The sequence below is a fragment of the Streptomyces caeni genome (genome assembly GCF_042678285.1).
GTDB lineage: Bacteria > Actinomycetota > Actinomycetes > Streptomycetales > Streptomycetaceae > Streptomyces > Streptomyces caeni.
This window is the reverse complement of record NZ_JBHUDX010000017.1, coordinates 1-56,490: the sequence shown is the minus strand read 5'-3', so window position 1 is coordinate 56,490 and position 56,490 is coordinate 1. Positions and strand designations below refer to the sequence as shown.

50 protein-coding genes, 1 tRNA gene and 2 pseudogenes are annotated in these 56,490 nt (G+C 70.9%); 25 read left to right on the top strand and 28 right to left on the bottom strand.

What is annotated here, in order from left to right; all coding sequences use genetic code 11:
• Both ACFSL4_RS07000 and ACFSL4_RS06995 read right to left on the bottom strand, forming a co-directional pair.
• Positions 1-411 (bottom strand): annotated as a pseudogene (locus ACFSL4_RS07000) (hypothetical protein); the annotation flags it as partial.
• Positions 412-646: 235 nt separating this feature from the next.
• A complete protein-coding gene (locus tag ACFSL4_RS06995; RefSeq protein WP_381079652.1) occupies positions 647-1,081 on the bottom strand; it encodes a MarR family winged helix-turn-helix transcriptional regulator in 435 nt (144 codons plus the stop codon).
• Between the two features lie 105 nt (positions 1,082-1,186).
• Between ACFSL4_RS06995 and ACFSL4_RS06990 the strand changes: the two genes are divergently transcribed.
• Complete coding sequence (locus ACFSL4_RS06990; protein ID WP_381079650.1) at positions 1,187-2,209, top strand: NADP-dependent oxidoreductase; 1,023 nt, start codon at positions 1,187-1,189, stop codon at positions 2,207-2,209.
• A 140-nt stretch (positions 2,210-2,349) separates the two neighbouring features.
• The gene (locus ACFSL4_RS06985; RefSeq protein WP_381079648.1) at positions 2,350-3,147 is read left to right on the top strand and encodes an EI24 domain-containing protein; all 798 of its coding nucleotides are present in this window, start codon (positions 2,350-2,352) and stop codon (positions 3,145-3,147) included.
• 191 nt (positions 3,148-3,338) lie between these two features.
• Here the strand turns inward: ACFSL4_RS06985 and ACFSL4_RS06980 are convergent, their stop codons facing one another.
• Together ACFSL4_RS06980 and ACFSL4_RS06975 are read right to left on the bottom strand one after the other, a co-directional pair.
• Positions 3,339-4,313, bottom strand: coding sequence for an aldose epimerase family protein (locus tag ACFSL4_RS06980; protein WP_381079646.1), 975 nt, complete (start codon positions 4,311-4,313; stop codon positions 3,339-3,341).
• Positions 4,314-4,322: 9 nt separating this feature from the next.
• Positions 4,323-5,213, bottom strand: a complete 891-nt coding sequence (locus ACFSL4_RS06975; RefSeq protein WP_381079644.1) for an SGNH/GDSL hydrolase family protein — start codon at positions 5,211-5,213, stop codon at positions 4,323-4,325.
• 240 nt (positions 5,214-5,453) lie between these two features.
• Here ACFSL4_RS06975 and ACFSL4_RS06970 point away from each other — a divergent pair, with 240 nt between their 5' ends.
• Positions 5,454-5,948, top strand: coding sequence for a DUF3145 domain-containing protein (locus ACFSL4_RS06970; protein ID WP_381079642.1), 495 nt, complete (start codon positions 5,454-5,456; stop codon positions 5,946-5,948).
• Between the two features lie 100 nt (positions 5,949-6,048).
• On the opposite strand, the gene fabF is transcribed toward ACFSL4_RS06970, so the two are convergent.
• The 5 genes from fabF to ACFSL4_RS06945 all read right to left on the bottom strand — a co-directional run bounded on the left by fabF (position 6,049) and on the right by ACFSL4_RS06945 (position 11,050).
• Complete coding sequence (gene fabF, locus ACFSL4_RS06965) at positions 6,049-7,320, bottom strand: beta-ketoacyl-ACP synthase II (protein WP_381079640.1); 1,272 nt, start codon at positions 7,318-7,320, stop codon at positions 6,049-6,051.
• A gap of 120 nt (positions 7,321-7,440) precedes the next feature.
• Positions 7,441-7,689 carry an acyl carrier protein gene (locus ACFSL4_RS06960; protein ID WP_381079638.1) on the bottom strand — a complete coding sequence of 83 codons (249 nt, stop codon included), beginning with the start codon at positions 7,687-7,689 and terminating at the stop codon, positions 7,441-7,443.
• Positions 7,690-7,791: 102 nt separating this feature from the next.
• Positions 7,792-8,823: a ketoacyl-ACP synthase III gene (locus tag ACFSL4_RS06955; RefSeq protein ID WP_381079636.1), complete on the bottom strand. Its 1,032-nt coding sequence runs from the start codon at positions 8,821-8,823 to the stop codon at positions 7,792-7,794.
• A gap of 17 nt (positions 8,824-8,840) precedes the next feature.
• On the bottom strand, positions 8,841-9,755 hold the full coding sequence (locus ACFSL4_RS06950; RefSeq protein WP_381079634.1) for an ACP S-malonyltransferase: 915 nt from the start codon (positions 9,753-9,755) through the stop codon (positions 8,841-8,843).
• A gap of 89 nt (positions 9,756-9,844) precedes the next feature.
• Positions 9,845-11,050: a PucR family transcriptional regulator gene (locus tag ACFSL4_RS06945; protein ID WP_381079632.1), complete on the bottom strand. Its 1,206-nt coding sequence runs from the start codon at positions 11,048-11,050 to the stop codon at positions 9,845-9,847.
• An 81-nt stretch (positions 11,051-11,131) separates the two neighbouring features.
• Here ACFSL4_RS06945 and ACFSL4_RS06940 point away from each other — a divergent pair, with 81 nt between their 5' ends.
• Positions 11,132-11,806, top strand: coding sequence for a pirin family protein (locus ACFSL4_RS06940; RefSeq protein ID WP_381079630.1), 675 nt, complete (start codon positions 11,132-11,134; stop codon positions 11,804-11,806).
• A 13-nt stretch (positions 11,807-11,819) separates the two neighbouring features.
• Here the strand turns inward: ACFSL4_RS06940 and ACFSL4_RS06935 are convergent, their stop codons facing one another.
• Positions 11,820-12,641 (bottom strand): serine hydrolase domain-containing protein, encoded by an 822-nt coding sequence (locus tag ACFSL4_RS06935; RefSeq protein ID WP_381079628.1) that lies wholly within the window; start codon positions 12,639-12,641, stop codon positions 11,820-11,822.
• A gap of 19 nt (positions 12,642-12,660) precedes the next feature.
• Positions 12,661-13,131, bottom strand: a complete 471-nt coding sequence (locus ACFSL4_RS06930) for a GNAT family N-acetyltransferase (protein ID WP_381079626.1) — start codon at positions 13,129-13,131, stop codon at positions 12,661-12,663.
• A gap of 96 nt (positions 13,132-13,227) precedes the next feature.
• Between ACFSL4_RS06930 and ACFSL4_RS06925 the strand changes: the two genes are divergently transcribed.
• Positions 13,228-13,704 (top strand): MerR family transcriptional regulator, encoded by a 477-nt coding sequence (locus ACFSL4_RS06925; RefSeq protein ID WP_381079624.1) that lies wholly within the window; start codon positions 13,228-13,230, stop codon positions 13,702-13,704.
• Positions 13,701-14,717, top strand: coding sequence for an aldo/keto reductase (locus tag ACFSL4_RS06920; protein WP_381079622.1), 1,017 nt, complete (start codon positions 13,701-13,703; stop codon positions 14,715-14,717). The genes ACFSL4_RS06925 and ACFSL4_RS06920 overlap by 4 nt, the downstream gene beginning before the upstream one ends.
• Positions 14,718-14,953: 236 nt before the next feature.
• Here ACFSL4_RS06920 and ACFSL4_RS06915 read toward each other — a convergent pair whose 3' ends face one another.
• Positions 14,954-16,147, bottom strand: coding sequence for an MFS transporter (locus ACFSL4_RS06915; RefSeq protein ID WP_381079620.1), 1,194 nt, complete (start codon positions 16,145-16,147; stop codon positions 14,954-14,956).
• A 330-nt stretch (positions 16,148-16,477) separates the two neighbouring features.
• On the bottom strand, positions 16,478-16,756 hold the full coding sequence (locus tag ACFSL4_RS06910; protein ID WP_381079618.1) for a mycothiol-dependent nitroreductase Rv2466c family protein: 279 nt from the start codon (positions 16,754-16,756) through the stop codon (positions 16,478-16,480).
• Between the two features lie 367 nt (positions 16,757-17,123).
• On the opposite strand from ACFSL4_RS06910, the gene ACFSL4_RS06905 reads away from it, so the two are divergent.
• Entirely contained in the window at positions 17,124-18,011 is an 888-nt protein-coding gene (locus ACFSL4_RS06905) for a LysR family transcriptional regulator (protein ID WP_381079616.1), read from the top strand.
• A gap of 412 nt (positions 18,012-18,423) precedes the next feature.
• Here ACFSL4_RS06905 and ACFSL4_RS06900 read toward each other — a convergent pair whose 3' ends face one another.
• The 3 genes from ACFSL4_RS06900 to ACFSL4_RS06890 all read right to left on the bottom strand — a co-directional run bounded on the left by ACFSL4_RS06900 (position 18,424) and on the right by ACFSL4_RS06890 (position 21,457).
• A complete protein-coding gene (locus ACFSL4_RS06900) occupies positions 18,424-19,278 on the bottom strand; it encodes a DUF4429 domain-containing protein (protein ID WP_381079614.1) in 855 nt (284 codons plus the stop codon).
• A 66-nt stretch (positions 19,279-19,344) separates the two neighbouring features.
• Positions 19,345-20,562, bottom strand: coding sequence for an alpha/beta hydrolase (locus ACFSL4_RS06895; RefSeq protein ID WP_381079612.1), 1,218 nt, complete (start codon positions 20,560-20,562; stop codon positions 19,345-19,347).
• Between the two features lie 253 nt (positions 20,563-20,815).
• Entirely contained in the window at positions 20,816-21,457 is a 642-nt protein-coding gene (locus tag ACFSL4_RS06890) for a TetR family transcriptional regulator (protein WP_381079610.1), read from the bottom strand.
• 172 nt (positions 21,458-21,629) lie between these two features.
• On the opposite strand from ACFSL4_RS06890, the gene ACFSL4_RS06885 reads away from it, so the two are divergent.
• Entirely contained in the window at positions 21,630-23,198 is a 1,569-nt protein-coding gene (locus ACFSL4_RS06885) for an MFS transporter (protein WP_381079676.1), read from the top strand.
• Positions 23,199-24,271: 1,073 nt separating this feature from the next.
• Here ACFSL4_RS06885 and ACFSL4_RS06880 read toward each other — a convergent pair.
• Together ACFSL4_RS06880 and aceE are read right to left on the bottom strand one after the other, a co-directional pair.
• On the bottom strand, positions 24,272-25,045 hold the full coding sequence (locus ACFSL4_RS06880) for a potassium channel family protein (protein WP_381079608.1): 774 nt from the start codon (positions 25,043-25,045) through the stop codon (positions 24,272-24,274).
• A gap of 77 nt (positions 25,046-25,122) precedes the next feature.
• Positions 25,123-27,870, bottom strand: coding sequence for a pyruvate dehydrogenase (acetyl-transferring), homodimeric type (gene aceE, locus ACFSL4_RS06875; protein ID WP_381079606.1), 2,748 nt, complete (start codon positions 27,868-27,870; stop codon positions 25,123-25,125).
• A 425-nt stretch (positions 27,871-28,295) separates the two neighbouring features.
• Here aceE and ACFSL4_RS06870 point away from each other — a divergent pair, with 425 nt between their 5' ends.
• From ACFSL4_RS06870 to ACFSL4_RS06845, 6 genes are all read left to right on the top strand, one after another.
• A complete protein-coding gene (locus ACFSL4_RS06870; RefSeq protein ID WP_381079604.1) occupies positions 28,296-28,733 on the top strand; it encodes a DUF3052 domain-containing protein in 438 nt (145 codons plus the stop codon).
• A gap of 176 nt (positions 28,734-28,909) precedes the next feature.
• Positions 28,910-29,368 (top strand): peroxiredoxin, encoded by a 459-nt coding sequence (locus ACFSL4_RS06865; protein WP_381079602.1) that lies wholly within the window; start codon positions 28,910-28,912, stop codon positions 29,366-29,368.
• 120 nt (positions 29,369-29,488) lie between these two features.
• The gene (locus ACFSL4_RS06860; protein ID WP_381079600.1) at positions 29,489-30,064 is read left to right on the top strand and encodes a TerD family protein; all 576 of its coding nucleotides are present in this window, start codon (positions 29,489-29,491) and stop codon (positions 30,062-30,064) included.
• A 495-nt stretch (positions 30,065-30,559) separates the two neighbouring features.
• Entirely contained in the window at positions 30,560-31,135 is a 576-nt protein-coding gene (locus ACFSL4_RS06855) for a TerD family protein (RefSeq protein WP_381079598.1), read from the top strand.
• 186 nt (positions 31,136-31,321) lie between these two features.
• Entirely contained in the window at positions 31,322-32,470 is a 1,149-nt protein-coding gene (locus ACFSL4_RS06850; protein WP_381079596.1) for a DUF475 domain-containing protein, read from the top strand.
• Positions 32,471-32,569: 99 nt separating this feature from the next.
• Positions 32,570-33,301, top strand: coding sequence for a TerD family protein (locus ACFSL4_RS06845; RefSeq protein ID WP_381079595.1), 732 nt, complete (start codon positions 32,570-32,572; stop codon positions 33,299-33,301).
• A gap of 48 nt (positions 33,302-33,349) precedes the next feature.
• Here the strand turns inward: ACFSL4_RS06845 and ACFSL4_RS06840 are convergent, their stop codons facing one another.
• On the bottom strand, positions 33,350-34,216 hold the full coding sequence (locus ACFSL4_RS06840) for a TerD family protein (protein ID WP_381079593.1): 867 nt from the start codon (positions 34,214-34,216) through the stop codon (positions 33,350-33,352).
• Positions 34,217-34,412: 196 nt separating this feature from the next.
• On the opposite strand from ACFSL4_RS06840, the gene ACFSL4_RS06835 reads away from it, so the two are divergent.
• The 4 genes from ACFSL4_RS06835 to ACFSL4_RS06820 all read left to right on the top strand — a co-directional run bounded on the left by ACFSL4_RS06835 (position 34,413) and on the right by ACFSL4_RS06820 (position 39,665).
• On the top strand, positions 34,413-35,579 hold the full coding sequence (locus ACFSL4_RS06835; protein WP_381079591.1) for an HpcH/HpaI aldolase/citrate lyase family protein: 1,167 nt from the start codon (positions 34,413-34,415) through the stop codon (positions 35,577-35,579).
• 63 nt (positions 35,580-35,642) lie between these two features.
• On the top strand, positions 35,643-38,078 hold the full coding sequence (locus tag ACFSL4_RS06830; protein WP_381079589.1) for a phosphoribosyltransferase: 2,436 nt from the start codon (positions 35,643-35,645) through the stop codon (positions 38,076-38,078).
• Positions 38,075-38,887, top strand: a complete 813-nt coding sequence (locus ACFSL4_RS06825; RefSeq protein ID WP_381079587.1) for an HAD family hydrolase — start codon at positions 38,075-38,077, stop codon at positions 38,885-38,887. Before ACFSL4_RS06830 ends, ACFSL4_RS06825 begins: the two co-directional genes overlap by 4 nt.
• A gap of 103 nt (positions 38,888-38,990) precedes the next feature.
• Positions 38,991-39,665, top strand: a complete 675-nt coding sequence (locus ACFSL4_RS06820) for an O-methyltransferase (RefSeq protein WP_381079585.1) — start codon at positions 38,991-38,993, stop codon at positions 39,663-39,665.
• 7 nt (positions 39,666-39,672) lie between these two features.
• On the opposite strand, the gene ACFSL4_RS06815 is transcribed toward ACFSL4_RS06820, so the two are convergent.
• Positions 39,673-39,900, bottom strand: coding sequence for an FmdB family zinc ribbon protein (locus ACFSL4_RS06815; RefSeq protein ID WP_381079583.1), 228 nt, complete (start codon positions 39,898-39,900; stop codon positions 39,673-39,675).
• 468 nt (positions 39,901-40,368) lie between these two features.
• Here ACFSL4_RS06815 and ACFSL4_RS06810 point away from each other — a divergent pair, with 468 nt between their 5' ends.
• The 3 genes from ACFSL4_RS06810 to ACFSL4_RS06800 all read left to right on the top strand — a co-directional run bounded on the left by ACFSL4_RS06810 (position 40,369) and on the right by ACFSL4_RS06800 (position 45,212).
• Positions 40,369-42,816 carry a transglycosylase domain-containing protein gene (locus ACFSL4_RS06810; RefSeq protein WP_381079674.1) on the top strand — a complete coding sequence of 816 codons (2,448 nt, stop codon included), beginning with the start codon at positions 40,369-40,371 and terminating at the stop codon, positions 42,814-42,816.
• Positions 42,707-43,909 (top strand): polysaccharide deacetylase family protein, encoded by a 1,203-nt coding sequence (locus tag ACFSL4_RS06805; RefSeq protein ID WP_381079581.1) that lies wholly within the window; start codon positions 42,707-42,709, stop codon positions 43,907-43,909. The genes ACFSL4_RS06810 and ACFSL4_RS06805 overlap by 110 nt, the downstream gene beginning before the upstream one ends.
• Before the next feature lie 151 nt (positions 43,910-44,060).
• Positions 44,061-45,212 carry an amidase domain-containing protein gene (locus ACFSL4_RS06800; protein ID WP_381079579.1) on the top strand — a complete coding sequence of 384 codons (1,152 nt, stop codon included), beginning with the start codon at positions 44,061-44,063 and terminating at the stop codon, positions 45,210-45,212.
• A 31-nt stretch (positions 45,213-45,243) separates the two neighbouring features.
• Here the strand turns inward: ACFSL4_RS06800 and ACFSL4_RS06795 are convergent, their stop codons facing one another.
• Positions 45,244-46,761 (bottom strand): coiled-coil domain-containing protein, encoded by a 1,518-nt coding sequence (locus ACFSL4_RS06795; protein ID WP_381079577.1) that lies wholly within the window; start codon positions 46,759-46,761, stop codon positions 45,244-45,246.
• Positions 46,762-46,862: 101 nt separating this feature from the next.
• Positions 46,863-47,657 (bottom strand): DUF4097 family beta strand repeat-containing protein, encoded by a 795-nt coding sequence (locus ACFSL4_RS06790; protein WP_381079672.1) that lies wholly within the window; start codon positions 47,655-47,657, stop codon positions 46,863-46,865.
• A 173-nt stretch (positions 47,658-47,830) separates the two neighbouring features.
• On the opposite strand from ACFSL4_RS06790, the gene ACFSL4_RS06785 reads away from it, so the two are divergent.
• Positions 47,831-47,905, top strand: a tRNA-Val gene (locus tag ACFSL4_RS06785).
• Between the two features lie 132 nt (positions 47,906-48,037).
• On the opposite strand, the gene ACFSL4_RS06780 is transcribed toward ACFSL4_RS06785, so the two are convergent.
• Positions 48,038-49,321: a DUF5933 domain-containing protein gene (locus ACFSL4_RS06780; RefSeq protein WP_381079575.1), complete on the bottom strand. Its 1,284-nt coding sequence runs from the start codon at positions 49,319-49,321 to the stop codon at positions 48,038-48,040.
• Between the two features lie 783 nt (positions 49,322-50,104).
• The gene (locus tag ACFSL4_RS06775; RefSeq protein WP_381079573.1) at positions 50,105-50,446 is read right to left on the bottom strand and encodes a hypothetical protein; all 342 of its coding nucleotides are present in this window, start codon (positions 50,444-50,446) and stop codon (positions 50,105-50,107) included.
• A gap of 138 nt (positions 50,447-50,584) precedes the next feature.
• On the opposite strand from ACFSL4_RS06775, the gene ACFSL4_RS06770 reads away from it, so the two are divergent.
• A complete protein-coding gene (locus ACFSL4_RS06770) occupies positions 50,585-51,502 on the top strand; it encodes an aminoglycoside phosphotransferase family protein (RefSeq protein ID WP_381079670.1) in 918 nt (305 codons plus the stop codon).
• Between the two features lie 193 nt (positions 51,503-51,695).
• Positions 51,696-52,601, top strand: a complete 906-nt coding sequence (locus ACFSL4_RS06765) for a LysR family transcriptional regulator (protein WP_381079571.1) — start codon at positions 51,696-51,698, stop codon at positions 52,599-52,601.
• A 65-nt stretch (positions 52,602-52,666) separates the two neighbouring features.
• Here the strand turns inward: ACFSL4_RS06765 and ACFSL4_RS06760 are convergent, their stop codons facing one another.
• Together ACFSL4_RS06760 and ACFSL4_RS06755 are read right to left on the bottom strand one after the other, a co-directional pair.
• Positions 52,667-53,578, bottom strand: coding sequence for a ketopantoate reductase family protein (locus ACFSL4_RS06760; protein ID WP_381079668.1), 912 nt, complete (start codon positions 53,576-53,578; stop codon positions 52,667-52,669).
• A 234-nt stretch (positions 53,579-53,812) separates the two neighbouring features.
• Positions 53,813-54,578 (bottom strand): annotated as a pseudogene (locus ACFSL4_RS06755) (MBL fold metallo-hydrolase); the annotation flags it as partial.
• Positions 54,579-54,666: 88 nt separating this feature from the next.
• Between ACFSL4_RS06755 and ACFSL4_RS06750 the strand changes: the two are divergent.
• Positions 54,667-54,915 carry a DUF2277 domain-containing protein gene (locus ACFSL4_RS06750; RefSeq protein WP_381079569.1) on the top strand — a complete coding sequence of 83 codons (249 nt, stop codon included), beginning with the start codon at positions 54,667-54,669 and terminating at the stop codon, positions 54,913-54,915.
• Here ACFSL4_RS06750 and ACFSL4_RS06745 read toward each other — a convergent pair.
• Both ACFSL4_RS06745 and ACFSL4_RS06740 read right to left on the bottom strand, forming a co-directional pair.
• Positions 54,887-55,486, bottom strand: coding sequence for a DedA family protein (locus ACFSL4_RS06745; RefSeq protein WP_381079567.1), 600 nt, complete (start codon positions 55,484-55,486; stop codon positions 54,887-54,889). The two genes, ACFSL4_RS06750 and ACFSL4_RS06745, sit on opposite strands and share 29 nt — an antisense overlap.
• 199 nt (positions 55,487-55,685) lie before the next feature.
• Positions 55,686-56,132 (bottom strand): DoxX family protein, encoded by a 447-nt coding sequence (locus ACFSL4_RS06740; RefSeq protein ID WP_381079565.1) that lies wholly within the window; start codon positions 56,130-56,132, stop codon positions 55,686-55,688.
• Between the last annotated feature and the right edge of the window lie 358 nt (positions 56,133-56,490).

Sequence of the window (56,490 nt, the reverse complement as noted above, 5' to 3'; positions counted from 1 at the left end):
GGCCGGCGGGCTGAGCCTGGCCGAACTCGGCGTCGAGGCACCGGGATCCACCCCGAGGACGGCGACCGCCGGGAACGAGTCGGCGGACGGTTCCGCCACCGCCGGGGACACCACCGGTCCGTCCGGTGGCGACGGGGGTGCGGGGACCGCCGGGTCTGCTCGCCCGGCGTCGGCCACGGCGTCCGCGTCGCCGTCGGTGTCCGAGTCCCCCAAGGCCACCGAACCCGACGGCTCGGAGAGCCCGCAGACGCCGTCGCCCACCGCCACCGGGCTGCCGGGCTCCTCGGCCCCGGCGCCGACGGCGACGTCGACCGGGACGGCGGGCACGCCCTCGGCGGACCCGGGGCCCACCACCCCGCCCCCCGCTCCGTCCCCCACGAACACCTGCAACCGGTTCCTGTGGTGGTGCACCTAGGGGGCGTTTCGGAAGTCCCGCACAGCACCCACGGCGCCCGGCACGCTCCCCCAGGCTCTTCGAGCAGGGGGCACCCCACTCGCCGCACCGGCCGAAACCCCGAGTACGTCCAGTACGAGGGCTTTCGTCCGGTACGCCGAGAGCATGCACCGGACACCGCGGGCACCGCACAGGACTTCCGGAACACCCCCCAGAAGGCTCACCCCCCGAGTGCGGCCGCGCGGGGCCGGGTCACGCCTCCAGCATGCGGACCAGCAGGTCCCGCAGGGACAGGCGTTCCTCGCGGGAGAGGGCGGCCAGCGGCTCGCGGGCGAAGTCCAGGGAGTCCCGCAGGCCGCGGGCCACCCGGCGGCCATCCTCCGTCGCCGCCGCCAGCTTCACCCGGCGGTCCGCCGGGTCCGGGCGGCGTTCCACCAGGCCCCGCGTCTCCAGCCGGTCCACGATGCCGGTGACATTGGACGGCTCGCACTTCAGCTTCTGCGCCAGCCGCCGCATCGGCAGCGGCTCCAGCGACAGCAGGCTCAGCAGGCGTGCCTGCGCGCCGGTCAGCGCGTGCTCGGCCGCCGCCTCCTCGTACTCCTCGTGGTAGCGGGCCACGACCGTGCCGATGAGCTCCACGACCTCCAGGGTCAGCGGGTCGATGCGGGGTGTCCTCTGCGTGACCATGGCGTCCAGGCTACCGCTCCACTTGACATGCTGAAATATTCAGGCGCATGGTTGTTTCAGGTACTGAAGTATTTGAGCCGCCGCAGCATGTGAGGAAAGGCCGCCATGTCCAACGCCCCCGCGCTTCCCGCCGTCAGCCGCGAATGGCACCTCCTCAGCCGGCCCGTCGGCTGGCCCGAGCCCGGGGACTTCGCCCTCGTCGAGGCGGAGGTCCGGCAGCCGGGTGAGGGCCAGGTGCTCGTGCGGAACGTGTACGTCTCCGTCGATCCGTACATGCGCGGCCGCATGAGCGCCGCCAAGTCCTACGTCGCGCCCTACGAGCTGAACAAGCCGATGCAGGGCGGCGCGGTCGGCGAGGTCGTCGCCTCCAACGCCGAGGGCATCGAGCCCGGCGACCATGTACTGCACTTCTTCGGCTGGCGCGAGTACGCCGTCGTGGACGCCAAGAACGCCGTCAAGGTGGACCCGGAGGCGGCGCCGCTGTCCGCGTACCTGGGCGTGCTGGGCATGACCGGGCTCACCGCCTACGCCGGACTGCTGCGCACCGCCGCCTTCACCGAGGGCGACGCGGTGTTCGTGTCGGGTGCCGCCGGGGCCGTCGGCAGCCAGGTCGGGCAGATCGCCAGGCTGAAGGGCGCCTCGCGGGTCATCGGCTCCGCCGGCTCCGACGAGAAGGTCAAGCTGCTGGTCGAGGAGTACGGCTTCGACGCGGCCTTCAACTACCGCAACGGCCCCGTGGGCAAGCAACTGCGCGCGGCCGCCCCCGACGGGATCGACGTGTACTTCGACAACGTGGGCGGGGAGCATCTGGAGGCCGCCATCGGCTCCCTCAACCGCGGCGGCCGCATCGCCGTGTGCGGCATGATCTCCATCTACAACGACACCGAGCCCGCCCCGGGCCCGAAGAACCTGGCCCGCCTGATCCAGACCCGGGGCCGGATCGAGGGCTTCCTCGTCAACGACCACTACGACCTGCAGCCGCAGTTCGTCGAGGAGGTCGGCGCCTGGGTGCGTTCCGGCGCCCTGAAGTACCGCGAGACCGTCGTGGAAGGCATCGAGAACAACCTGGAGGCGTTCCTCGGCGTCCTGCGCGGCGACAACATCGGGAAGATGGTCGTCAGGCTCTGACCCTCCCGGCGGCGCCGCGGTGACGATCACCCGGCCCCTGACGCTGTGTTCGACGAGGGCCGCATCTCTGGACGTGGGATGCGGCCTTCGGCCCGTACCCGGCACGGCACGGCACGGCATGGCAGCGGTAGGGTTCCCCCATGCGTGATCTCGGGGCGGGATTCGGCCATCTGCTCAGGGGGCAGCGATGGATGGCACGGCACGGCAGGCAGTACCGCTTCGGTCTTCTGCCCGGCCTCGTCACCCTCGTGCTCTACGCCGCCGCCCTCACCGCCCTGGCGCTGTGGGGCGAGGACCTCGTCACCTGGGCCACCCCCTTCGCCGACACCTGGCCGAGCCCCTGGCCCGGCCTCTTCCGCGGTTTCCTGACCGCCGTGCTGTTCGCCCTCGCCCTGCTCCTCGCCGTCCTCACCTTCACCGCCGTCACCCTGGTCGTCGGCCAGCCCTTCTACGAGAACCTCTCGGAGGAGGTCGACCGCGACGTCTCCCCGGACGGCGCCGCGCCGCGGTCGGAGCTGCCCCTGATCCACGAACTGTGGATCTCGGTCCGCGACAGCCTGCGCATCCTGGTCCGGGCCGCGCTGTGGGGCGTCCTGCTCTTCGCGCTCGGCTTCCTCCCGTTCGTCGGCCAGACCGTCGTCCCCGTCGTCGGGTTCTTCGTCACCGGCTTCTTCCTCACCGAGGAGCTCGCCGCCGTAGCCCTCCAGCGCCGGGGTGTGGCACTCCGCGAACGCCTCGCCCTGCTGCGCTCCCGCCGGCTCCTGGTCTGGGGCTTCGGCACGCCCCTCGGCCTCGCCTTCCTCGTGCCCTTCGCGGCAGTCTTCCTGATGCCGGGCGCGGTCGCGGGCGCCACGCTGCTGGCCCGCGACCTGATGGGCGAGGAGAGCGCCGGGAACGGCCCCGAGCGGTCCCCGGCCCCGGAGGAGGCCGCTCCGTGACCCGGCCGCCCGCCGCCGCCCCGGCCGGCCCCGGGATCGGCCTCCCGTCCTCTCTGCCGCACTGACGCTCTGCCGCACTGACGCCGGACGTCGCGTTCGCCGCCGCCACCACGATCGCCGGCACCTGCGCGACGATGCCGAGCCGGTTGCGGACGAACTCCGAAAGGACGGCGAGCCGGCGCCGATGGCGGCTAGGCCCGTACGCCGAAGCGGTACACCGTCCGGGAGCGGTACACCGCGCCCGGCCGCAGCAGCGTGCTCGGGAAGTCCGGCCGGTTCGGGGAGTCCGGGAAGTGCTGCGTCTCCAGGGCGATCCCGGCGCCGGGGGTGGACGGGCCGCCGATGTGGTCCGCGGTGTACAGCTGCAGCCCCGGCTCCGTCGTGGCCACGGTGAGGACCCGCCCGGACGCCGGATCGTGCAGCTCGGCGACCTCGACCGGGGTGCCGGTCACGCCCTTGTCGAGAACGAAGTTGTGGTCGTAGCCGGAGCCGGTGGTCCGGGCCGCCCGGAAGTCGAAGCGGGTGCCGTCCACGTCCCGCGGCGCGCCGGCCGGGATCAGGTCCCCGTCCACGGGGGTGAACCGTGAGGCGGCGATCCGCAGTTCGTGTCGGCCCGTGTTCCCCGAACCGGCCAGGTTCCAGTACGAGTGGTTCGTCAGGTTCACCACGGTCGGCGCGTCCGTGACCGCCTCGTACGCGATCCGCAGCGCGCCGTCCGCGTCGAGGGTGTACGTCGCCGAGACCTCCAGCCGGCCGGGGAAGCCCTCCTCGCCGTGCGGGCTCACCCGCGACAGCCGTATGCCGTGCTCGACCGGTTCGCCGTCCCACGGTCGCTTGTCGAAGCCCCCGGCGCCCCCGTGCAGCGCGTTCGGTCCGTCGTTCGGTTCGAGTGCGTACGTCCGGCCGTCGATCGGGAAGCGTGCGCCGGCGATGCGGTTGGCGTACCGCCCGATCAGCGCGCCGAGGTACGGCCCGGGGTTGCTCAGATAGCCCTCCAGGTCCGGCAGGCCCAGCACCACGTCCGCCGGGCGCCCGTCCCGGTCCGGGACCTCCACGGACTGCACGATCCCGCCGTACGACAGGACGCGCACCCGCACCCCGCCGCGCTCCAGGGTCCAGCGGTGGACCGGTGTGCCGTCGGAAAGTGTGCCGAAACGTTGGGTCATGGGGAAACACTAGGTCACGGGGTCCTTGGCGGTGACGGCGCGGTAGGCGATCTCGGCGAGCCTGGCCTGACCGTTCCGGCTCGGATGGAACCAGTCCCACTGGCTCAACTGCGCGGCCCCGAAGCGGTAGTCGAAGACCGCGTTGCCGTCGAAGCGGCACCGCCGGTCCTTCGCGCACACCTCCTTCAGGACCCGGTTGTATCCCTCCACGCGGGCCTGCACCTTGTCCCGCCGCCTGGTCGCCGCGGCGTCCAGCGCGTCCGCGTCACCCAGCATCGAGGGGCAGATGCCCAGCTTCCACACCTGCTTGCCCAGCGGGCTGCCACGGCCCTCGGACCACAGCCGCTTCAGGTTCGGCACGCTGGAGACGTACACCTGCGTCCTGGGCAGCGAGGCGCGCAGCACGTCCATCGCGTCCTGGAACTGGTCACGGAAGTCGTCGACCGACGTCATCGCCGAGGTGGTGGAGCGGCAGGCGTCGTTCGCGCCGACCATCACCGTCACCAGCTCCGGCTTTTTCGGCACGGCCTGTGCGATCTGCCCGGCCAGATCGGACATCCGGGCCCCCGTCACCGCGTAGTTCCAGCTGCGCTCCGCGGCCCCGGTCGCCCCGAGCAGCCGCACGGCGAGGCTGTCGACCCCGACGTCGCTGCCCGTCGCCCACGACACCTCGGGGCAGTCCGACAGTACGGCGCAGGCGTCGAAGCCGCGCGTGATGGAGTCGCCGACGGCGGCGATCGAGCGGGGGGAGGGGTTCCAGACCGGCGTGGGCCTCGCGGAGGCGGTGCTGCTCCGCGCGGCGGTCCCCTCGCCGCCGGAGGCGTCGCATCCGGCGAGCCCCAGGACGGCAGCGGCGGCGATCGCGACGGCGGCCCGCGAACGGTGGCCTGGCTTCCGCATCCCGTGGTCCCCTCGTTCGTCGTACCCGGTGGTCGGCCCGTGTACGCAGTCGTTCGGGCAGCTTTTCGAACACGCTGGGTCAGCCCCGCGTCCCCTTGGGTGAAACCTCGGAGTTTGCGGGTACCTGGACCGACGGTACGTCACACTCCTTGCCCCCACGCACGGTAGCCTCGCCCCGTGGCCGCCCCGCCACGCCCGTTCCGTAAAGTTACAGATGTCGCGGTCTGCCCGGAGGTTCAGGTGACGACACGTGGAGTCCTGTACGTGCACTCCGCGCCACGCGCACTGTGCCCGCACGTCGAGTGGGCCATCGCGGGTGTGCTGGGGACACGCGTCAACCTCGACTGGATCCGGCAGCCCGCCGCCCCCGGCACCTGGAGATCAGAGTTCTCCTGGCAGGGCGAGGCCGGCACCGCCTCCAAACTCGCCTCCGCCCTGCGCGGCTGGCAGCTGCTGCGTTTCGAGGTCACCGCGGAACCGTGCCCGACCGCCGAGGGCGAGCGCTACAGCTGCACCCCCGACCTCGGCATCTTCCACGCCGTCACCGGCCTGCACGGCGACATCCTGATCCCGGAGGACCGGCTGCGCGCCGCCCTGCTGCGCTCCCAGCGTGACGAGACGGACCTGGAGGCCGAACTCGCCAGGCTGCTCGGCAAGCCGTGGGACGACGAGCTGGAGCCGTTCCGCTACGCGGGCGAGGGAGCACCGGTCCGCTGGCTCCACCAGGTCGTCTAGAGGCGCTCACGCGGCATTCGGCGGGCAACGGCGTGTGGCCCGGACTCCCCAGGGGAGTCCGGGCCACACGCCGTTCGCAAGGACGTCGGACGTCGAACCGTCAGACGGTCCGGAACGCCAGCACCACGTTGTGCCCGCCGAAGCCGAACGAGTCGTTCAGCGCGGCGATGCGGCCCTGGACGGGCAGCTTGCGGGCCTCGCTGAGGACGATGTCGGCGTTGGCCTCGGCCTCGGGGTCGAGGTTCTCGACGTTGATCGTCGGCGGGGCGATGCGGTGGTAGAGCGCGAGGACGGTTGCCACCGACTCCACGCCCCCGGCACCGCCGAGCAGATGACCTGTCATCGACTTGGTCGCGGAGACCGCCATGTGGTCCGCGTCGTCGCCGAAGACCTTGCGCAGCGCCTTCAGCTCGGCCACGTCACCGGCCGGCGTGGAGGTGGCGTGCGCGTTCACATGCACGATCTCGGCCGGGTCCAGGCCGGTGTTGTCGAGCAGGTTCTGCAGGGCGTGCGAGATGCCGCGGCCCTCGGGCTCCGGCTGCACGATGTCGTGGCCGTCGGCGGAGATGCCCTGGCCGACCGCCTCCGCGTAGACGCGGGCACCGCGCCCCGCGGCGTGCTCGGCCGACTCCAGGACCAGGACGCCCGCACCCTCGCCGAGGACGAAGCCGTCGCGGGCCGTGTCATAGGGGCGTGAGGCGCCCTGCGGGTCGTCGTTGTTCTTGGACATCGCCATCATGTTGCCGAACGCGGCGATCGGCAGCGGGTGGATCGCCGCCTCCGTACCGCCGGCGACCACCACGTCGGCGCGGCCGCTGCGGATCATCTCGATGGCGTAGCCGATGGCCTCGGCGCCCGACGCGCAGGCGGAGACCGGGGTGTGCACACCGGCGCGGGCGCCCACGGCCAGGCCCACGTTGGCGGCCGGGCCGTTCGGCATCAGCATCGGCACGGTGTGCGGGGAGACACGGCGGACGCCCTTCTCCTTGAGCACGTCGTACTGGTCGAGGAGGGTTGTCACACCGCCGATGCCGGAGGCGATGACCGCGCCCAGCCGGTCGGGGTCGACGCTGCCGTCCTCGCCCGCCTTGCCGGTGAATCCGGCGTCCGCCCACGCCTCCTTGGCCGCGATCAGCGCGAACTGCGCCGAGCGGTCCAGGCGTCGGGCCTGGGGCCGCGGGATGACCTCCGACGGCTCCACGGCGATCTGTGCGGCGATGCGGACCGCCTGCTCGGCGGCCCAGCCCTGCTCCAGGGCACGGACACCGGACTTGCCGGCGACCAGGCCCTCCCAGGTAGAGGCCGCGTCGCCACCCAGCGGTGTGGTTGCGCCGATACCGGTGACGACCACGGTGCGATTGGTCGGGCTCACGGGAATTCTTTCTCCAACGGATACGAGGATTCGACGGCGCCACCGCCGGGTGGCGGGGCGGCGGCCCGACGACCGGGCCACGGGCCCGGCGCCTGGCTGTCCGCCCAGGTGATCGGTCGATCAGCCCTGGTGCTTGAGGATGTAGTCGGCAGCGTCACCGACCGTCTTGAGGTTCTTGACGTCGTCGTCGGGGATCTTGACGTCGAAGCGCTCCTCGGCGGCGACGACGACCTCGACCATGGACAGCGAGTCGACGTCCAGGTCGTCGGTGAAGGACTTGTCCAGCTGGACGTCCTCCACCGGGATGCCGGCGATCTCGTTCACGATGTCGGCGAGACCGGCGACGATCTCTTCCTGCGTGGCGGCCATGTCAGGCGCTCCTTCGTAGATATCCAGAGGGTGTGGCGCCCACCGCGTCAGCGGCAGGTGCGTGCAGTGCCCGTGCCGGACCGAAGATCCGGCACGGAGTGCCTAGGGGAGAGTAACGACCGTCGCGGCGTACACGAGACCCGCCCCAAAGCCGATGACGAGCGCGGTGTCGCCGCTCTTCGCCTCGCCGGTCGCCAGGAGCCGCTCCATCGCGAGCGGGATCGAGGCGGCCGAGGTGTTGCCGGTGGTGCGGATGTCACGGGCGACCGTGACATGCTCCGGCAGCTTGAGAGTCTTCACCATCGAGTCGATGATCCGCACGTTCGCCTGGTGCGGGATGAAGACGTCCAGGTCGTCCGCGGTGATCCCGGCCGCGTCCAGCGCCTGCTGGGCGACCTTCGCCATCTCGAACACGGCCCAGCGGAACACCGCCTGGCCCTCCTGCGTGAGCGCCGGGAACTTGACGTTGCCCTGGTCGTCGAGCGGGAGCTGGGAGGCGTCGCCGACCCGGTAGGCGTTCCACGGCACGGTCTGCTTGATGGTTTCCGCCTTGTCGCCCTCCGAGCCCCACACGGTCGGGCCGATGTGCGGCTCCTCGGACGGGCCCACGACGACCGCGCCCGCGCCGTCACCGAACAGGAAGGCGGTGGCCCGGTCCTCCAGATCGGTCAGGTCGGACAGCCGCTCCACGCCGATGACCAGGACGTACTCCGCGGACCCTTCGACGATCATGCCCTTGGCGAGCGTGAGGCCGTAGCCGAACCCCGCACAGCCCGCCGAGATGTCGAAGGCCGCGGCCTTGTCGGTGCCGAGCTTGTCGGCGATCTCGGTGGCGACGGCGGGGGTCTGGCTGAAGTGCGAGACGGTGGAGACGACGACCGCGCCGATCCGCTCGGCGGGGATCCCGGCGTCGGCGATCGCCTTGCCGGCCGCCTCCACCGACATGGCGGCGACGGTCTCCTCGTCGTTCGCCCAGTGCCGCGTCTCGATGCCGGAGCGGGAGCGGATCCACTCGTCGGAGGAGTCGATCCTCTCCAGGATCACTTCGTTGGGCACGACCCGGACGGGACGGTAACCACCCACGCCGAGGATGCGCGCGTACGGAGCGCCCTTCCGTGCCTTGATCTTCGACATGCTCTCGGGCTCCTCCATCAGGCGCTGTGCTCGGCGATCAGATCGCGAGCCGCGGCGAGGTCGTCGGGGGTCTTCAGGGCCAGGGCCGTGACGCCCGGCAGCGCGCGCTTGGCGATGCCGGTCAGGGTGCCGCCGGGGCTGACCTCGATCAGCGCGGTCGCGCCCAGCTTCTCGAAGGTCTCCATGCACAGGTCCCAGCGGACCGGGCTGGCGACCTGGCCGACCAGGCGCTGCAGCACCTCTGCGCCGGTGTCGACGGTCCGCCCGTCCTTGTTCGAGACGTACGCGACCTTCGGCTGCGCGGGCGTCAGCGCCTCGGCGGCCTGCGCCAGGGCGTCGACCGCGGGGGCCATGTGGTGCGTGTGGAACGCGCCCGCCACCTTCAGCGGGACGACGCGGCGCACGCCCTCGGGCTTGTCCTCCTGCAGGGCGGCGAGCTGCTCAAGGGTGCCGGCGGCGACGATCTGCCCGGCACCGTTGACGTTGGCCGGGGTCAGGCCGAGCCTCTCCAGGTGCGGAATTGTCGTCGTGGGGTCGCCGCCCAGCAGCGCCGACATGCCCGTGGGCGTGATGGCGGCGGCGTCGGCCATGGCCAGGCCCCGCTTGCGTACGAGGGTCAGCGCGGCCGCGTCGTCCAGGACGCCTGCGAAGACGGCCGCGGTGATCTCGCCGACGCTGTGGCCGGCGACGGCGCCGGGAACGATGTCACCCAGTGCCATGGCGGACAGCAGACCGGCGGCCACCAGCAGCGGCTGGGCGACGGCCGTGTCCCGGATGGCGTCGGCGTCCGCCTGGGTGCCGTAGTGGGCGAGATCGAGCCCGATGGCGTCCGACCAGGCGGCGATGCGGTCGGCGGCGCCGGGGAGTTCGAGCCAGGGGGTCAGGAAACCGGGCGTCTGGGCGCCTTGGCCGGGAGCGACGAGTACGAGCACTCTCACACTCTCTCTTGGGGACGGCCGGGGCCGCCCGTGAGGACAGGGACGAAGAACCGCAGGGGGTTTTGTGGGCCCTCGACAAAGAGTCAGGTCGGGAGATCTCCTTCGACGAGACGGCCCAGGATCAGCGCGATCCGCAGGGTGAACGCGGAGCGTACATCAGAGGGCGACCACCCGGTGACGTCAGTCACACGTCGGAGCCGGTAGCGCACGGTGTTCGGGTGAACGAAGAGCATGCGGGCCGCGCCTTCGAGGCTGGATGCCTGCTCCAGATACACGCTGAGGGTCTCCAGGAGCGCAGAGCCCGCCTCCTCCAGCGGTCTGTAGATCTCCTCCACCAACTGCTCCCGCGCGCTCGGATCACCGGCGATCGCGCGCTCCGGCAGCAGATCGTCCGCCAGGACCGGGCGCGGCGCGTCCTGCCAGGCAGAACACGCCTTGAGGCCCGCCGCGGCGGCCTGGGCGGAGCGGGTCCCGGCGAGCAGATCGGGCACGATCGGCCCGGCGACCACGGGACCCGCGGCGAACGGCCCGATGAGCGACTTGGCGACGGCGAGCGGATTGTCGCTGCCTCCGGCGATCACCACCAGCCGGTCCCCGAGGACACCGGTGAGCACCTGCAGCTTGGCGTGCCGGGCGGCCCGCCGGATGGCCTCGACCGTCAGCTCGCTGTCACCGTCCGGCGCGGTACCCAGCACCACGCACACGTGCTCCGGCGAGTTCCAGCCGAGCGCCGCGGCCCGGCTGACGGCCCCCTCGTCGGCCTCCCCGCTGAGCACGGCGTTGACGACGAGCGACTCCAGCCGCGCGTCCCAGGCGCCGCGCGCCTCGGCGGCCTGGGCGTAGACCTGGGCGGTGGCGAAGGCGATCTCACGGGCGTACACAAGGAGCGCCTCGCGCAGCACGGACTCGTCGCCGGGAGCGGCCACCTCGTCGATGGCGGACTCCATGACCTCGATGGTCGTGCGCACCATCTCCACGGTCTGCCGCAGGGTGATGGCCCGGGTCAGCTCGCGGGGAGCCGTGCCGAACACATCGGTGGAGATGGCCTGCGGGGCGTCCGGATGCCGGAACCACTCGGTGAACGCCGCGATACCCGCCTGGGCCACCAGACCGATCCAGGAGCGGTTCTCCGGGGGCATCGCCCGGTACCACGGCAGCGTCTCGTCCATGCGCGCGATGGCCTGCGCGGCGAGGCTTCCGGACGACTTCTCCAGCCGCTTCAGGGTCGCGGCATGCGGATGGACGGAACGCGCTGCGGTCTCGGTGTTCCTGGCTTCGGGTTCGGGCACGGGGACAAGACTGCCTTATCGGGACGGGACCGTGCGGCGCGGGTCCCGATGGGTGGACGGCACGGAGCTACGGTGGGGACCGTGATGGACGTACGGCGCGCCGGCGGGCGCTACCGCGGAGGGGACCCGGGCGCCGGGGTCGAGTCCCTGCACGCCTTCAGCTTCGGCCCTCACTACGACCCGGACAACCTCCGGTTCGGCGCGTTGATCGCCTGCAACGAGGAGCGGCTCGCACCGGGCGCCGGCTTCGACGAGCATCCGCACAGCCACACGGAGATCGTCACATGGGTGGTGGAGGGCGAGCTGACCCACCGCGACTCCACCGGCCGCACCTCCGTGATCCGCCCCGGCGACGTGCAGCGCCTCAGCGCGGCAGGCGGTGTCCGGCATGCGGAACGCAACGCCGCCGACGTCCCGTTGGCCTTCGTCCAGATGTGGCTGGTCCCCCTGGAACCGGGCGGCGAGCCCGGCTACGAGGTGGTCCACGGCATCGCGGACCCCACACCGTACGCGGTCCCGGAGGCGGGCGCGATGCTGCACGTACGGCGCCTCGGGGCGGGGGAGCGCACCGCGGTACCGGACGCGGCGTACGCGTACGTGCACGTGGTGCGCGGAGACGTGCGCCTGGAGGGGGAGGAACTGGGACCGGGGGACGCGGCGCGGATCACGGACGCGAAGGAGCTGGAGGCGGTGGGGGTGACGGCGGCGGAGCTGCTGATCTGGGAGATGGCGGACACCTCCGGCCTGTCGAGGTAGGACGGCACGGGGCTCAGCCCCGCAGCTCCGCCAGCACCGCGTCCGTGAACACCGGCCATGCCTCGATCGCCCACGGTCCGAACGCCCGGTCCGTCAGCGCGACGCACCCCACCCCCGCGTCGGGGTCGATCCACAGGAACGTGCCCGACTGGCCGAAGTGGCCGAAGGTCCGGGGCGAGGACGAACGCCCCGTCCAGTGCGGCGACTTCGCGTCGCGGATCTCGAAGCCGAGGCCCCAGTCGTTGGGGTTCTGGTGACCGTAGCCGGGCAGCACGCCCTTCGTCCCGGCGTACTGCACCGTCATCGCCTCGGCCACCGTCCGTGGATCGAGCAGGCGCGGCGCCTGCACCTCGGCCGCGAACCGGGCGAGGTCCGAGACCGTCGAGACGCCGTCCTTGGCGGGGGAGCCGTCGAGGCTCGTCGAGGTCATGCCCAGCGGCTCCAGGACGGCCTGGCGGGCGTACTCGCCGAACGGGATGTCCGTGGCCTTCGCCACATGGTCGCCGAGCACCTCGAACCCGGCGTTCGAGTACAGGCGCCGCTCCCCGGGCGCCGATGTCACCCGGTGCTCGTCGAAGGCCAGGCCGGAGGTGTGCGCGAGCAGATGACGGACCGTCGAGCCGGGAGGACCGGCGGGCTCGTCCAGTTCGACCGCTCCCTCCTCGTACGCGACGAGCACGGCGTACGCGGCGAGCGGCTTGGTGACCGAGGCCAGCGCGAAGCGGTGGTCGACCGGACCGCGGGTGCCGGGGACGGTGCCGTCCGCACGGACGGTGGCCGCGGCGGCGGTGGGGACGGGCCAGTTCTCGATCAGCGCCAGACTCTGCAGGGACATGGGTATGAGGCTAAGCGCTTCACAGCTGGAGCCACATGGAGGGGTCCGGCTTGCGGACGAAGCCCAGGGACGCGTACAGCGGCTCGGCCTGGGCGGACGCGTTCAGCTCGGCCTGCAGGGCGCCCTGCTCCCGGAACCAGCCCAGCGGGGTCTTTATGCAGGCGCGCGCGTAGCCGCGGCGGCGGGCGCCGGGATCCGTGGCGACGCTGAAGACGTGCCCCACCCGCCCGTGCGGATTGCCCGTCCGGCCGATCCGGTACTCGATGGTGCCGGCCGCGAGCGCCGCGAGCGCCCCCGGCCGCTGCGGATGGTCGATCGCAAAGGCCACGAAGTCGCCGTCCCGGTCGGCGAGCCGGCGGCGCACCGTCGGCAGGGACTCGTCGTGCCATTCCGTTGAGGAGCCGGCGGGGAACAGGGAATCGAGCATGATCTGCCGCAGCCGCAGCACTTCCTCGGCGTCCTCGTGCGTGGCCCGTCGTACGAGACTCATGGTCCGCACGCTAGTCAGCCCCACCCGGTCGAGTCTCGGCATTTTCGCCTGGTTCCGCTTGCTTGGAGTGTGCTCGAAGGTTCTAGCGTGGTGGTCATGACGGTGATCGAGACCTTGGCCCAGGAAGCCGAGCAAGGAACCGACGTCTGCTCCGCACCGCCCGAGCGGCACCCCCGTCCCGATGGCGAGGACAGCTACACGATCAGCGAGGTCGTCGCCTTCACCGGCCTGACCGCGCACACCCTGCGCTGGTACGAGCGGATCGGGCTGATGCCGCACATCGACCGCTCGCACACCGGTCAGCGACGCTACTGCAACACGGACCTGGACTGGCTCGACCTCGTGGGCAAACTGCGGCTCACCGGAATGCCGGTCGCCGACATGGTGCGCTACGCGGAGATGGTCCGTGAGGGCGACCACACCTACGCCGAGCGCTGCGAACTCCTGGAGACGACCCGCCGGAACGTGCTCGCCCGGATCGCGGAGCTGCAGGACACCCTCTCGGTGCTCAACCGCAAGATCGATTTCTACGCGGACGCCGGGCGCGCCCCGGCGTCGGAGAGGCCGCGATGACGGACAACAGGATCACGACGGTGCGGCTCGGCGCCGACGGGCCCGAGGTGGGGGTCCAGGGCCTCGGCTGCATGGGGATGAGCTGGGCGTACGGCCCCGCGGACGCAGGGGAGTCGAGGGCCGCCCTGGAGCGGGCGCTGGCGCTGGGCGTCACGCTCTACGACACCGCGGACGCGTACGGCGCGGGCGAGAACGAGACGTTCCTGTCGCCGTTCTTCAAGGCGCACCGGGACGAGGTCGTGATCGCCACCAAGTTCGGGATCTCGTCCCCGCCCGAGGAGCCGTACAAGCGGATCATCCGCAACGACCCCCCGTACATCCGCCAGTGCGTCGAGGCCAGCCTCAGGCGCCTGGAGGTCGACGTGATCGACCTCTACTACATGCACCGCCGCGACGTGAACGTGCCGATCGAGGAGACCGTCGCCGCCATGGCGGAGCTGGTGCGCGAGGGCAAGGTGAGGCACCTCGGACTGAGCGAGGTCACGGCCGCTGAACTGCGCGCGGCGCAGGCGGTGCACCCGATCGCCGCCGTGCAGTCCGAGTGGTCGCTGTTCAGCCGGGACATCGAGGCGCATGTGGTGCCGGCCGCCAAGGAACTGGGCGTGGCCCTGGTGCCGTACTCGCCGCTCGGCCGCGGCTTCCTCACCGGCTCCTTCTCGAACGCCGACACCGACCTCACGGACCAGGACTTCCGCCGCACGATGCCCCGCTTCACGGGGGAGAACGCGAGCGCCAACGCGGCGCTCCTGGAGCCGGTCCGGACCGTCGCCGGGGCCCACGGCGTGTCACCGGCGCAGATCGCGCTGGCCTGGGTGCGGCAGCAGGCGGCGGTGCGCGGCCTGCCCGTGGTGCCGATCCCGGGGACGACCAAGCGCTCGCGCGTCGAGGAGAACACGGCGGCGACGCGGATCGTGCTGAGCGAGAGCGAACTGGCCCTGCTGGAGCCGATCGCCTCCAAGGTGGCGGGCGACCGCTACCCGGACATGACGTTCGCGTCGGCGGGACGGGAGTAGCCGCGCGCACCGCCGGGCCGGCGGGCGGCTGGCGGGTGCCTGGGCGGCCGGTGGCGTTATGCCGGATGTGCTCGCCGCGTCCCGCCGGCTGTCGCCTGCCGTGGAATCCCCGCAGCAGCGGGCTGTCTCCGCTTCCTCGTCGGCCGGCCGTGCCCCGTCTCGTGGGACGGGCCGCGGAATTCCTGCGGGGCGCGCGCCGGCGCCTGGCGCGCGCCCCGCTCCCTCGTGAGGACGGTTCATCCAGCGGTGGGCGCCACCAGGTCGTCCTCGGCGACGGCGTTCGAGGTCTTCCCCCTCCGGCCGGTGCTCAGCCTGAGGAGCAGCGACGTCCCTGCCAGGATCACACCGAACCAGATGACGCTCGTGACACCCAAGTGATCGACGAACAGTCCGCCGAACAGCGCTCCGAGCGCGATGGATGTGTTGTACGCCATGGTGTTGAGCGACATCGCGGCTTCGAAGGTGTCAGGCGCGGCGGCGAGCGTCATGTTGACCTGGGACAACTGCACGGCGCCGAAGGAGAGCCCCCACAGGATCAGCGCGACGACGACGCCGGCCTCTCCGCCACCGACGACACGAAGCAGCAGCAGGGCCGTCAGGAGTCCCACGAGCCCGACGACGAAGGTGCCTCGCAGGCTCTTGTTCACCGTGTATCCGGCGATGAAGTTCCCGGCGGCACCGCCGGCACCGAAGATGATCAGCACGACCGTGATGAAGGTGGACGTGGCGGATGCGTTGTCCTCCAGGTAGGGGCGCACGAAGGTGTACGCACCGAAGTGGCCGAGCACGAAGAAGATGACGACGAACAGCACCGTACGCAGCTGCCCGTTCTTGACCGGCAGCCCGAAGACCTCCCGGACCGAGACCGCGTTCTCCGACGGCAGCGACGGAACGATCGACGCGACCGCGAGGAACACCAGCAGGCTGAGGCCGGACCAGACGGCGAAGGTGATCCGCCAGTTCGTATGGGCCTCGGCGATGGTACCCAGGGGAATGCCCACGACTGTGGCGATGGAGATGCCGGACATCACCACCGCGGCCGCCCGGCTCGCGTGGCGCTCGGGAACGATCCGCATTGCCATGCTCACGCCAATAGCCCAGAAGACGCCACTGGCGAATCCCATACAGAGCCGCGTCCCGAGGATCAGCGGATAGTTCGGTGAGATGGCGGTGATGAGATTGCCCAGGGCCAGTACCGCGAGCAGCGCGGACAGGAGAAGGCGTCGGTTGACGCGCCTGGTCCAGGCCACGATGAACGGTACGCCGAGCCCGGCCGCGACACCCTGCGCGGTCACCATGAGGCCGGCGGCACCGACTGAGATGTGCAGGCTCTTGCTCAGCGGAGTGAGCAGGCCCACGGGCATCAGCTCAGTGGTGAGGAAGACGAACAGACTGGCGGTGATGGAAGCAACACCGAGCCATGCCTTCAAGGTTGAGGACGAGCGTTCTTGTTCCTGTAAGGACATTGCTTCTCTCCCACGATGTGCTGAGGTGCAGGTGCAGGTGCAGGTGCAGGTGCAGGTGCAGGTGCAGGTGATGGGTGGCGTCATGAACGTGTCCCGCCCCGTTCCGCGGCGGGCTCCGGCCCGAGCGCTGCGGAATCCGCACCGGCCGGAGACGTCTTGGCGGCGGTCCCACGCGCCTTGCCCGGCCGGGGGTGCGCGAGCACCACGGCGACGAGGATCACCAGGATTCCGGCCGTCTGCAGAATCGAGAACGTCTCGTGCTCGAAGAAACGGCATCGCGGGTATGCGTGCGCTTCAGCCCGAAAAACCGTCGGTACCCGCCGTGGAGAGAACACCGCCCCAGAGACGGAACGCGATGAGTTCGCCGTCGGAACCGGGAACGTGGATGACCGGAGTGCCGACCTCGGAACCGACGGGGTCCATTCCGGCATGGTGACTGGCGCGCAGTGCCTTGTCGTACTCCGTCGTGTCCGCCACCTCGACGAGTTCTGCGGGCAGACCGGCACCGGCAGGAGCCGCAAGCATCATGACGTGCCCGAATCCGACCTTCTCGCGGTGAATCCGCGTTCCCATACATCGGGATGTGATCCACGCCCACGGGCAGTGTGGGTCGCCCCGCGTGCCGACGACTGTCCGCTCCTGCCGACTGGACGGCGTGCCGGTCATGATGGGGTGGTCCTTCCGGTCGAAATCTGATTGCCGCTGCCCGGATCGATTCGCCGACAGCGAAAGTCGGCGGTAACGGTGGGATTTGTACTCACGCCACGAGCGCTACCGGAAAGGATGTGAGGTGCAATTTCCCGGTCGAGCCCGTTGCGCCGGCTCCCGTCAGAAACTCCGTGCGGTGCAGGACGCGGCACGCTCAGATTCTGGCCCGGCAGACATCAATGAGTCCAACGCATGTTCGTCATCTCATTTATCTTGATGCAAGATGGATTCCATGGAGCTTCAGCAGATGCGCTACGTGGTCGCCGTTGCCGAGACGAACAGCTTCACCCGTGCCGCCGAGCGCTGCCTGGTCGTCCAGTCCGCCCTCAGCCACCAAATCGCGCGTCTGGAGCAGGAGTTGGGTGCACGGCTGTTCGAGCGCACCACCCGCCGGGTGCGGCTGACGCCGGCCGGTGCGGCGTTCCTGCCCGCCGCCCGCCAATGCCTGGACGCCGCCGAGCGCGCGGCCGTCGAGGTCGCCGCCGCCATCGGCGAGGTTCGTGGGCGGCTGTCCGTCGGTCTGATCCCGTCCGTCGCTGCCGTCGACATCCCGCGCGCGCTGCGCGACTTTCGCCGGCAGTACCCGAAGGTGCGCATCAGCCTGCGCGTGGGTGCGAGCGACGATCTCGTCGAGCAGGTCAAGCAAGGAGCCGTCGAGGTCGCCTTCCTCGGGCTGCCGACCACAGCGCGCCCCGAAGGGGTGGGCGTCCGTGAACTCGCCCGTGACCGGCTCGTCGCCGTGGTCGCCCCGGATCACCCCCTCGCCGATGAACCAGCGGTGGACCTTCGAAGACTTTCCTCGGAGGTGTTCGTGGATCTGCCGGCCAAGACCGCCGGTCGCGCCCAATCCGACCTGGCCTTCTCCGCCGCTGGTCTCACCCGCGATGTCGCGTTCGAGGTGACCAACGCGGACTTCCTGGCCCGCATGGTCGGGCAGGGCCTCGGGGTGGCGATGCTCCCCTCCGCGTACGTGGCCCAACTCAGCGGCGTGACCACCATCGAGGTCATCGACGCGCCTGCCCGCGTCGAATACGTCATCTGGAGTCCAGGCAGCCGCACACCTGCAGCGACCGCCTTCCTCCGGATACTCGACATACCGGACGTGTACGGCGCGCAATGAGGTCGACACGGTTCACCGTTCCGCAGTCGGCCGCGGGTGCGGCGGCCCTGAACCTTCGCCCGGTGCGGTGACCGTGCCGGGCGGCCAGGTGAGGCTGTCCGGGGCACCGTGTCGGTGACGCGCTGCCCGACAATCCGACGCGCGGCCCGCACCCTCCGGGAGCGGGAATTCGACCAGGCCGTGCTGCAGGGGCGCTTCGGGCGGCGCGACCGGCAAGCGCTCGGCCGGGCCGGCGTTCTCGCCGACGCGTTCGGCCATGTCGGCCATGGCGGAGCCGCCCTCCGAGGCATGGTCCTGTACGAGCCCCGCGCAGGCCGCCTGCAGGCCGCCCGATCGCCAGCCGTCGACGCCACCCTGATGCACCCAACGGCGGAACGGCACGCTCCGGAAGTCCCGCTCGACCCCAGCCCGTCTAGAGCTCCGCCAGCAACTCCGCCTTCTTCGTGGAGAACTCCTCGTCCGTCACGAGCCCGGCCTCGTGGAGTTCCCCCAGGTGCCGGATCCGCTCGGCGATGTCCGCCGGATCGCGGCGAGCGGCGGGGCCCACGGCCGGGGCGGGGCCCGCGGCTCGCACGGCCGCCAGCACCGAGGCGGCGAAGGGCAGCGACTCGTGCACCGGCCCGTAGCCGAGCCCGAAGATCACGGCCGCGGGGTCCTGGTCCGGCTGGGCCGGCTGCGCGGCGCCGGCCGGGTCGCGGTGCAGCAGCCGAAGATGGCCCTCGAAGACCTCGGGGGAGCGCCACTCGACACCGCTCAGACCGGTGATGGGGAAGCTCTGGTCGCCGGCCTTCCACTTGGCCGAGGACGCGCCCGTCCAGGACCAGCGGAAGGACACGGCCTTGCCGTCGAAGGACGCCTTCCCGTCGTACGCCTTGAACTGCAGGGGGGCCTCGGGCGGCGCGACCAGGAAGCGCTCGGCCGGCCCAGGGTCCTCGGCGAGCAGGGTGCGCAGTTCGTCCGCGTAGTACTCGGCGAGGATTTCGCGGTCGGCGGGCAGGACCAGCCGGTAGGGGTCGGAGGTCTCCTTGAGCTGTCCGGCCGCCGCCTCCATCAGCGGGTCGGCCCCGGGCCGCGGCACCGCCTGCAGGACGACCGTCCCGCGCTTCCCCGCAGCGACCTTCACCCCCGCGATCGCCTCCAGGGGTATGCGGCGTTCGCCGAGCGCCTGGAGCAGCTTCGGCGTCCGGATTCCCCGTTCGAAGCGGATGAGCACGGAGTCGGACTCGAACTCCCAGGCGGTATGAAATCCGGCCAGTACGTCACCCATGCGGCTCATCGTATGCGGCACGCGCTCCTCCGTCGCCTCCCCTGACAGACCGCAATTACTGGTCCTCTACGCGCGTCCGGCCGGCACAGCACCGGACAAACCCGCCCGGCAGCCTCCACCGTCGTCGGCGCACAGCACCGAGTCATATGCGCCGGTGCCGATGTCGGCGAAGTTGCGCAGGCTCTCCGTGCCCGGCTCGAAATAACCGGCGTGACCCTTCGCCCCCCGCGCGGACAGCACCCGCGCCCCGAAGCCCCGGGAGACCGGGTCGGCGCCGTGACCGAGGCCGCCGACCTCCAGGTAGGGCACGTCCTGGATCCAGTCGTCGGCGTCCCGCATGGCCCACACGCGGGCCGTGGTGTGCAGGCCCTCCGCCGTGCGGGCCCGCATACCGGGGCTGCCCGCCACCGCTATGTCGGACACGCGGGCCGGCAGCCGGTGCGCGGCCACCCCGCACAGCACGGATCCGTAGCTGTGGCAGTACAGCTGGACCGGTGTGCGGCCGGGCAGGGCGCGCAGCAGGGCGTTGAGCCGGACGGCGCCCTCCGTGGCGCGCATCGCCGTCGCCGCCTCCATGCCGAGCCCGCTGGGCGCGGTGTAGTCGGCCCAGGCGATCACGGCCGTACGGGTGTGCGGGTCCCTCTCGTGCTCCGCCGCGTACAGCGACCTGGCCATGCCGACCGGTGCCGAGTACTTGCGGAAGGTGCGCTGGAAGGTGAGCAGGTCGGTGTCGACGCCGGGGACGACGACCGAGATCCGCTCGGCTCGGTCGAGGTTCCCGAGGACCTCGGCGATACGGCCCGAGCCCTCCGGGTCGAAGGCGAGGATCTGCCGGTCCTTGCGCATCAGCGCCCCGAAGCGGTTCATGAGGCGGCCGGCCTCCCGCTGGCCCACCGGCGACAGCCGGTCGTCGTGCATCCGGGCGCGCTCGACGTTGCGCTGCCCGGCGAGGGCGATGCGGTTGGCGTCGTAGCGCAGCCGTACCGGGGCCCCGTTCATGTTGCCGACCGCGAGCGGGTAGCGGTGGGCGAGCCGGGAGCGCTGGCGGGCGCTGAGCGAGGCGAAGAAGGCGGCGAGCCGGGCCGGGGGTTCGTCCAGGTCCGGCAGCTCACGTCCGGCGATCCTGCCGTGCTCCCACGCGGAGCGCGACGCCTGCAGGGGGGTGAGGCCGCGGTGGCTGCGCACGGCGGTCCAGCCGGTCGTCGCGAGCATCACGAAGACCACAGCCAGCGCGAGCAGCGCGCGCCAGACGTTGAGTTGCGGGGAGGTGTCGAAGGAAGTCACTGGAAGGACACACTAGGAGAACGAGAGTGTCTCGCGTTAACCGAGTGACGCGTCTCACGTTTCTCGTGCGCCAATTGCGGCAGAACGGATACACCTTATGCTCGATCATCACGCTGCGCCGATGAAGTGCGCCTACTCCCGCACCGAGTGTGACCGCGGGTTCACCCCGTCGGCGGCGGCCCGCGCCGCGGGAGCGGGAATTCACTTGACCCGTACGGGGCCGATGCGGAACCGGTACGGGATCGGTGCGGAACTACTCCGCGCGCCACTTCTCGGCCAACGCGGGGCCCACGGCGTCGAGGTAAGAGGCCGTCAGTTCGCGGATGGCGGCCACGCTGAGGTCCTCCCGCGCGCTCCACAGCCGTTCCGTCACACGCATCACCCCGCCGAACACGGCCACCGCGACGCGCGGCCGCGGGTCCGCGTCCACGTCGAGCCCCTCGCGCTCGGCGATCGCACGGGCGATCTCCTCCTCCAGCTCCGCCGAGCGGCGCAGATGGGTGGCGAGCAGGGCGGGTGTCGACTCGATCAACCTATACGTGCGCAAATGCAGTTCAACCGGGATGAATCGGTCGACGGCCTCGCCGATGCCGTCCCAGCCCTCCCGTACGGCCTGGCGCAGCGCCTCCAGCGGCGCCTCGTGCGGCGGCCGCCCGCGCACCGCCTCCAGGAAGTGCGACTCCGCCACGGAGTGCGCGAAGAAGACGGCCTCCTCCTTGCCGGCGAAGTAGCGGAAGAAGGTCCGTTGCGAGACGTCCACGGCCGCGGCGATCTCGTCGACGGTCGTCCGCTCGTACCCCCGGGTGAGGAACAACTCCAGGGCGGAGCGCAGCAGCGCGTCCCGGGTGCGTCGTTTCTTGCGCTCGCGCAGTCCCGGCCGCGGGGCCGTCTCCATGGGTCCTCATTTCGTTCATCCGCCCGGTTCATCCTATCCGTGAGTGGCGTGGCAGTTACCGACTTGTGAACTGGTTTGTCATTTGTCAGAGGCTGTCATTAGCCTCGACCTCATGACTAGTCAGACCACCGTCGACGCGACGGAACCGGGGGACAAGGCGTCCAGTACGTCGATGGCCCCGCCGGATGGCGCGCCGGGGCGAGGGCTGCGCGGGCATCCGTGGCTCACTCTCGTAGCCGTCGCCATCGGCGTGATGATGGTCGCCCTCGACGGCACCATCGTGGCCATCGCCAACCCCGCCATCGCCAAGGACCTGGGCGCGAGCTTCGCCGACGTCCAGTGGATCACCAACGCCTACTTCCTCGCCCTCGCGGTCACCCTGATCACCGCGGGCAAGCTCGGCGACCGCTTCGGACACCGGCAGACCTTCCTGATCGGCGTGGTGGGCTTCGCCACCTCCTCCGGCGCCATCGGCCTCTCCGGCAGCATCGCCCTCGTCATCACCTTCCGTGTCTTCCAGGGCCTGTTCGGCGCGCTGCTGATGCCGGCCGCGCTCGGCCTGCTGCGGGCCACCTTCCCCGCCGAGAAGCTGAACATGGCCATCGGCATCTGGGGCATGGTCATCGGTGCCTCCACCGCGGGCGGCCCCATCCTCGGAGGTCTGCTCGTCCAGCACGTCAGCTGGCAGTCCGTCTTCTTCATCAACGTGCCGGTCGGCGCCCTCGCCCTCCTCCTCGGTCTGCTGATCCTCACCGACCACCGCGCCGAGAACGCGCCGCGCTCCTTCGACCTGCTCGGCATCGCACTGCTGTCGGGCGGCATGTTCTGCCTTGTCTGGGCGCTCATCAAGGCCCCGTCCTGGGGCTGGGGCGACGGCAAGACGTGGCTGTTCATCGGCGCGTCCGTGGCGGGCTTCGTCCTCTTCTCCTTCTGGGAGACGAAGGTGAAGGAGCCGCTGATCCCGCTGGCGCTGTTCCGCTCGGTGCCGCTGTCGGCGGGTGCCATCCTGATGGTCCTCATGGCGATCGCCTTCATGGGCGGTCTGTTCTTCGTCACCTTCTACCTCCAGAACGTGCACGGCATGAGCCCGGTCGACGCGGGCCTGCACCTGCTGCCGCTGACCGGCATGCTGATCGTCGGCTCCCCGCTCGCGGGCGCCGTGATCACCAAGGCCGGCCCGCGCATCCCGCTGGCCGGCGGCATGGTGCTCACCGCGGTCGCCATGTTCGGCATGTCCAGGCTGGAGGCCGGCACCGGCAGCGCCGTCATGTCGATCTGGTTCGCCCTGCTCGGCCTCGGCCTCGCCCCGGTGATGGTCGGCGCCACCGAGGTCATCGTGGGCAACGCGCCGATGGAGCTCTCCGGCGTCGCCGGCGGCCTCCAGCAGGCCGCGATGCAGATCGGCGGCAGCCTCGGCACGGCCGTGCTGGGCGCGGTGATGGCCTCCCGCGTCGACAACGACCTTCCGGGCAACTGGGCCGCCGCCCAGCTGCCGCCGCTCACCCCCGCCCAGCTCGACCAGGCGTCGCAGGCGGTCCAGGTGGGGGTCGCCCCGGTGCCGAAGGGCGTTCCGGCGGTGGTGGCCGAGAAGATCACGGCTGTCGCGCACGACACGTTCATCTCCGGCATGAGCCTGGCCTGCCTGGTCGCCGCGGGCGTGGCGGCGGTCGCCGTGCTGGTGGCGCTGCTCACCAAGCGCGGCGAGAACGCGGAGGCGGGCGCGGGGGCCGCGCACATCTGACGCCGGGCGGGGTGCGTTCGCTCATCAGGGTGAAGGCGCTCAAGATCCCTCCCCACCCGCGCGCGCCGCAGGTCACAGTGGTCGCGTCCTTCGCACGGCAGGGTCGTGGGACCCGGAGGACGGCCGACTGCGGCGCGCTGCCGGAGGGGGGCAGCGCGCAGGCAGGTCTGGCCCGAACACCGCGGGGTACCCACCACATCGGACCCGAACTGACCACGAAGTTCCGGGAGTTGATGATGGTGGACTTCGAGCGCGGCACGCGCGGACACCTCCCTTCCAGGGGCCGCCCCGGTCCCGCTGGGAGTTCCCTTCGGCCGGGCGGAGCCGAGCGCGGGCGGGAGGACCCGATCGCACGACACTCGGGATCGTCGGAGTCGTATGCGCGATCGCCGGGTTCCTCGCCCTCGGCATCGTTCTGGGACCGGTCGCGGTCGTGTGAGGCCGGCTGGCCCTGGGCCGCGGCCGGTCAAACACCCGCCCGGTGACGGCCCTGGTGGCCCTCGTCCTGGGAGCGACCGACACGCTCCTGGCCCTCCTCTGGCTGACGGGCACCACGGGCGGTCCGGGCAACGGGTTGCTCTGGTCCGGGGGCGTGCGGATGCCTCGTCTGCGGCCGGGGGCTGTGCGGTGACGGTCTGGTGTACGGGCGGGGGTCGCTGGTCTGGGGGAGCGCGGTGAGGGGCCGGTGCAGGGCTGCGCCTTCTGATCGGGGGCGGAGCGGGTCCGGTTGGTGGCCGGGCCTCTGGTCCGGGGGAGCGCGGATGCCTTGCCCGCGGCCGGGCGTCGCTGGTCCGGGGGAGTGCGGATGCCTTGCCCGCGGCCGGGGGTCGCTGGTCCGGGGGAGTGCGGTGAGGGGCCGGTGCAGGGCCGCGTCTTCTGATCGGGGGCGGAGAGGGTCCGTTCGATGGCCGGGGCTCCTGGTCCGGGGGAGCGCGGAGACGGTCGATGGGAAGGGCCCCTGAGCCGGTGGCGCGGTGATGGTCCGGTCGATGGCCGGGGCTCCTGAGGCCGGGTGCCGGGACCGTCCGGTGCGCGAGCGAGCCTTGCCCAGGGGCCGGTGCGAACGGCCCCGGCTACGGCCGGGGGCCGGTCTCCTCCGGGGCGTGGGGATGCGGCACGGGCGGCGGCCCGGACAGCGCGGCGACCTCCGCCCGCAGGGCCCGTACCTCTTCCGTCAGTGCCTCGATCGCCGCCGTCTGCCGTCGCTCCACCGCGTCGTCCTGCTCGAACCGCGCGATGAACCAGGCGGCGATGTTCGCGGTCACCACACCGAGCAGGGCGATACCGGAGAGCATCAGCCCCACCGCGAGCACCCGGCCGAGCCCGGTGGTCGGCGCGTGGTCCCCGTACCCCACCGTCGTCATCGTCGTGAACGACCACCACACGGCGTCGCCCAGGGTCCTGATGTTCCCGTTCGGCGAGTCCCGCTCCACCGACAGCACGGCCAGCGACCCGAACATCAGCAGCCCGACGACCGTCCCGCCGACATACGTCGTCAGCCGGATCTGCGAGGCCATCCGGGCCCGCCGCCCCACGAGTATGAGCGTGGCCACTATCCGCAGCAGCCTGAGCGGCTGGAGCATCGGCAGGACCACCGCGAACAGGTCCGGCCACTGCGTACGGACGAATTCGAGGCGCCTTTCGCTGAGCCCGAGCCGCACCAGATAGTCGGCGGCGAACGCGGCCCACACCACCCACTCCACCGCCGTGCACGCGGTCGTCAGCGTGGGGCTCGCGTCGGTGTCCACGATCGGCACGCCGTACGCGACGGCGAACGCGATCGCCAGCGCGAGCAGGGGCCGCCCGGTGTAGTGCTCCCAGCGGGCCCGTGCCGATGTCTCTTTCATACGGGCATCGTAGAAAAGCCCGAAGGGCGGCGGGGGTGACGCCCCCGCCGCCCTTCGGGGGCGATCCGCAGGCCGGGTCAGGCGTCGCCGCCGGCCACGCCGGGGTCGGCAGCCGCCACGTCGAGCAGTTGGTAGCGGTCGATCGCCTGCTTCAGCACCGAGCGGTCGATCCCGCCCGCCTTCGCCAGCTCGGTGAGCACGGCGACCACGATCGACTGCGCGTCGATGTGGAAGAAGCGGCGGGCCCCACCGCGGGTGTCCGCGAAGCCGAAGCCGTCCGCACCCAGGGACTGGTAGGGGCCGGGCACCCAGCGTGCGATCTGGTCCGGAACCGATCGCATCCAGTCGGACACGGCCACGAACGGACCCTCTGCCCCGTTCAGTTTCCGGGTCACATACGGAACGCGCTGCTCCTCCTCCGGGTGCAGCAGATTGTCCCGCTCCACCTCGACCGCCTCCCGCCGCAGCTCGTTCCAGGAGGTCGCCGACCAGACGTCCGCGCGCACGTTCCAGTCCTCGGCGAGGATCCGCTGCGCCTCGATCGCCCACGGCACGGCGACGCCGGAGGCCATGATCTGTGCCGGGACGCTGCCCGAGGTGCCCTCGCTGATGCGGTGGATGCCCTTGAGGATGCCCTCGACGTCCACGTTCTCCGGCTCGGCCGGGTGCTGGATGGGCTCGTTGTAGACGGTGAGGTAGTAGAAGACGTCCTCGCCGTGCGGGTGCTCGGGCGAGGAGCCGTACATCCGGCGCAGACCGTCCTGCACGATGTGCGCGATCTCGTAGCTGTAGGCGGGGTCGTAGGCCACGCACGCGGGGTTGGTCGAGGCGAGCAGCTGCGAGTGGCCGTCCGCGTGCTGCAGGCCCTCACCGGTCAGCGTCGTACGCCCGGCGGTCGCACCCAGCACGAAACCACGGGCCAGCTGGTCGCCCATCTGCCAGAACTGGTCGCCAGTGCGCTGGAAACCGAACATCGAGTAGAAGACGTACACCGGGATGAGCGGCTCGCCGTGGGTGGCGTACGCCGAGCCGGCCGCGATCAGCGACGCCGTGCAGCCCGCCTCCGAGATGCCGTCGTGCAGCAGCTGGCCGGTCGGGGACTCCTTGTACGCGAGGAGCAGATCGCGGTCCACGGACTCGTACTGCTGTCCGAGCGGGTTGTAGATCTTGGCGCTCGGGAAGAACGAGTCCATGCCGAAGGTGCGGTACTCGTCGGGCGCGATCAGCACGAACCGCCTGCCGAGCTCCTTGTCCCGCATGAGGTCCTTCAGCAGGCGTACGAACGCCATGGTCGTGGCGATCGACTGCTGGCCGGAGCCCTTCTTGACGGTCGCGTACACCTTGTCCTCGGGCAGCGGGAGCGGCTTGGAGCGCACCACACGGGTCGGGACGTAACCGCCGAGTCCCTTGCGGCGGTCGTGCATGTACTGGATCTCGTCCGAGTCCCGGCCCGGGTGGTAGTACGGCGGCAGGCCCGACTCCAGCTCCCTGTCGGAGATCGGCAGGTGCAGGCGGTCCCGGAAGCGCTTGAGGTCGTCGACCGTGAGCTTCTTCATCTGATGGGTCGCGTTGCGGCCCTCGAAGTTCGGGCCCAGCGTCCAGCCCTTGATCGTCTTGGCCAGGATCACCGTCGGCTGGCCCTTGTGCGCCTTGGCCGCTGAGAATGCCGCGAAGATCTTCCGGTGGTCGTGGCCGCCGCGGCCCAGGTGCAGGATCTGGTCGTCGGTCATGTTCTCGACCATGGCGCGCAGCCGCTGGTCGTCGCCGAAGAAGTGCTCGCGGATGTAGGCGCCGGACTCGGTGGCGTACGTCTGGAACTGGCCGTCCGGCGTGGTGTTCATCCTGTTGACCAGGAGGCCGTCCCGGTCCTGGGCCAGCAGCGGGTCCCAGGTGCGGTCCCAGATCAGCTTGATCACGTTCCAGCCGGCGCCGCGGAAGACCGACTCCAGCTCCTGGATGATCTTGCCGTTGCCGCGGACCGGGCCGTCGAGGCGCTGCAGGTTGCAGTTGACGACGAAGGTCAGGTTGTCCAGCCCCTCGCGGGCGGCGAGGGTCAGCTGCCCGAGCGACTCCGGTTCGTCCATCTCGCCGTCGCCGAGGAACGCCCAGACATGGGACCTGGAGGTGTCCGCGATGCCGCGCGCCTCCATGTAGCGGTTCATACGGGCCTGGTAGATCGCGGCGATCGGGCCGAGGCCCATGGAGACCGTCGGGAACTCCCAGAAGTCCGGCATGGAACGCGGGTGCGGGTAGCTGGAGAGGCCGTAGGGGGCCTTCGACTTCTCCTGGCGGAACCCGTCCAGGTGCTGCTCGGTGAGCCGGTCCAGGAGGTACGCGCGGGCGTAGATGCCCGGCGAGGCATGGCCCTGGAAGAAGACCTGGTCGCCGCCGTCGCCCTCGTCCTTGCCGCGGAAGAAGTGGTTGAAGCCCACGTCGTACAGCGAGGCGGAGGAGGCGAAGGTGGCGATGTGGCCGCCGACCCCGATCCCGGGCCGCTGGGCGCGCGAGACCATGACCGCGGCGTTCCACCGGGTGGCGTTGAGGATCTTGCGTTCGATCTCCTCGTTGCCGGGGAAGAACGGCTCGTCCTTGGTCGCGATGGTGTTGACGTAGTCCGTGCTGCGCATCTCGGGCACGGCCACGCGCCGCTCGCGGGCCCGCTCGATCAGACGGAGCATCAGGTAGCGGGCCCGCTCGCGGCCGCGCTGGTCCACGGCGGAGTCGAGGGAGTCCAGCCACTCCTGGGTCTCTTCGGGGTCGAAGTCAGGAACCTGACTCGGAAGGCCGCCAATGATGATCGGATTACGATCGGATCCGGAAGCCACGCTGTTCCTTACCTGTCAGAGGGCTACTTCTGCCTGTGCCTGCACCGGTCCCCATCGTGTACCTGGGGGGAGCGAAACGTCATCTCTACCGAGTGGTAACCATGGTGGCGGACCGGTTTTGCGGGATGAGCCCGACCAAAACGCAACGATACGCCCGCGCTGTGACACCTCTGGAAGGGCCATTCGACCCTCGCACCGGTGAAGGATTCCGGAGTGCGCAAACCGGGCAGAATGGTGTGATGTAGATCACTCCCGGGCGCGGTACCGTGACAGGAGTTGCGGCGACACGGCCAGGATCGTCACCGTTTCGGCGGTCTGAACCGCCAGGTACTTGCGCGATCCGTCCCGCCCGTGTGGACTACGGCCAATGCTTCGCGTACGCGCGTGGCTGAGATACTCACCAAGACATGATCAGGAGGCAACCCGTGAGCGCGACCGCGGACCACGCGGAGGAGCGGACGAACCCTGCCGCGAGGCTGGGGTTCCAGCCCGAGCAGGTGGTCCAGGAGATCGGCTACGACGACGACGTCGACCAGGAGCTCCGCGAGGCCATCGAGGAAGCCATCGGCGGTGAGCTCGTGGACGAGGACTACGACGACGTCGCCGATGCCGTGGTGCTGTGGTTCCGCGACGAGGACGGCGACCTGACGGATGCGCTGGTGGACGCCACCACGTACATCGAAGAAGGCGGCTCCATCCTGCTCCTCACGCCGAAGACCGGCCGTACCGGCTACGTGGAGCCGAGCGACATCTCCGAAGCCGCGACGACGGCGGGGCTGTCGGCGTCCAAGAGCGTGAGCGTGGGCAAGGACTGGAGCGGGAGCCGGCTGGTGACGCCGAAGGCGGCCAAGCCCAAGAAGTGACCCTCCGCCCCGGTGACGGTCCCCGGAGGTCCGGTGCCCGGACCTCCGTACGGGCCTGAACGGCCTGTTTCCCGGACCCCGGACGGGCTGAAACGCTCAGCCCGTCCGCCGGCCCGCGGTGATCGCTGCGTAGGGTGGTCCCACCCCGAACAGCCCACCGGAAGGGATGCAGGACCATGGCGATCCAGGTCGGCGACAAGGCCCCCGACTTCGAGCTCAAGGACAACCACGGCCGGACCGTGAAGCTCTCGGACTTCCGCGGCGACAAGAACGTGGTGCTGCTCTTCTACCCCTTCGCCTTCACCGGCGTGTGCACCGGCGAGCTGTGCGAGCTGCGCGACAACCTGCCGGCGTTCGTCAACGACGACACCCAGCTGCTCGCCGTCTCCAACGACTCCATCCACACGCTGCGCGTCTTCGCCGAGCAGGAGGGCCTGGAGTACCCCCTGCTGTCCGATTTCTGGCCGCACGGCAACATTTCGCGCGCGTACGGCGTCTTCGCCGAGGACAAGGGTTGCGCGGTGCGCGGGACCTTCATCATCGACAAGGAGGGCGTGGTGCGGTGGACCGTCGTCAACGACCTGCCGCACGCGCGTGACCTGAACGAGTACGTGAAGGCGCTCGACACCCTGTGATTCTTCGGTTCCAAGCCCTGCGGGGCGCGGGAACCGGTCACTAGGATCGATTCGTTGATCCGATACCCGACACCAACGCACCACGGGGCTCCCCGCCCCTGGACACCAATGGGAGGACTCGTGGGAGTCAGCCTCAGCAAGGGCGGCAACGTATCACTGACCAAGGAGGCCCCGGGCCTGACCGCGGTCCTCGTCGGTCTGGGCTGGGACGTCCGCACGACGACCGGCACCGACTTCGACCTGGACGCCAGCGCCCTGCTGCTGAACTCCTCGGGGAAGGTCGGCAGCGACCAGAACTTCGTGTTCTTCAACAACCTCAAGAGCCCGGACGGCTCGGTGGAGCACACCGGTGACAACCTCACCGGTGAGGGCGAGGGCGACGACGAGGTCATCAAGGTCAACCTCGCCGGGGTCCCGGCCGACGTCGACAAGATCGTCTTCCCGGTCTCGATCTACGACGCCGAGAACCGCCAGCAGTCCTTCGGCCAGGTGCGCAACGCGTTCATCCGCGTCGTCAACCAGGCCAACCAGCAGGAGATCGCGCGGTACGACCTGAGCGAGGACGCCTCTACCGAGACCGCCATGGTCTTCGGCGAGCTGTACCGCCACGGGAGCGAGTGGAAGTTCCGTGCCATCGGCCAGGGCTACGCGTCAGGACTGCGCGGCATCGCGCAGGACTTCGGCGTGAACGTCTGAGCCGGAGCGCTCGCGCGGTCGCGTCACCGTCCGTCACCGCTGTCCGGCGCCGCACCGCACGTATGGCGGCGCCGGACGGACGGGGATCCGGCGGGAGTCCCGATCCGCGGACACCGGGGGCGGGCCCCCGGCAGAGGGGAATCGGGCTTCCGGCACGCGGCCGGGCTCCCAGGCGCCGAGGGCTCGGGCTTCCCGGTATCGGGGGTCCGGGCTCTCGTGTTCCGGGCGCGGCATTCCCAGGAAGCGGGGTCCGGGTTCTCGGGCGCCGGGGGTGCGGGCTCGCGGTAGCGGGGCCGGGGCTCCACGGGGTTTCGGGGATTCGGCTCCCGAGGTGGCCGGGATGCGGCCTTCGGGACACCGGGGCCACATCCCGGCCACCAGGGCCGGCCTCCGACCACCGGGGGTCCGGCCCGGGACCACCCGGGGGAACCGCCCCCGGACCACCCGGGGGAACCGCCCCCGGTACGACGCAGTACTTCGGGGAGGACCAGCATCATGGGCGTCACGCTCGCCAAGGGAGGCAACGTCTCCCTCTCCAAGGCCGTACCCAACCTCACACACGTGATGATCGGACTCGGCTGGGACGCGCGCTCCACCACCGGGGCACCCTTCGACCTCGACGCCAGCGCACTGCTGTGCAGCGACGGCCGGGTGCTCGGCGACGAGTGGTTCGTCTTCTACAACCAGCTCAAGAGCCCGGACGGCTCCGTGGAGCACACCGGCGACAACCTCACCGGCGAGGGCGAGGGCGACGACGAGACGATCCTGATCGACCTCGCCAAGGTGCCGCCCCAGTGCGACAAGATCGTCTTCCCGGTCTCCATCCACCTTGCCGACGAGCGCGGCCAGACCTTCGGCCAGGTCAGCAACGCCTACATCCGGGTTCTCAACCAGGCCGACGGCCAGGAACTCGCCCGCTACGACCTCAGCGAGGACGCCTCCACGGAGACGGCCATGATCTTCGGCGAGGTCTACCGCTACGGCGGCGAGTGGAAGTTCCGCGCCGTCGGACAGGGGTACGCGTCGGGCCTGCGCGGCATCGCCCTGGACTTCGGGGTCAACGTCGCGTAGAGGCCTCGTCCCGCCTTCCTCATGATCGGCGAGGGAGCCGGTCCGCGCTCCCCGGCCTGCGGCTGCGGGGTCCGGCCGAAGCAAGTGGACCGGCCGGGCCACTCCCCCTCTAGACTCGTGGTCAACATTAGGCAAAGCCGGGTACGGCAACGGGGGAGACCCGTACAGATACGGATTGGGTAGCCAGTGCTTCTGAAAACCTTCGGTTGGTCGTTCGTGGTCACCGCGGCCGGCCTGGCCGCCGCGGTCCTCTACGGGGGGTGGACCGCCTTCGGCATCGTGGCGATCCTGTCCATCCTCGAGATTTCGCTGTCCTTCGACAACGCGGTGGTCAACGCCGGGATCCTGAAGAAGATGAATGCCTTCTGGCAGAAGATCTTCCTCACGGTCGGCGTGCTCATCGCCGTCTTCGGTATGCGACTCGTCTTCCCCGTGGTGATCGTCGCCGTCACCGCGAAGAAGAGCCCCATAGACGCGGTCAATCTGGCGCTGACGGACAAGGACCAGTACCAGCAGCTCGTCACCGACGCCCACCCGGCGATCGCCGCCTTCGGCGGCATGTTCCTGCTGATGATCTTCCTGGACTTCATCTTCGAGGACCGGGACATCCAGTGGCTGCGCTGGATCGAGCGTCCGCTGGCCAAGCTCGGCAAGGTCGACATGCTGTCGGTCTGCCTCGCGCTGATCGTCCTGCTGATCTCCTCCATGACCTTCGCGGCCCACGCCCACCAGCACGGCGGCGCTCACGTCGACAAGGCGCAGACGGTGCTGATCGCGGGCATCGCCGGCCTGATCACCTACATGATCGTCGGCGGTCTCTCCGGCTACTTCGAGGACCGGCTCGAGGAAGAGGAGGAGCGGGAGCACGAGGAGGAGGAAGAGGCCAAGCGCGCCGGCAAGCAGCGCTCGGCGATCCTCCTGGTCGGCAAGGCCGCGTTCTTCATGTTCCTCTACCTGGAGGTCCTGGACGCGTCCTTCTCCTTCGACGGTGTGATCGGCGCCTTCGCCATCACCAACGACATCGTCCTGATGGCGCTCGGCCTCGGCATCGGCGCGATGTATGTCCGGTCGCTGACGGTCTACCTGGTCCGCCAGGGCACCCTCGACGACTACGTCTACCTGGAGCACGGCGCGCACTACGCGATCGGCGCGCTCGCCGTGATCCTCCTCGTCACCATCCAGTACCAGATCAACGAGGTCGTCACCGGTCTCGTCGGCGTCGTCCTGATCGCCTGGTCGTTCTGGTCCTCCGTGCGCCGCAACCAGGCGCTCGCCGGCAGCGAGGGAAAAGGTGAGAGCTCGGACGAGAAGACTGAGGTCCCGTCCGGGGTGTGACGCGCCCCGGGGCGAGGAACGCTCTGATTCGGGGCGGCCGCGAGGACTCGTCCCCGCGGCCGCCCCGCGGCTGTGGAACCGTGAGTACAGGGGGCGGGCATGAGCTTCTGGGACGGCGTGTGGCGCGGGCGGGCCGCACAGTTCGACTCGGGCAGCGCGGCGACCAACGCGATCGAGCTGACCAAGCGGCGTCAGCGGGTGTCCTTGACCAAACAGGGCGCGGCGACCGGCAACCTGCGCATCAACCTGTCGTGGCGGATGCGCACCTCGGACATCGGTGCCCCCGAGCGCGGCAGCCTGCTGCGCCACCCGCTGCGGCTGTTCACCCCGGAGGTCGTGCAGGCGCACACCCAGAGCATGGTCAACGTCGACCTCGACCTGGGGTGCCTGTACGAGCTGAACGACGGCACCAAGGGCGTGGTGCAGCCCCTGGGCGGCTTCTTCGGGGAGCTCAACGAACCGCCGTACATCAAGCTCAGCGGTGACGACCGGTTCGGCTCCGGATCGGGTGAGACGATCTTCGTCAACCTCGATCACCGGGATGACTTCAAGCGGCTGCTGATCTTCGTCTACATATATGACCAGACGCCGGCGTTCGACCGTACGCACGCCGTCGTGACGATGTTCCCCAGCAACGGTCCGCGCGTCGAGATCGGCCTCGACGAACGCCACCCGCAGGCACGCTCCTGCGCGGTCGTCCTGATCGAGAACGTGAAGGGCGAGATCATCGTCCGGCGCGAGGTGAAGTTCGTCTACGGCTTCCAGGCCGAGCTGGACCGGCTGTACGGGTGGGGCCTGCAGTGGGGCCGGGGGTACAAGACGAAGACGTGATCCGCGTCGAGGCGACCACGGCCCGCGGACCGCGCCTGAGGGCGGCCGCTACCGGCCGATGAACTGCGGCCCCTGTGGCGGCAGCGTGAAATCCGGGTCCGGGACCGGCGCGGTCGTCGGCGGGTGGCCGTACGCCGGTGCGGGCGCCCCCGCCGTCTGAGGCTGCGGATAGCCGTACGCCGGCCGGCTCGCCGGCTGCGGGTACCCGTACGCGGGCTGCGTGGCCGTCGCGGGCGCCGGCTGTGCGGGCACCGCCGGACAGCCGTACGACGGCTGCGGCGGTACCGGCTGCTCCGGCGGCAGCGGCGCCGACACCTCGGGCGCGGCCGAGGGGACCGAACCGGTCGTCCCGGCCGGGACCGGCGGCGCCTCCGAATCGTCCACCGAGATGCCGAAGTCGTTCGCGAGCCCCTTGAGCCCGTTGGAGTAGCCCTCGCCGAGCGCCCGGAACTTCCAGCCCTCGCCGCGCCGGTACAGCTCACCGCAGATCAGCGCGGTCTCCGCGCCCGTCTCCGGTTTGATGTCGAAGTACGCCAGCGGCTCCCCGTCGGGGGCGGTCGCGTCGTACAGCAGGATGCGCAGCGCGCGTACGCGGTCGAACGTGACGTCGTCCGCCGAGGCGACCAGCAGGATCTGCCTCACGTCGGGTTCGATGCCCACGAGATCGGTCTGGATCGTGTCGGTCAGCCCGTCCGACTCCCGCTTCTTGCCGAGCAGCCGGACCTTCCCGGACGGATGCCTGGGCTGGTTGTAGAAGACGAAGTCCTCGTCGGAACGCACCCGCCCGCCGGGCCCGAGGAGCAGCGCCGAGGCGTCGACCTCCGGGACACCCTGCCCCGGCGCCCAGCGCAGCACCGCCCGTACGGCCGTGGCCTCCAGCGGTACGTTCGACCCCTTCAGCATCGCGTGCGTCATGGCGTCATCCTGCCTTCTCGGTCCTGGTCACGACAACGCGGGGTGGATTCCCCGGAGTGGCGCCGACGTGCCCTCGACACAGCCGGGTTACCTGAACTTCATGGCCGGTGGGAACCCACGACACGGGGTTCTACGTACTATTACCGGCCGCATCTTTTCGGGTCGTCCAGGTCGTCCTGTACCACGGGGGAGTCTTATGCGTCATTTCGGGCACATCGCTCCTGAGGAGCGGCAGCGCCTCTTCCACCGGGAGCCGGCCGTCTTCACCGCCGACTCCCCCGCGCGCATGCTCGCGGCGGCCCTCGGCGCCACCCTCTACAGTCCCGCGACCCGTCCGCGCCTGGCCGACGACGTGGTCAAGCAGGCGGGCCGCGGGGTGGTCTCCATGGTGCTGTGCCTGGAGGACTCGATCGACGACGCGGACGTGGCCGACGCCGAGGAGAACCTGGTCCGGCAGTTCACCGACCTGGCGTCCCGCCCGGACGCCGAGCTGCCCCTCCTCTTCGTCCGGGTCCGGACGCCGGCGCAGATCCCGGACCTGGTCGCCCGGCTCGGCCCGGCGGTGCGGCTGCTGTCCGGTTTCGTCCTGCCGAAGTTCACCGAGGAGCGGGGCGTCCCCTTCCTGGAGTCGCTGACGGCGGCCGAGGCGGCGAGCGGACGCCGGCTGTTCGCCATGCCCGTCCTCGAATCACCCGACCTGCTCTACCTGGAGTCGCGCCGGGAGACCCTGGACGGCATCGCCCGCACCGTCGACAAGTACCGCGACCGCGTCCTCGCGCTGCGCCTCGGCGTCACCGACTTCTGCTCCTCGTACGGACTGCGCAGAGCGCCCGACATGACCGCGTACGACATCCAGATCGTCGCCTCCGTCATCGCCGACGTGGTCAACGTCCTGGGGCGCGCCGACGGCACCGGGTTCACGGTGACCGGGCCGGTGTGGGAGTACTTCCGGGTGCAGGAGCGGATGTTCAAGCCGCAGTTGCGGCGCAGCCCCTTCCTGGAGGGGGAGGTCGAGGAACTGCGCGAGGCGCTCATCGAGCACGACATGGACGGGCTGCTGCGCGAGATCTCCCTCGACCGCGCCAACGGCCTGCTCGGCAAGACCTGCATCCACCCCTCGCACGTGATGCCGGTGCACGCGCTGTCGGTGGTCAGCCACGAGGAGTTCAGCGACGCGCAGGACATCCTGCGGCCCGAGCGCCTCGGCGGCGGTGTGCTGCGCTCCGCGTACACCAACAAGATGAACGAGGTGAAGCCGCACCGCGCCTGGGCCGAGCGCACGCTCCAGCGCGCCGAGGTCTTCGGCGTCGCCGGCGAGGACGTCGGCTTCGTGGAACTGCTGGCTGCCGGGCTCCCCGGCTGAGCGCCCAGTGGCCGTGCCGTCGTGGCGACGTGGTGAGGCAGCGACATCAGTGACAAGGAATCGATGAAGAACGTGGTGTGGTCCGGGACGTGGGTGGCCGAACGGCTCGGGGTCGAACTCGTCGGCGACGACGAGCTGACCGGTCTGCTGGGGCTCGCGCTGCGGCGCAACCCCCGGCGGGCGCATCTGCTGGTCTCCAATGTGCTGGGCAAGCACGTCCCGCAGTCCCCGTCCGTCGTCTACGGCCACGGGCTCGCGCTCGGCCGCCGGGTGCGCGGCCTGCTGGCCGCCGAGAGCGAGGCCGGCGATCCCGTCGTCCTCGGATACGCGGAGACGGCCACAGGCCTCGGCCACTCCGTCGCCGACGGCATGGGCACCGTGCCTTATCTGCACTCCACCCGCCGCCCCGTCGAGGGCGTGGCGCGGGCCGGCGGCTTCGAGGAGTCCCACTCCCACGCCACCTCGCATCTGCTGCTGCCCGAGGATCCGCGCCTGCTGGCGGGCGACGGCCCGCTGGTCCTGGTCGACGACGAGTTCTCGACCGGCAACACCGTCATGAACACCATCCGTGACCTGCACCGGCGCCATCCGCGGGGATGGTACGTCGTGGTCGCGCTGGTCGACATGCGCTCGGCCGCCGACCTGGGCCGCCTGGCGGACTTCGGGAGGGAGATCGACGCCCGGATCGACCTGGTGGCGGCCGCCGCGGGGACCGTCCGGTTGCCCGAGGGCGTGCTGGAGAAGGGCCAGGAACTGGTCGCCCGGCATGAGTCGGCGGTACCGGACAGGGAGCGCCACGGCACGATCGGCCGCGTCGCGCTCGGCTGGCCCCGCGGTCTGCCCGACGGCGGGCGGCACGGCTTCACCCCCGCGCACCGGGCCCGTCTGGAGGCCGCGCTGCCCGCGATGGCCGCCCGGCTGGCCGAGGCGATACCCGCGGGCGCCCGGCGGGTGCTCGTGCTCGGCTTCGAGGAACTGATGTACGCGCCGCTGCGGCTCGCCCGTGAACTCGAGCAGGTGGTGGCCGCCGAGGTCCGCTACTCCACGACCACCCGCTCGCCCGTCCTCGCGGTCGACGACCCCGGCTACGCGATACGCAGCCGCATCGTCTTCCCGGCCCACGACGACCCTGCCGACGGCCCCGGAGAGCGCTACGCGTACAACGTCGCGGACGCCGGCTTCGACGCCGTCGTCGCGGTCGTGGACTCCGTGGCCGACACACCGGCCCTGCACGCCAGGGGCGGCCTGCTCGACCGGCTCGCCGCGCACGCCCCGCATGTTCTGCTCGCGGTCGTCCCCAGTTACGTCCCCGAGCCCCGGCACGTTCCCGAAAGGCCCGCCATGCTGCCCGAGCCCCTTCGCGGCCCAGCCTTCTCCTCGTACGCGCCCGAGGAGGTCGGCTGGCTGCTGCAGGACCTCTCGGACGTCACCCTGGAGGCGCCGACCGAGGAGCGCGAGGAGGCCATCCAGAGCGGCGGCGCGCACTACGCCGAGTCGCTGCCGGTGGAGTACCAGCCCAGCGAGCAGTACCAGGAGCTGTTCCACGCGGCGCTGGAGGCGTCCGCGGCCCGGCTCGCCCTGGCCGTCGGCGCGGTCACGGAGACCGTGCTCGCCGAACGGTCGCCCCGGCCGGTCCTGGTCTCCCTCGCCCGCGCCGGCACCCCCGTCGGTGTCCTGATGCGCCGCTGGGCCCGGCACCGGCACGGACTGGACCTGCCGCACTACGCGGTGTCGATCGTGCGCGGCCGCGGCATCGACGCCAACGCGCTGCGCTATCTGGCCGACCGGTACGACCCCGCCGACGTCGTCTTCGTCGACGGCTGGACCGGCAAGGGCGCCATCACCCGGGAACTCGCCGACGCCATCAGGGAGTTCGAGGCATCCGACGGCATCACGGGCTTCGACCCGGAGATCGCGGTCCTGGCCGACCCGGGATCGTGCGTACGCACCTACGGCACCCGGGACGACTTCCTCATCCCGTCCGCCTGCCTCAACTCCACGGTCTCGGGCCTGATCTCACGGACGGTGCTGCGTGCCGACCTGGTGGGCCCGCACGACTACCACGGCGCCAAGTTCTACCGCGAACTCGCCGGGGCGGACGTGTCGGTGGCCTTCCTCGACGCCGTGTCCGCCCGCTTCACCGAGGTCGAGGAGGCCGTCGCCGCGCGCACCAAGGAACTGCTGTCCGCCGACCGCACCCCGACCTGGGAGGGCTGGGCGGCGGTCGAACGCATCAGTGAGGAGTACGGCATCCACGACGTGAACCTCGTCAAGCCGGGCGTCGGCGAGACCACGCGCGTGCTGCTGCGCCGGGTGCCCTGGAAGGTCCTGGCACGCGCCGGGGCGGGCGCCGACCTGGGCCATGTGCGTCTGCTGGCCGAGCAGCGCGGTGTGCCCGTCGAGGAGGTCGCCGCGCTTCCGTACATGTGTGTGGGCCTGATCCATCCGAAGTACACGCGGGGCGCCACCGGAGCCGACGGCAGGGCGGTGGCCGCATGAAGCCCGTACTGGTCGCCAGTGACCTCGACCGCACGCTGATCTACTCCTCCGCGGCGCTCGCGCTGACCATGCCGGACGCTCGGGCGCCCCGGCTGCTGTGCGTCGAGGTGCACGAGAGCAGGCCGCTGTCGTACATGACCGAGACCGCGGCCGGGCTGCTCACCGACCTGGGTGACCGGGCGGTGTTCGTGCCGACCACCACCCGCACCCGCAAGCAGTACCAGCGCATCAACCTGCCGGGCCCCGCCCCGGAGTACGTGATCTGCGCGAACGGCGGCCATCTGCTCGTCGACGGCGTCAGTGACCCCGACTGGCACACGGCGGTCCTCGCCCGGATCGCCGAGGAGTGCGCGCCGCTGGCCGAGGTGCGGGACCATCTGGCGGCCAGCGCGGACCCGGTGTGGGTGCGCAAGCAGCGGGTCGCCGAGGACCTGTTCGCCTACCTCGTCGTCGAGCGCGAACTGCTGCCCGGGGAGTGGGTGAAGGAACTGGCCGTCTGGGCGGAGAACCGAGGCTGGACGGTGTCGCTGCAGGGCCGCAAGGTCTACGCCGTGCCGAAGCCGCTCACCAAGAGCGCGGCCGTGCGGGAGGTCGCCCGGCGCTGCGGTGCCGTACTCACGCTCGGCGCCGGCGACTCGCTGCTCGACGCGGACCTGCTGCTCGCCGCGGACCGCGGCTGGCGCCCGGGCCACGGCGAACTGGCCGACGCCGACTGGACGGCACCCGGGATCAGTGCCGTGCCGGAGCGGGGTGTGGCGGCCGGGGAGCGGATCCTGCGGGAGTTCCTGAAGGCGGCGCGGGAGGCGTAGGAGCGGGGCGGGCGGCGCGGGCGGCCCCGCTCCCGGGCGCGGGGCTACGGTGGAAGCGAGCGGGAACGCTCGGGACCTCGGGGCCGACACGGAGGAGGGCCTGGTGGCCAAGGGGAACGGGACGCCGCTGACCGAGGAGCTGTACGCGTACATGCTCGGGCACAATCCGTCGCTGGACCCCGTGCAGCGGATGCTCGTCGAGGTGACGCACACCCGGCTGCCGCTCCTGGCGGGCAAGCAGGTGGCCGAGGAGCAGGCGGCCGAGGAGCAGGGGCCGCTGCTGGCCTTCCTGGTGCGGCTGACCGGGGCGCGCCGGATCGTCGAGGTGGGGACCCTCACCGGGCTGTCGGCGCTGTCCATGGCACAGGCGCTGCCGCCCGACGGGACGCTGCTGACGTGCGATGTCTCCGAGGAGCGGACGCGGCGGGCGCGGGCGGCCTGGGCGAAGGCGGAAGTCGCCGACCGGATCGAGCTGCGCATCGCCCCCGCGCTGGAGACGCTGCGGGGGCTGCCGGCCGAACCGCACATCGACATGGCCTTCATCGACGCGGACAAGGACGACTACGGCGCGTACTGGGACGAGTTGGTGCCGCGCATGCGCCCCGGTGGCCTGCTCGTGGTGGACGACGTCTTCTGCCACGGCGGCGTCACGGACCCGGACGCGACCGGATGCGCCGCCGCCGTCAGGGACTTCAACGCGCAGGTGAAGGCGGACGAGCGGGTGGACAGCGTGATGCTGCCGGTGGCGGACGGACTGACCCTGGCGCGCCGGCGCTGAGCGGTGCTCAGCCGCAACAGCCCCCGCCGCAGCAACCGCCTCCGCCTCCGCCCGCGCGGGGCGCCGGCGCCGGAGCCGGAGCGGACGCCGTGCCGCCCACCGCGACGGTCGACAGGAGCTTCACCGTGTCGTCGTGGCCCGACGGGCAGGACGCGGGCGCGGAGGAGTCCGCCATCGGACGGCTCAGTTCGAACGTGTCGCCGCACGTACGGCAGCGGTACTCATAGCGAGGCATGCCCATAGATTAACGGGCGGTTCCGGGAGATCACGGGAGATCCCGGGACGTCAGAGTGCCGGGCGACCCTCCGTGAACCCTCCCAAATCTCCTTAATTTCTCCTCAATTTTTTCACTCCGATCAACTTCTGTCCGGTCTTCGGCGAAGCGATCACAAGGGGCACTGATAATTTATGGAGGCCGCGATGAGCCGCATGGTCGGGGGGCGGGCTCGCAGCCACAATGCGTGGCCACTGCAGACTCCCGCGCGCGCAGTCCGGGAGTGCGGAGGGAGACGCAACGTGACCGAGGCGGGGTTTCGAATAGGTGGCCGACAGTCCCTGGACCGTCCGTGCGCCGGGGCCCGTCGTGGCTGACGAACGCGGCGGAGGCCGCCCTCACCGCCGCCGGCCGCTGCCGAAGCGATCCCAGCCGCACCGCGCGCAGGACGATGCCCGGGCGGAGGAGCCCCTGGGGCCCGACGTCACGATGCAGTTGAGGCTCCCGGAGTCCCCGGAGCCCGACGTCACCATGCAGCTGAGGATCCCGGAACCCCTGGAACCGGACGTCACCATGCAGTTGCGGACGGTGCAGCCGGAGGGCTCCGGCGCCGGGCGGGACGGGAGCGCCCGGCGTTTCGCGCTCACTCGTGTCACGGGCCACCTCGCGCCGTACACACGCCGGCTGGCCCCGTACGCCCGCAGACTCGCCCCGTACGCCCGCAGACTCGCCCCGTACGCCCGCAAGCTGAAGCCGGTGTATCCGCGGGTGGGTCGCACCGGCTGGCGGCGCTGGATACCCTCCTGGCGCCAGTGGCTGGGGGCCGTGCTGGCCTCCGTCGGCCTCACCGCCACGTTCCTGGCCGTCGCTTACGCGGCCACGGACATACCGGAGAACCTGAACTCGTACGCCACCCAGCAGGACAACGTCTACTTCTGGTCCGACGGCACGCCCATGGCCCGCACCGGCTGGGTGCAACGGCAGGCCATGCCCCTCAAGGACATACCCCCGCAGGTCCGCTGGGCGGTGCTGGCGGCCGAGAACGAGAGCTTCTACTCCGACCCGGGGGTGTCCGTCTCGGGCATCACCCGGGCCCTGTGGCGCACGGTCGGCGAGGGAGACACCCAGGGCGGCTCGACCATCACCCAGCAGTACGTCAAGAACGTCTACCTGAACCAGAACCAGACGGTGAGCCGCAAGTTCACCGAGGCGATGATCGCCCTCAAGCTCGACAACAAGATGAGCAAGGACAAGATCCTCGAGGGATATCTGAACACGAGCTGGTTCGGCCGCGGCACCTACGGCATCCAGCGCGCGGCCCAGGCGTACTACGGCAAGGACGTGAGCCGGCTCAACGCCAGCGAGGCCGCCTTCCTCGCCTCCCTGCTGAAGGGCGCGGGCCTCTACGACCCCACGCTGAGCCAGGCCAACCACCGGCGGGCCGTGGAGCGCTGGTCCTGGATCCTCGACCGGATGGTGAAGATCGGCAAGCTGTCTGAGGACGAGCGCGCCAAGTACCGCACCTTCCCCGAGCCACTGAAGCAGAACCCCCTCTACGACACCGGTGAGCAGAGCGACTATCTGGTCGAACTGGCGGCGCAGTACGCCAAGAAGGCCGGACACATCTCGGACCAGCAGTTCGACCTGGGCGGCTACCAGATCTACACGACCTTCGACCGCACGCGGGAGGCCACGCTGACCAGCGCGGTGACCAAGGCCCGCAAACAGGCGAAGAGCGACCATCCGGGCACGGCGGCGACCGCGCACTACGGCGCCGCCTCGGTGGCCACCGACGGCCGGATCCTCGCCGTCTACGGCGGCCCCGACCACCGCAAGCAGGGCTACAACGAGTCCAATGCGAGCACTGTCCCGGCAGGTTCGGCGTTCCTGCCGTTCGTGTACGCCGCCGGCCTGGAACACGGCGTGCACAAGACCCGCGGTGGACCCGTGACGCCGGTCACCCCCGAGTCCGTCTACAACGGTGACGACGGTGTCCCCGTCACCACGCCCGAGGGGCCGTACTGGGACCGCAGTGGCAGAAAGGTCGCCGCCCACAACGACGGCAACAGGTCCTATGGACCGATCACCCTCAAGCGGGCGCTCGCCCGGTCCGTGAACACGCCGTTCATGCAGCTCGGCATGGACACCGGCCTCGGCAAGGTTCGCGAGACCGCGGAGGCGGCCGGGCTGCTGCCCTCCAGCATCGGCCGGCAGGTCCCCGCGCTGTCCCTGGGCAGCTCCACACCCAGCGCCATCCGGATGGCGAGCGGGTACGCCACGTTCGCCGCGGACGGGACCCACACCGAGCCGTACTCGGTGTGGCGCGTCACCCGCAACGGTTCCGCGGTCGCCCTTACGAAACCGGAGTCCCGCCGGGCCGTCGGCACCGCCGTGGCCCGCGACGTCACCGGGGCGCTGACGGAATCCTTCCGCCGCGCGCACCCCGATGGTGCCCCCGCCTCCCTGCAGGTGGCCGGAAAGGCGGGAACCACACAGGACGACACTGTCTCTTGGTATGTGGGGACGTCCACGTCCGTGTCGACGGCGGTCGTCGTCTACCGCATGGATCTGTCCAAGAGCCTGGAACCACTGCCGCTCGAAGGCGTTGCCGGCACCGCTGCGGACAGCGTCCCCTACGGCATCTGGTCCAAGGTCATGACGCAGTCCGGCCGGTCCCAGACGGCCGAGAAGCCCCACGTGTCCACCTCCCTCCCGGAACGAGCCAGCTATGACCAAGAGAACCGGCCGACGTCGCCGCGCCCGTCCTCCTCGCACAGCCCGTCTCAACAGCCGGGCGGGGTTCCTGACGCTGGCGACGTTCCTGGTCGTGGCGTCGGTGACGGCGACCTTCCTGGCGCTGACCCGACCGGGCAACACGGCCCCGGCGGCGTCGGCGGAGGCGGGCAGGACTCCCAAGGGCAAGGACTCGGCGGCTAGTACGGCCGGGGAGCCCGCGTGGGACGGCAAGACGAGGATCATCGGGGACGGCTCCACCTCGTACACCGGACCACAGAAAGGCGAGTTGAAGCCCGAACCACTCAAACCGGGTGAGAAACCGCCCCAGTTCGTCGTCTTCTCCTGGGACGGCGCCCTGGAGGGCGACGACCGTCTCTTCTCGCACTACCGCGAGATGGCCAAGGAGTACGACGCCCATATGACCTTCTTCCTCACGGGCATCTACCTGCTGCCCAAGAGCAAGAAGGACCTCTACCACCCGCCGCAGCACTCCGTGGGCTCCGCGGCGATCAGCTATCCGACCGACGAGCACATCCGCACCACGCTGGAGCAGCTCCGCAAGGCGTACGACGACGGCAACGAGATAGGCACCCACTTCAACGGCCACTTCTGCGGCGCCAAGGGCGGCGGCGACTGGAGCGTGCAGGAGTGGAAGAGCGAGATCGACCAGTTCTACTCCTTCGTGGAGAAGTGGAAGACCAACACCGGCTACGAGGACATCGCCCCGCTGCCCTTCGACTTCAAGAAGGAGGTCACCGGCGGCCGTGCGCCCTGCCTGGAGGGCCAGAAGAACCTGCTGCAGGCCATCAAGAGCTACGGCTGGCGCTACGACGCCAGTTCCCCGGGCGACTTCCAGATATGGCCGACGAAGAAGAACGGCATATGGAACTTCCCGCTCCAGATGCTCCCGTATGAGGGCGGCAAATACCAGGGTCTCTCCATGGACTTCAACTTCCTCTACAACCAGTCCGGCGGGGAGACCAAGGGCGACCCGGCGAAGTACGCCCAGTGGGAGCAGACGACCGTCGACTCCTACATGGCGGGATTCAATCGCGTCTACTACGGCAGCCGGGCACCCCTGTTCATCGGCAACCACTTCGAGGACTGGAACGGCGGCATCTACATGAGGGCCATCGACCAGGTCGTGAAGAACGTGTGTACGAAGAAGGGCGTGAAGTGTGTGTCCTTCAAGGAGTTGGCCGACTGGCTGGACGTACAGAAGCCCGGGACCCTGGAGCGGCTGCGCAGCCTGGACCCGGCCCAGTCGCCGGACTGGTCGACCGTGGTGAAGTGAGGCCGCCGCCCTCTGTATCGCTTCTGCAACCCCCTTCACGAGAGCCACACATGGCATGCGAAGATGCGGCTCCCGGTATCGAGTACCGGCGTAGAGGGGAACATCATTGAAATCAAGAAAACTGAGCCATAAGCGGCGTCGCACGACCATAGTGACGGCCGCGGCCGCCTCGGTCGCCGCCGGCGTGGCGCTGCTGCCCAACTGGAGCGCGGGTGCGGCGAGTGTCGCCGACCCCACGGTGGACCCGTCGACCAAGGCCACCTTCCAGCGGCTGGCGGACGCGGTTTTCACCGACCGCACGGACGCCCTGGTGGACGGCAGGAAGAGCAAGCGGAACAAGCCGCTGGCGTCGCGCTTCTCCGGCGATGTACGGCTGTCCGCCAGGCAGTCACGCGACGAGAGGTCCGCGCTGTCGCAGCTGCGGGGCCGCAAGTTCCGTCTCGCGGCGCTCGGCGAGAAGTACAGCGCCGCCACCACGAGTGTCTCGCTGGACCGCACCCGGGTGAAGGGCCGTCACGCGACCGTCGACGTCACCGAGACCACGACGCTGACCTACAAGAAGGTGCGCGGCAACGAGCCGAAGACCACCGGCTTCCAGGCTCACCACCGGCTGACGTTCAAGGCCGACCGCAACGGCGACTGGCAGCTGACCGGCATCCGTGACACCGACGACGGTTACCTCGCGGTCAACCAGGTGTCCGAGCCGCCCGCCGCCACGCCGTCGGCCGCCACACCGGACACCGCCGCCGACGACGGCCCGCCCGAGGCGACCCGCTCGGCCACCACGCGGCCCGCGCCGGCGAAGCCGAAGGACTTCTCCGCCACGGGCTACGACTACAAGGCCATGGCGGCGTACGCGGCCAAGTACTGGAACAAGTACAACCCGGACTACCCGGACTTCAACGGGCAGGGTGCCGGCGGCGACTGCACCAACTTCGTCAGTCAGTCCCTGAAGGCCGGCGGCTGGAAGCACGTCCCCGGGTACACCAACGACTTCCACAAGTGGTTCGGCAACGCGGAGATCCAGTCGGACTCGTTCGTCGGCGTCAACGAGTTCTCCTGGTTCGCCCTGTCCTCCAAGCGGGTCACCAGCCTGGCCAACGTCTACCAGATGGACGTGGGCGACGTGCTGCAGATGGACTTCAACAAGGACGGGTCCAAGGACCACTCCATGATCGTCACCTACCGCAGCCCGCAGGGTGTGCCGTATGTGACGTACCACTCCACCAACACCTACAACAGGTCGGTGGCGAGCATCATCGCGTCGTACCCGAACGCGGCTTACTACGCCTACCGCACCTGAGAGGTGCTCTTCGGGGGCGGGGGGACGGGTCTCAGTGCCCGGCCCCCCGTTCCTCCCGGATCCGTGCCACCACGCCCGCGACCGTCCGGCGCACCGCCTCGGTCTCCGTCAGGAAGTGCCAGTAGTCCGGATGACGGCCCTTAAGGGTGGCGATCGCGCGCTCCAGCCGGGCCACGGAGTCGTCGAGCGGGCCGGCGTGCCGCGGATCGGGTGTCGTACGCCCCGCCATGGCCAGCCGCTGCGCGTCCCGGATCGCGAACCGTGTCCGCTCGATCTCCTGCTGCGGGTCCTTCTGCACGGCGTTGAGCCGCCGCAGCCGGTCGCCGGCGGCGGACACCGCCTCGTCCGTCGTGTTCAGCAGCGCCCGCACGGTCGACAGCAGCGAGGTCGCGTCCGGCCAGCGCTGCGCGTCGCGCGCGGCCTGTGCCTCCTTCAGTTTCACCTCGGCCTGCCGTACGGTCTCGGCGGCCTGCTCCGGCACATGCTGCAGGTCCTGCCAGCAGGCGGCCGCGAACCGCCGCCGCAGCTCGCTCAGCACGGGCTCGACCTGACCGGCACGCGTGGTCAGCGCCTGCGCCCGGGTGCGCAGGGACACCAGCCGGTGGTCGGTCTCGGCGGCCCGTTCCGGAAGCCGCTCGGCCTCGGTGCGCACGGCCTCGGCCTCCCGGGCGACCCGCTCGGCGCGCTCCAGGGTCTGGGCCACGCCGTGCCGGCCCGCCCCCTGGTTGAGCCTGGTCAGCTCGGGGGCGAGAGCGGCCAGCCGGGCGGCGAGGTCGTCCGCTGTCAGGCCCGTGGCCCGCACGGTGTCCAGGGCGTTGCTGGCGGCGAGCAGGAACTGGCGGGCGCGCTCCACGGCCGGGGCGAGCCGGGCCAACTGGGTCTCGGCCTTGCCCAGCAGCGGCCCGAGCCCCTCACCGAAACGATCCAGCTCCCGTTTGACACGGGTGAGTTCGTCCTTGGCGGCGGTCAGGTCCGACCGGGCGCGGGAGGCGGCGGAGGCGTCGAGATCGACCCGGTCCAGGTCGTGCGCGTCCACCGCTTTGATGTACTGGTGGCTGACCTCGTCGATACGCCTCCCGAGCGCCTCGAAGTCGCTCAGTGCGCGACGGGCGGCGGGGGAGTCGTCGACCGCGGCGATGGTCTCGATCGAGATCCGCAGATCGCGCTGGGCGGTGTCGAGCTCGTAGAAAGCAGCCGCGGCGGCGTCCTTCGCGGCCTGCGCCTCGGCCCGCTGCCCCTCGCCCCGACCCCCGAACCACCGACGCGTCCCGCCCCCGGCGAACGCCGCGGGAAGCAGCAGGGCGGCGACAAGGGGGACGCCGAGCAGGACGAGGGCATCACGCACCGGGGTGGGGGGCCGTGAAGACCGGGGGACGGGAACCCGGCGCGGCGCCTGGCCGGCCTGTCGGCCGCCGCGTCCGGCCGGCGCAGGACACGGAGTGCTCGTGGGATCCGGGCAGCGGCTCGGCGAGCGGTGGTGCGCGCATGGCGCAAACGGCGTGTACGGCTGCGATGGTGTCGCCGTCACATCCCTCTCCCGTGCTGTCATCCGTCCTGCCCGGTGTCATTCTCCCACCGGTTGAGGACGAACACACGGGGCAGTCGGTTCGCCGTGCCGTGGCCGGGTCGGCACCCCCCGGACCGCGCGGTCTATCCCGCCGCCCTCACCGTGATCGACCCGTCCCGCGTCCGTGCGTCGACCACATGGGAACTGCTCGGGTCTCTGGGGACGGACACATGGACCGAGCCGTCCTCGGCACGGGTGGACACACGGTAGGAGCCGTGCGGCAGCGTGATCGTCACCGAGCCGTCCTCGCTGCTCGACTCCACGCGGTCGGGGACGACACGGAGTTCGAGGTGCACCGAGCCGTCCCGGGTCCCGGCGTGCACACGCCGCGCACCCACCCCCGTCGCCCGGATCGACCCGTCGCCGCTGTCGAGCGTCAGCGGCCCGGTCGAGTCCGTCACCCGCACCGAACCGTCCCCGGTCCGTATGCTCAGCGACTCCTTGAAACCCCGCGCCCGCACGCTCCCGTCCCCGTCCCGGACCTTGACGGCGACCCCGCGCGGCACCTCGATCCGGTGCTTTGCGGAGCAGTCCGCGACCAGTCCCGAGCACTTCAGCCGCAGCACGAGCCGGTCGTCCTTCATGACCCAGGTCACCCGGGGGCTCCCGCCGACCACCACCGACCCCTTGAACCACCGTGTGACCTCGACTTTGTCCACGTCGGCCGGAACGATCTCCAGCGCCGAGTCGTCGGAGTCGACGGTGAGCGTACGACCGTGCAGCGCGAAGGAACGGTGGTCCGGATGCGGGTCGTCCGCGGCGTCGTTCCCGCAGCCGGCGGCGGCCGCGACGAGCACCGCGACGACTCCCGCGACGGCGACTGCCCGGACATGTCGCGCACCCTTGGTACGCGCAGCGTGCGCGGCGGCCGAGCCCATACGATCCATGAGGTCCCCCTGAGAGCAGAAGCGTCCTTCGACCGTACGCATCCGCGCTCTCCGGGAGGATCCGGCCCACTCCCGGAACGAGGGTGGGGTTAACCCCCGCACCCTCCGCCGTATTACGGTTTGCGGATCACACCCTCGGGCAATGTAGGCTGTCGACTCGTCCTGGGCGCGTAGCTCAGTGGTAGAGCGCCGCCCTTACAAGGCGGATGTCGGCGGTTCGAAACCGTCCGCGCCCACCAGTCGCAGGGCACGAGAAAGGCCCAGGCCAGCGGGTGACACCCGGTGACCTGGGCCGGCACGCCGCCTCCACCGCCCACCGGCTTTCCGGTCTCACCCGGGAAGCGCTCGGCAGGCGATCGATGCGACATGACTCAAACCGGTTCGGACTGCGGTTCCGGTTGCCGCGCCGGTACGGCCCTCGGTTCCCACGGTGTGGTGGTCCGCACATAGCGGTAGACCACCGAGGCCATCGCCAGTACGAGAACCGGTCCGTAGACCCACGGATAATTCGCCAGCTCCAACGGCAGATAGCGATATGACACCAGGAGCGCGGCGAAGACGGTGGCGCCGTGGGCGACCAACCGGATCCCCGACCGGTCCCAGCCGCGGTCGTGCGAGCGCAGAGCCGCCTCGATGGTGAGTGTGAACACCACGCCGGCGAGGAGATCCGCCCCGTAGTGGTAGCCGAATCCCAGGGTGGCGCCGAGCGTGGCGATCAGCCAGAACGTGCCTGCGAATCGCAGAGCCCTCGGGCCCTTCCGGGTATGAATGAAGATCGCGGTAGCCCACGCCGTGTGCAGGCTGGGCATGCAGTTTCGCGGGGTGATCTTGTCGAACGGCATGGGGTGCGGGGTGCCGACCGGTGGCGGCGTTCCCGGCCACACATCGGCCACCGCCCAGTGGCCGGTGAACTGCGTATGCGACCACAGGGTGACCGACGCCCAGTGCGCGGTGCCGTCGCCGTAGGCGAAGACCGGTCCGACCACCGGGAAGATCATGTAAATGGCCGGCCCGAGGAGGCCGATCAGCAGAAAGGTGCGCACCAGATGATGGCCCGGGAAGCCGCGCTCGGCCGCCACGTTGCGCAGCTGGTACAGCGAGACGAGGGCCGCGGCAACCGCGAGTTGACCGTAGACGAAGTCGAGAAAATTGAAGCCGATCGGTCCGGCGGCCGTGACGATCCGGCCCACCAGCCATGACGGGCTGCCCAGCGCGTGATCGGCGGTCTCCACGTATTGGTCGAGCACCCATGGGCGCGAATTCGCGGTGATGAGCAGCCAGGTATCTCCGGCCTTGCGGCCGGCCACCAGCAGCAGGCCCAGCCCGACGCCCTTCAGCAGCAGAACGCGTTCCGGGCCGGTGCGGCGTGTGACAGCGATGACCGCACAGCCCAGAATCACCCACAACGCGCCGTTGCCGAAAGGGTGGCCGTCGGTCATGTTGACGCCTGCCATCCACCGGACCAGCAAGAGGACGACGTCGATGCCGACCGCGGCACCGGCCGCGATGAGCCGTTGCCGCCAGGGGAGCACCACCAGCATCAACGCCATGCCGGCGTACAGCAGAAAACCGGATTTTGGGGGGAATATCAGCTCTCGCGCTTGAACGGTGATGGGCCCCGGCGCACCGTAGCGACGTGCGGCGATCTCCAGCATGACAAGGAATCCGAGGGCCGCCGCGCCCGCCGCGACCCCGAGTACCACCCGTGGCCGACGCCATGCGGAGAGCCTTGTTCCGCCTTTTATTCGCGAAAGCGCCCGCGATGATATGGATATCAATTGTTTGACCAGTTTGCTGTGTTTTGGTCGAATAGGTTACTTATTGCGATGGGTGGCATGTTTTTCCGGTGAAGAACGGGTGATGGGGGCGTTAGTCGCAAGTTCGAGCATGTTATCGAAGTGACGCATGGGTTTCCGCCGGAATATGTTTTGTGTTTGGGTGGCATGGCCGACCTGTTCCTGGCCGCCGGACGGGAAGATCCCCGTGCCGGCAGAGGCTTCGGCGCGGGCCCGGAGTCATGGGGGCCGACAGCCTGGATGCCGCCGATGCGGGACCGTTTCGTGCAGACGGCTGCGCACTGCGGCTCCGGAACGGATCGGGGACCGAGGGTCTCCAGCAGCCGGTTGGTCAGGGCCGCGGCCGAGTGGGGGTAGGCGCACCAGAGGACCCCGGCTGTCTGCAAGCGCGAGATCCGGCCCTGCCGTACCGGGTTCTCTTGGCTCCGGCAGCCGTTCGACCGCCGGGTCCGTGGAGGGCTGATGCGCAGGCGCAGCCGGCGAGGAGAGGTCGTCAGGGGCCGGGGTGGACGGTCGGCCACCGGTTCGAGGGCGGGGCCGGGACTCGTCCGTGCCGTGGGGCCGACTCGAGTGCCTGCAAACACCCCGGCCGCTCCCGGCCGGGGCCTCGGGGTTTGTGTTCCCCCGCTGCCCGCGCGACGGCTATGTCTCCCGCGACGGCTCCTCGGCCGGGTGCTTCAGGCGCATCCGCGCGTCGACCTTTTTCTCGGTCGCCACCTCCGACCAGAAGCGGTGGCCGGAGACGAACACCGCGAGCTCCCGCTCTCGCCGACGGAGCTTCTCCACCTCGGCCTGCTCGTTCTCGGTCCAGCCCGGGGAGGCGGGGCGCTCCACCTTGCGCCAGCCGGTGTCGTCGCTGAATCCGTCCAGCGGTTCCACCGACCAGGGAAGCCGCTTCAGCAGGGCCAGGAGCTCTGCCCGGACCTGATGCAACTCCTCCTGACCGGCGAGGAGGTCACTCGGAAAGTCGTAGGTCGCAGCCACGGCGCAATGCTACGCCTGTTCGATTTTTGGATGCGAGTCGCTTCCCTCGCTACACCCGAACGGTTGTGGGTGAGCGCTGGACGTCACGAACGGCGGGCCGCTGTCCGGCTAGCGTGGCTCCGCATGACCGACACCGGCATGACCGACACCGAGACCGAGATCACCGCGGAGCTGGTCCGGGACCTGCTGCACGACCAGCACCCCGACCTGGCCGAGCGCCCTGTGCGCTTCGGCGCGCGTGGCTGGGACAACCAGGTGTGGCGGGTCGGCGACGACCTCGCCGTCCGGCTGCCCTGGGCGACCCTCTCGGCGGACGCGCTGTTGCGAAAAGAGCACGCCTGGCTTCCCGTTCTCGCCCCGCACCTTCCCTTGCCGGTCCCCGTCCCGCAGCGCCTGGGCGAGCCTTCCGAGCGGTTTCCGCGGCCTTGGATCGTCACCACCTGGGTGCCGGGAACGCCTGCCGACCGGGCCCCCGCCACACGCGCCGCGGAGGCGGCCGACACCCTGGCCGCCTTTCTGACCGCCCTTCACCGACCTGCCCCCGACGGGGCGCCGGCCGGCCGTGACCGTGGAGGGCCGCTGACCGACCGGGCCGAGGGGTTCGCCCAGACCCTGGCCTCGGCCGCCGAGTCGGGGCTCATCCCTGACCCGGACGCCGTCCGCGCGGTCTGGGAGGACGCCGTCGCCGCGCCCGAGTGGGCGGGGCCGGCGCTGTGGCTCCACGGCGACCTGCATCCGGCCAACGTCCTCACCGCGGACGGCACCTTCTGCGGCGTGATCGACTTCGGCGACCTCTGCGCGGGCGATCCGGCCTGCGATCTCGCCGCCGCGTGGACACTGCTGCCGGACGGCGCCGTCGAACGCTTCTATGCCGCCTGTCGGCCCACCCCGGACGCAGCCACCCGGCGTCGCGCCCGCGGCTGGGCGGTGCTGAAAGCCCTCGTCTGCATCCTCATCGGAGAGGCGGGTGTCCGCGGCCGTCCGGGCGGCAAGCGCACCTGGGGCCCACCCGCACATCACGCGCTGAGACGTCTCGTCGCGACGGCCCACCAGTGACCAGGCCCCCGGCCTTCGGCGCCAGACGCTTCGGAACCGCCGGCCAAGACCCACACGGTCTGACCCACACGGTCTGACCCACGCGCCTCCGGGCCGGTCCACGGTACCGGCCCGCAGGGGCCGGACCCCGCGGCCCGCCGCGGTCCGGCCCACCCCGCCGACCGTCCGTGCGCGGCGGATACCTTTGGTGCCCGTGACCCTTGATGATCTGCGCGTCTTCGTCGCCGTCTGCCGGGCCGGCAGCCTGAGTGCCGTGGCCCGGGAACTGGGGTGCACCCAGTCGGCCGTCAGCCAGCACGTACGGCGGCTGGAGCGCGAGGTCGGGGTGGGGCTGCTGGAACGGCAGTCGCGCGGTGTCGTGCCCACCCGGGCCGGGCGCGTGCTCCACCAGGCGGCCGAGGAGGGCATGTCGGGGCTCGACCTGGCGCTGCGCAGGCTGGCGGAGATCGCACGGGGCGACGGCGGTGTCGTACGGATCGCCACCGGCAGTGTCACCGTGCGGCACTTCATGGCCGCGGCGGTGGCCGAGTTCCGGCGGCAACACCCTGAGGTAAGCCTTGAGTTCCGGACCGAGAGCTCCAGCCACAGTTGCGTGGACGCACTGCGGGAGCCCGGGCTCGATCTCGCCTGGGTGACCCTGGGGGCGCCCGTGCGCGGGGTCGAGCAGCGCCCGGTCGTCCGGCTGCCCTGGGTGCTCGCGGTACCCGCCGCCGACGAACTCTCCGCGCGGGAGCGGATCGAGGCCGCCGACCTGGCGGGGCTGCGGCTCATAGGGCTGCCCGAGGGCTCCACCTCGCGCATCCAACTCGACGCCGCCTACGCCAGATTGGGAATACCGGCGGTCGCCTCCGACACCAGCGTCGCCGACTGGGACACCGCCATCCTGCTGGCCGAGCTCGGTGTCGGCCACGCGATCGTGCCGGACCTGCCCGGCTGGCGCGACCACGGCCGACCCGGGCTGCGGTTCATCCCCGTGCCCGAGCTGCCGCCGCTCACCGTCGGCTGGGCGGCGCGCCGCTGGGACACGCTGTCCCCGTCGGCCCGCGCCTTCGCCGGCACGGTCGTCCGGCACAACGCCCCGTCCGACGCCTTGCCTTGACGGCGCCGCCTTGACGGCGCAGTCCTGATGGCGCCGGTTCGCAAGGGAGTTCAGGACGACGGCCGTCAGGAGCCCGGGAAGGACCGGCCCAACTCCGCCACGAGCCGCGCCGCCACCGGCACCTCCACCCCGTTCCGCTCCGCCGCCCGTAGCAACGCGCCGCCGATCGCGTCGAGTTCGAGCGGGCGTCCCGCCTCCACGTCGCGCTGCATCGACGACTTCATCTCGGGTGGGAAGGCGTCGTAGCGGGCGAGCGCCGCCGCCGCGTCCGTGGCCGCGCCGCTTGCCCGGCCCACTGCGGCCGTCTCCTCCACCAGGGACACCAGCTCTTCACGGTGTTCACTGCGGATGACACCGAGCGGCGCCCCGTACCGGGTGGTCAGCAGCGCGAACGGGGCGAGGAACGCCATCTTCGACCACAGCGCCGCCGCCTCCCCGTCCAGGACCCGGACCCGCACCCCGGCCCATTCCAGGGCGCCGGCGAGCCGGTCGAGCCGGTCCTGCGACACGGCGTCCCCGGTCAGGTCGACCTCCACGAAGGGGCTGCCGTGCTCGATCACCCCCGGCGCCAGGCGGGTCGACTCCACCCGGATCACCGCGGGGGCCACGCGGGAGTCGCCGTAGCGCTCACGCAGTGCCGCCGGGTGTTCCACGCCGTTCAACAGCGGTACGACCAGGGCGTTCTCGCCCGGTGCGGTGGCCGGGACCCGCTCCAGCGCGGCGTCGAGCGAGGTGTGCTTGACGGCGACGAGCACCACGTCGGCCGGCTCGCGCAGCTCCGTGTCCGCCTCGACCCGTGCCGTGAAATCGCCGAACCTGTCGCTGCGCACACGGATGCCCCGATCCCGCAGCGTCCGTGCCGATGCGTCGCCCGCCAGGCAGATCACCCGGTGCCCGGCCCGGGCGAGCAGTGCGGCGAGCAGACCGCCGACACCGCCGGGGCCCAGGACCGCCACGGTGAGGTCGTCGTTCGTCATGTTCCGTCCCCGATCATCGTCCCGACCGACGTCCCCGGTCACAGTGCCGGTCGCCGGGGTCGCCGTGCCGGGGCGCCTGTTCGGGGACTCTCGGAGATGATCACAAGGGGCCCCGATTCCAGTCAATCCTCCAAGAAACTTGCCTACCTCCAAGAGAAGTCTTGGGGGTGGGGTGGGGGCGGGCCCACGGGCCACTCTGCGCCCCGCCCTCCTACAGGCCGGGCTCCTGCCCCGCAGCCGTACCGAGGAACCCGGTTCCAGCAGGTGCAGACGGTCCGTCAGGCCCGCCTTTGCGAACGCCTTCCTGAGCATGGTGCCGTCCTGGGGGAAGTGGGCCCAGTGCTCGAAGTGCAACGGAACGACATGGCGGGCGCCGAGGATCCGGTCCGCCTCGGCGGCCGCCTCGCTCGTGAGCGTCAGGGGGCGTCCGGGACCAGCGGGGTGCGGGCGGCACCGGCGAACAGGACGGCCACGTCGACGGGGCCGACGCGGTCGGCGATGGCGCGGACCGCGTCGAGGGAGGCGTTGTCACCGCTGACGTAGACCGTCGGCAGGTCCGCGCCCGACAGGACGAAGCCGGTGACCTCGCCGACGAGCGGCTCGCTGCCCTCGGGGCCGTGCAGCGCGGGCACGGCGGTCACCCGCAGCACTCCGCCCGCCGGGCGCGGCAGCTCCACCTGCTCCCAGGACCGCAGGGCCCGGACGGGGCACCGACGCGCTCGTACGCCGAGGCCGTGGACAGGGTCACCGGGGCCTCCGTGAGCAGGTCACGGCCCGCCGAGTCGAGATTGTCCGGGTGCTGGTCGTGCGAGAGGAGAACAGCATCGACGGGGGTGATCTCCGTCGCCGGGACCGCCGGCCCCGCCGTCTTCACCAGGCTGCGCGAGCCGACGGGGTACTCGCCCGGCGGATCGAAGGTGGGGTCCGTGAGCAGGCGTACGCCGCCCAGCTCGACGACGGCGGTGGGGCCGCCCACGTACAGGATGTCGACAGAGTTCATGCCGATCAGAATCCGGCGGGCGACCGGGCTGTTCCCGGGATCGGTGCAAAGGCGGGCGAAGACGGGGCGGCGGCGCGAGACTGGACCCATGTGCCGCAGTATCAAGACGCTCCGCCCGCCCGCGATCCCCGAGGAGGCCACGGAGGAGGAGGTCCGCGCCGCCGCGCTGCAGTTCGTGCGCAAGGTCTCCGGTTTCCGTGCTCCGGCCGCACACAACCGTGAGGTGTTCGATCACGCGGTGGACGCGGTCGCCGCGGCGACCGCCGAACTGCTCGCGGGTCTGCAGGTGCGGGGAGGGGCCCGTTCGGCTAGTCCCGCGGGGCCGGGCGGCGCATGAGGTAGGCCGCGCCCGCACCCGCCGCGAACAGCACCGTCACCGAGACGCCCGTGGCCAGCCAGGTCGCGCCCAGCCACTGGCCGCCGAAGTAGCCGAGGGCCACGCTGTACCCCGCCCAGGTGAGGCCGGCCAGCGCCGACCAGGGCAGGAAGTCCCGGGCTCGGCGGCGGGCGGCACCCGCGCCGAGGGAGACGACCGAGCGGCCCGCGGGCGCGAACCGCGCCAGGATCACCAGCGCACCCCCGCCGCGCGCGAGCGCCGCGCCGAGGCGTTCGTGCGCGCTCGTCAGTCGGCGCGAACGGGCGATCGCGCGGTCCAGTCGGGCGCCGCCGCGCCAGGCCAGGCGGTACGCCACCAGGTCGCCCAGGACCGAGGCCGTCGCCGCGCACGCGACGAGCCAGAAGACGTCCGGTACGCGTGTGACTGCGGACCCCGCCGCTGCCGCGGTCGCCGCCGCGATCACCAGGACACCGCTCGGCAGCAGCGGAAGGAAGACGTCCAGCAGGACCGATGCGGCCACCACGGGGTAGATCCAGGGGCTGTCGGCCAGCGACCCCACACTCTCGAGCACCCGTATCTCCCCGTCCCACTCCCCAGAGGCACCTGCGTACCGCGACGTCACGGGGAGCGGCAGGAGCGCCTTCGACAGCCGTACAGCGTACGCGGCCGGGACGGGAGATGCACCGGGGGTCGGTGAGGCGGCCGGGACGCCTGCCGTGTCCGGGACGCCTGCCGCCGGTCCCAGGACGTCTGCCCAGGTGCCCGGGGCATCAGGCCGTGATGGGCTCCGAGGACTGCTTGTCCACGGTGGCCGAGCGGGAGGCCAGCAGGCGGTCGAGGCTGAAGGCACCGGAGCCGGTGAAGGCCAGCAGCAGGAAGCACCAGCAGAACAGCACCGGCAGCTCACCGCCGTTCTGGATCGGCCACAGGGCCACTGGCTGGTGCATGTCGAAATACGCGTACGCCATCGAGCCCGAGGCCACGAACGCGGCACCCCGGGTGCCGAGGCCGAGCAGCACCAGGCCGCCGGTGACGAGTTCGATCAGGGCCGCGTACCAGTCGGGCCAGGTGCCGGCGGGGATGGTGCCGCCGTCACCCGTCGCACCGCCCAGGACACCGAACAGCCAGGCGGCGCCGTGGCAGGTGAAGAGGAGGCCGATCACCATGCGGAACAGGCCGATGGCGTAGGGCTGAGCGTCGTTCATGCGTGGGGCCATGAGGGGGCTCCTTCGGTCTGGCCCGGTCCGCGGGCGGACCGGTCGTGGGGGCGGAAACCGATTCGGCCACCAAAGTAGGCAGACCTCCGCGAGGTCCGCAGGTCGGCACAGGACCGAATGGCGGCGGGGGCCCTGCCCTTGACGGTGAATCAGGCGGCGGGTGGGCGCGGTGCCGCGTTCGCCAGCCGGTGGCGGGAACCGTCTGCGGCACGCGGCGGACGCAGGAGTCATCCGAACGGCCCGGCGGTAAGCCGGTGGTGCGCCGGTGGTGCGCCGGGACGGCGCCGCGGGCGCGACTGTGCCGGCCGCGCCGTGGCGAGGGGGCCGCCGCGGCCGGGTGCGTGAGGCCGGGCAGGGC

What these genes read in the sequence shown, in the direction of transcription:
- ACFSL4_RS06995 (WP_381079652.1), bottom strand. Translation starts at nt 1,081, where the DNA reads ATGGTCACGCAGAGGACACCCCGCATCGACCCGCTGACCCTGGAGGTC.
- ACFSL4_RS06990 (WP_381079650.1), top strand. Translation starts at nt 1,187, where the DNA reads ATGTCCAACGCCCCCGCGCTTCCCGCCGTCAGCCGCGAATGGCACCTC.
- ACFSL4_RS06985 (WP_381079648.1), top strand. Translation starts at nt 2,350, where the DNA reads ATGCGTGATCTCGGGGCGGGATTCGGCCATCTGCTCAGGGGGCAGCGA.
- ACFSL4_RS06980 (WP_381079646.1), bottom strand. Translation starts at nt 4,313, where the DNA reads ATGACCCAACGTTTCGGCACACTTTCCGACGGCACACCGGTCCACCGC.
- ACFSL4_RS06975 (WP_381079644.1), bottom strand. Translation starts at nt 5,213, where the DNA reads ATGCGGAAGCCAGGCCACCGTTCGCGGGCCGCCGTCGCGATCGCCGCC.
- ACFSL4_RS06960 (WP_381079638.1), bottom strand. Translation starts at nt 7,689, where the DNA reads ATGGCCGCCACGCAGGAAGAGATCGTCGCCGGTCTCGCCGACATCGTG.
- ACFSL4_RS06955 (WP_381079636.1), bottom strand. Translation starts at nt 8,823, where the DNA reads ATGTCGAAGATCAAGGCACGGAAGGGCGCTCCGTACGCGCGCATCCTC.
- ACFSL4_RS06935 (WP_381079628.1), bottom strand. Translation starts at nt 12,641, where the DNA reads ATGTCCCTGCAGAGTCTGGCGCTGATCGAGAACTGGCCCGTCCCCACC.
- ACFSL4_RS06930 (WP_381079626.1), bottom strand. Translation starts at nt 13,131, where the DNA reads ATGAGTCTCGTACGACGGGCCACGCACGAGGACGCCGAGGAAGTGCTG.
- ACFSL4_RS06925 (WP_381079624.1), top strand. Translation starts at nt 13,228, where the DNA reads ATGACGGTGATCGAGACCTTGGCCCAGGAAGCCGAGCAAGGAACCGAC.
- ACFSL4_RS06920 (WP_381079622.1), top strand. Translation starts at nt 13,701, where the DNA reads ATGACGGACAACAGGATCACGACGGTGCGGCTCGGCGCCGACGGGCCC.
- ACFSL4_RS06910 (WP_381079618.1), bottom strand. Translation starts at nt 16,756, where the DNA reads ATGGGAACGCGGATTCACCGCGAGAAGGTCGGATTCGGGCACGTCATG.
- ACFSL4_RS06905 (WP_381079616.1), top strand. Translation starts at nt 17,124, where the DNA reads ATGGAGCTTCAGCAGATGCGCTACGTGGTCGCCGTTGCCGAGACGAAC.
- ACFSL4_RS06900 (WP_381079614.1), bottom strand. Translation starts at nt 19,278, where the DNA reads ATGGGTGACGTACTGGCCGGATTTCATACCGCCTGGGAGTTCGAGTCC.
- ACFSL4_RS06890 (WP_381079610.1), bottom strand. Translation starts at nt 21,457, where the DNA reads ATGGAGACGGCCCCGCGGCCGGGACTGCGCGAGCGCAAGAAACGACGC.
- ACFSL4_RS06885 (WP_381079676.1), top strand. Translation starts at nt 21,630, where the DNA reads ATGGCCCCGCCGGATGGCGCGCCGGGGCGAGGGCTGCGCGGGCATCCG.
- ACFSL4_RS06880 (WP_381079608.1), bottom strand. Translation starts at nt 25,045, where the DNA reads ATGAAAGAGACATCGGCACGGGCCCGCTGGGAGCACTACACCGGGCGG.
- ACFSL4_RS06865 (WP_381079602.1), top strand. Translation starts at nt 28,910, where the DNA reads ATGGCGATCCAGGTCGGCGACAAGGCCCCCGACTTCGAGCTCAAGGAC.
- ACFSL4_RS06855 (WP_381079598.1), top strand. Translation starts at nt 30,560, where the DNA reads ATGGGCGTCACGCTCGCCAAGGGAGGCAACGTCTCCCTCTCCAAGGCC.
- ACFSL4_RS06845 (WP_381079595.1), top strand. Translation starts at nt 32,570, where the DNA reads ATGAGCTTCTGGGACGGCGTGTGGCGCGGGCGGGCCGCACAGTTCGAC.
- ACFSL4_RS06840 (WP_381079593.1), bottom strand. Translation starts at nt 34,216, where the DNA reads ATGACGCACGCGATGCTGAAGGGGTCGAACGTACCGCTGGAGGCCACG.
- ACFSL4_RS06835 (WP_381079591.1), top strand. Translation starts at nt 34,413, where the DNA reads ATGCGTCATTTCGGGCACATCGCTCCTGAGGAGCGGCAGCGCCTCTTC.
- ACFSL4_RS06830 (WP_381079589.1), top strand. Translation starts at nt 35,643, where the DNA reads ATGAAGAACGTGGTGTGGTCCGGGACGTGGGTGGCCGAACGGCTCGGG.
- ACFSL4_RS06825 (WP_381079587.1), top strand. Translation starts at nt 38,075, where the DNA reads ATGAAGCCCGTACTGGTCGCCAGTGACCTCGACCGCACGCTGATCTAC.
- ACFSL4_RS06815 (WP_381079583.1), bottom strand. Translation starts at nt 39,900, where the DNA reads ATGCCTCGCTATGAGTACCGCTGCCGTACGTGCGGCGACACGTTCGAA.
- ACFSL4_RS06810 (WP_381079674.1), top strand. Translation starts at nt 40,369, where the DNA reads ATGCAGTTGAGGCTCCCGGAGTCCCCGGAGCCCGACGTCACCATGCAG.
- ACFSL4_RS06795 (WP_381079577.1), bottom strand. Translation starts at nt 46,761, where the DNA reads ATGACAGCACGGGAGAGGGATGTGACGGCGACACCATCGCAGCCGTAC.
- ACFSL4_RS06790 (WP_381079672.1), bottom strand. Translation starts at nt 47,657, where the DNA reads ATGGGCTCGGCCGCCGCGCACGCTGCGCGTACCAAGGGTGCGCGACAT.
- ACFSL4_RS06780 (WP_381079575.1), bottom strand. Translation starts at nt 49,321, where the DNA reads ATGCTGGAGATCGCCGCACGTCGCTACGGTGCGCCGGGGCCCATCACC.
- ACFSL4_RS06770 (WP_381079670.1), top strand. Translation starts at nt 50,585, where the DNA reads ATGACCGACACCGAGACCGAGATCACCGCGGAGCTGGTCCGGGACCTG.
- ACFSL4_RS06760 (WP_381079668.1), bottom strand. Translation starts at nt 53,578, where the DNA reads ATGACGAACGACGACCTCACCGTGGCGGTCCTGGGCCCCGGCGGTGTC.
- ACFSL4_RS06750 (WP_381079569.1), top strand. Translation starts at nt 54,667, where the DNA reads ATGTGCCGCAGTATCAAGACGCTCCGCCCGCCCGCGATCCCCGAGGAG.
- ACFSL4_RS06740 (WP_381079565.1), bottom strand. Translation starts at nt 56,132, where the DNA reads ATGGCCCCACGCATGAACGACGCTCAGCCCTACGCCATCGGCCTGTTC.